At 73.3% G+C, this 56557-nt stretch carries 53 protein-coding genes (2 of these 53 running past the window's edge); 31 read left to right on the forward strand and 22 right to left on the reverse strand.

The window, feature by feature from the left end; translation table 11 throughout:
• Positions 1-2460, forward strand: partial view of a BTAD domain-containing putative transcriptional regulator gene (locus HNR61_RS30710; protein WP_312898172.1) — the 3' portion only. 615 nt of this gene lie to the left of the window's left edge; only the last 2460 of its 3075 coding nucleotides appear in the window; its start codon lies off the left edge, out of view; the stop codon is at positions 2458-2460.
• 307 nt (positions 2461-2767) lie between these two features.
• On the opposite strand, the gene HNR61_RS30715 is transcribed toward HNR61_RS30710, so the two are convergent.
• From HNR61_RS30715 to HNR61_RS30730, 4 genes are all read right to left on the reverse strand, one after another.
• Positions 2768-3919 carry a YncE family protein gene (locus tag HNR61_RS30715; protein ID WP_182846641.1) on the reverse strand — a complete coding sequence of 384 codons (1152 nt, stop codon included), beginning with the start codon at positions 3917-3919 and terminating at the stop codon, positions 2768-2770.
• 123 nt (positions 3920-4042) lie between these two features.
• Positions 4043-5089, reverse strand: coding sequence for an NYN domain-containing protein (locus HNR61_RS30720; protein WP_182846642.1), 1047 nt, complete (start codon positions 5087-5089; stop codon positions 4043-4045).
• Between the two features lie 111 nt (positions 5090-5200).
• Positions 5201-5443: an acyl-CoA carboxylase subunit epsilon gene (locus tag HNR61_RS30725; RefSeq protein WP_182846643.1), complete on the reverse strand. Its 243-nt coding sequence runs from the start codon at positions 5441-5443 to the stop codon at positions 5201-5203.
• A gap of 47 nt (positions 5444-5490) precedes the next feature.
• The gene (locus tag HNR61_RS30730) at positions 5491-7083 is read right to left on the reverse strand and encodes an acyl-CoA carboxylase subunit beta (protein WP_220509984.1); all 1593 of its coding nucleotides are present in this window, start codon (positions 7081-7083) and stop codon (positions 5491-5493) included.
• Positions 7084-7226: 143 nt separating this feature from the next.
• Here HNR61_RS30730 and HNR61_RS30735 point away from each other — a divergent pair, with 143 nt between their 5' ends.
• Positions 7227-9866: a phosphoenolpyruvate carboxylase gene (locus HNR61_RS30735; protein ID WP_182846644.1), complete on the forward strand. Its 2640-nt coding sequence runs from the start codon at positions 7227-7229 to the stop codon at positions 9864-9866.
• On the forward strand, positions 9866-10315 hold the full coding sequence (locus tag HNR61_RS30740) for a GNAT family N-acetyltransferase (RefSeq protein ID WP_182846645.1): 450 nt from the start codon (positions 9866-9868) through the stop codon (positions 10313-10315). The genes HNR61_RS30735 and HNR61_RS30740 overlap by 1 nt, the downstream gene beginning before the upstream one ends.
• Here the strand turns inward: HNR61_RS30740 and HNR61_RS30745 are convergent.
• Positions 10288-10845 carry a serine hydrolase gene (locus HNR61_RS30745; RefSeq protein WP_182846646.1) on the reverse strand — a complete coding sequence of 186 codons (558 nt, stop codon included), beginning with the start codon at positions 10843-10845 and terminating at the stop codon, positions 10288-10290. The two genes, HNR61_RS30740 and HNR61_RS30745, sit on opposite strands and share 28 nt — an antisense overlap.
• 187 nt (positions 10846-11032) lie before the next feature.
• Here HNR61_RS30745 and HNR61_RS30750 point away from each other — a divergent pair, with 187 nt between their 5' ends.
• Positions 11033-11716: a TetR/AcrR family transcriptional regulator gene (locus HNR61_RS30750; RefSeq protein ID WP_182846647.1), complete on the forward strand. Its 684-nt coding sequence runs from the start codon at positions 11033-11035 to the stop codon at positions 11714-11716.
• A gap of 60 nt (positions 11717-11776) precedes the next feature.
• Here the strand turns inward: HNR61_RS30750 and HNR61_RS30755 are convergent, their stop codons facing one another.
• Positions 11777-12559, reverse strand: a complete 783-nt coding sequence (locus HNR61_RS30755) for an enoyl-CoA hydratase/isomerase family protein (RefSeq protein WP_182846648.1) — start codon at positions 12557-12559, stop codon at positions 11777-11779.
• A 288-nt stretch (positions 12560-12847) separates the two neighbouring features.
• Between HNR61_RS30755 and HNR61_RS30760 the strand changes: the two genes are divergently transcribed.
• Together HNR61_RS30760 and HNR61_RS30765 are read left to right on the forward strand one after the other, a co-directional pair.
• A complete protein-coding gene (locus HNR61_RS30760) occupies positions 12848-13705 on the forward strand; it encodes a biotin--[acetyl-CoA-carboxylase] ligase (protein WP_312898173.1) in 858 nt (285 codons plus the stop codon).
• Positions 13706-13809: 104 nt separating this feature from the next.
• Positions 13810-14850, forward strand: coding sequence for an adenylate/guanylate cyclase domain-containing protein (locus HNR61_RS30765; RefSeq protein WP_182846650.1), 1041 nt, complete (start codon positions 13810-13812; stop codon positions 14848-14850).
• Positions 14851-14937: 87 nt separating this feature from the next.
• On the opposite strand, the gene bfr is transcribed toward HNR61_RS30765, so the two are convergent.
• A complete protein-coding gene (gene bfr / locus HNR61_RS30770; protein WP_182846651.1) occupies positions 14938-15423 on the reverse strand; it encodes a bacterioferritin in 486 nt (161 codons plus the stop codon).
• 106 nt (positions 15424-15529) lie between these two features.
• Complete coding sequence (locus HNR61_RS30775) at positions 15530-15889, reverse strand: (2Fe-2S)-binding protein (RefSeq protein WP_182846652.1); 360 nt, start codon at positions 15887-15889, stop codon at positions 15530-15532.
• A gap of 170 nt (positions 15890-16059) precedes the next feature.
• Here HNR61_RS30775 and glgX point away from each other — a divergent pair, with 170 nt between their 5' ends.
• From glgX to HNR61_RS30800, 5 genes are all read left to right on the forward strand, one after another.
• On the forward strand, positions 16060-18192 hold the full coding sequence (gene glgX, locus HNR61_RS30780; RefSeq protein ID WP_182846653.1) for a glycogen debranching protein GlgX: 2133 nt from the start codon (positions 16060-16062) through the stop codon (positions 18190-18192).
• The gene (gene treY, locus HNR61_RS30785; protein WP_312898174.1) at positions 18185-20392 is read left to right on the forward strand and encodes a malto-oligosyltrehalose synthase; all 2208 of its coding nucleotides are present in this window, start codon (positions 18185-18187) and stop codon (positions 20390-20392) included. The genes glgX and treY overlap by 8 nt, the downstream gene beginning before the upstream one ends.
• Positions 20389-22125 carry a malto-oligosyltrehalose trehalohydrolase gene (treZ, locus tag HNR61_RS30790; protein WP_182846654.1) on the forward strand — a complete coding sequence of 579 codons (1737 nt, stop codon included), beginning with the start codon at positions 20389-20391 and terminating at the stop codon, positions 22123-22125. The genes treY and treZ overlap by 4 nt, the downstream gene beginning before the upstream one ends.
• A gap of 441 nt (positions 22126-22566) precedes the next feature.
• On the forward strand, positions 22567-23238 hold the full coding sequence (locus HNR61_RS30795; RefSeq protein WP_019629095.1) for a response regulator transcription factor: 672 nt from the start codon (positions 22567-22569) through the stop codon (positions 23236-23238).
• A gap of 122 nt (positions 23239-23360) precedes the next feature.
• Positions 23361-24638 carry an ATP-binding protein gene (locus tag HNR61_RS30800; protein WP_182846655.1) on the forward strand — a complete coding sequence of 426 codons (1278 nt, stop codon included), beginning with the start codon at positions 23361-23363 and terminating at the stop codon, positions 24636-24638.
• A gap of 17 nt (positions 24639-24655) precedes the next feature.
• Here the strand turns inward: HNR61_RS30800 and HNR61_RS30805 are convergent, their stop codons facing one another.
• Positions 24656-25216, reverse strand: a complete 561-nt coding sequence (locus tag HNR61_RS30805; protein ID WP_312898175.1) for a GtrA family protein — start codon at positions 25214-25216, stop codon at positions 24656-24658.
• Between the two features lie 301 nt (positions 25217-25517).
• On the opposite strand from HNR61_RS30805, the gene HNR61_RS30810 reads away from it, so the two are divergent.
• On the forward strand, positions 25518-26666 hold the full coding sequence (locus HNR61_RS30810) for a 5-(carboxyamino)imidazole ribonucleotide synthase (protein WP_182846795.1): 1149 nt from the start codon (positions 25518-25520) through the stop codon (positions 26664-26666).
• Positions 26663-27154: a 5-(carboxyamino)imidazole ribonucleotide mutase gene (gene purE, locus HNR61_RS30815; RefSeq protein WP_312898176.1), complete on the forward strand. Its 492-nt coding sequence runs from the start codon at positions 26663-26665 to the stop codon at positions 27152-27154. Before HNR61_RS30810 ends, purE begins: the two co-directional genes overlap by 4 nt.
• A gap of 10 nt (positions 27155-27164) precedes the next feature.
• On the opposite strand, the gene HNR61_RS30820 is transcribed toward purE, so the two are convergent.
• Complete coding sequence (locus tag HNR61_RS30820; RefSeq protein WP_182846656.1) at positions 27165-27578, reverse strand: CoA-binding protein; 414 nt, start codon at positions 27576-27578, stop codon at positions 27165-27167.
• 61 nt (positions 27579-27639) lie between these two features.
• Between HNR61_RS30820 and HNR61_RS30825 the strand changes: the two genes are divergently transcribed.
• Positions 27640-28251 (forward strand): NUDIX hydrolase, encoded by a 612-nt coding sequence (locus HNR61_RS30825; RefSeq protein WP_067825187.1) that lies wholly within the window; start codon positions 27640-27642, stop codon positions 28249-28251.
• Here the strand turns inward: HNR61_RS30825 and HNR61_RS30830 are convergent.
• On the reverse strand, positions 28215-28973 hold the full coding sequence (locus HNR61_RS30830) for an MBL fold metallo-hydrolase (RefSeq protein WP_182846657.1): 759 nt from the start codon (positions 28971-28973) through the stop codon (positions 28215-28217). The two genes, HNR61_RS30825 and HNR61_RS30830, sit on opposite strands and share 37 nt — an antisense overlap.
• Positions 28974-29059: 86 nt before the next feature.
• Positions 29060-30394: a UDP-glucose dehydrogenase family protein gene (locus HNR61_RS30835; RefSeq protein ID WP_182846658.1), complete on the reverse strand. Its 1335-nt coding sequence runs from the start codon at positions 30392-30394 to the stop codon at positions 29060-29062.
• 103 nt (positions 30395-30497) lie between these two features.
• Between HNR61_RS30835 and HNR61_RS30840 the strand changes: the two genes are divergently transcribed.
• Both HNR61_RS30840 and HNR61_RS30845 read left to right on the forward strand, forming a co-directional pair.
• Entirely contained in the window at positions 30498-31667 is a 1170-nt protein-coding gene (locus HNR61_RS30840; RefSeq protein ID WP_182846659.1) for an acyl-CoA dehydrogenase, read from the forward strand.
• A gap of 153 nt (positions 31668-31820) precedes the next feature.
• Positions 31821-32171, forward strand: a complete 351-nt coding sequence (locus HNR61_RS30845; RefSeq protein WP_182846660.1) for a hypothetical protein — start codon at positions 31821-31823, stop codon at positions 32169-32171.
• A gap of 4 nt (positions 32172-32175) precedes the next feature.
• On the opposite strand, the gene HNR61_RS49470 is transcribed toward HNR61_RS30845, so the two are convergent.
• Positions 32176-32304, reverse strand: coding sequence for a hypothetical protein (locus HNR61_RS49470; RefSeq protein WP_281400614.1), 129 nt, complete (start codon positions 32302-32304; stop codon positions 32176-32178).
• 100 nt (positions 32305-32404) lie between these two features.
• Positions 32405-32884, reverse strand: a complete 480-nt coding sequence (locus HNR61_RS49475; RefSeq protein ID WP_182846661.1) for a YcxB family protein — start codon at positions 32882-32884, stop codon at positions 32405-32407.
• A 224-nt stretch (positions 32885-33108) separates the two neighbouring features.
• Between HNR61_RS49475 and HNR61_RS30855 the strand changes: the two genes are divergently transcribed.
• The gene (locus HNR61_RS30855; RefSeq protein ID WP_182846662.1) at positions 33109-33807 is read left to right on the forward strand and encodes a hypothetical protein; all 699 of its coding nucleotides are present in this window, start codon (positions 33109-33111) and stop codon (positions 33805-33807) included.
• A gap of 14 nt (positions 33808-33821) precedes the next feature.
• On the opposite strand, the gene HNR61_RS30860 is transcribed toward HNR61_RS30855, so the two are convergent.
• Together HNR61_RS30860 and HNR61_RS30865 are read right to left on the reverse strand one after the other, a co-directional pair.
• Positions 33822-35279, reverse strand: a complete 1458-nt coding sequence (locus HNR61_RS30860) for a serine/threonine-protein kinase (RefSeq protein ID WP_182846663.1) — start codon at positions 35277-35279, stop codon at positions 33822-33824.
• Positions 35280-35334: 55 nt separating this feature from the next.
• Entirely contained in the window at positions 35335-37071 is a 1737-nt protein-coding gene (locus HNR61_RS30865) for an LCP family protein (protein WP_312898177.1), read from the reverse strand.
• A 214-nt stretch (positions 37072-37285) separates the two neighbouring features.
• Here HNR61_RS30865 and HNR61_RS30870 point away from each other — a divergent pair, with 214 nt between their 5' ends.
• Positions 37286-38335, forward strand: coding sequence for a glycosyltransferase family 2 protein (locus tag HNR61_RS30870; RefSeq protein WP_182846664.1), 1050 nt, complete (start codon positions 37286-37288; stop codon positions 38333-38335).
• A gap of 80 nt (positions 38336-38415) precedes the next feature.
• On the forward strand, positions 38416-39087 hold the full coding sequence (locus HNR61_RS30875; RefSeq protein WP_182846665.1) for a hypothetical protein: 672 nt from the start codon (positions 38416-38418) through the stop codon (positions 39085-39087).
• A 3-nt stretch (positions 39088-39090) separates the two neighbouring features.
• Here the strand turns inward: HNR61_RS30875 and HNR61_RS30880 are convergent, their stop codons facing one another.
• Both HNR61_RS30880 and ispD read right to left on the reverse strand, forming a co-directional pair.
• Entirely contained in the window at positions 39091-39843 is a 753-nt protein-coding gene (locus HNR61_RS30880) for a glycerophosphodiester phosphodiesterase (protein WP_182846666.1), read from the reverse strand.
• Positions 39840-40544, reverse strand: coding sequence for a 2-C-methyl-D-erythritol 4-phosphate cytidylyltransferase (ispD, locus tag HNR61_RS30885; RefSeq protein ID WP_182846667.1), 705 nt, complete (start codon positions 40542-40544; stop codon positions 39840-39842). The genes HNR61_RS30880 and ispD overlap by 4 nt, the downstream gene beginning before the upstream one ends.
• A gap of 126 nt (positions 40545-40670) precedes the next feature.
• Here ispD and HNR61_RS49480 point away from each other — a divergent pair, with 126 nt between their 5' ends.
• The 6 genes from HNR61_RS49480 to HNR61_RS30915 all read left to right on the forward strand — a co-directional run bounded on the left by HNR61_RS49480 (position 40671) and on the right by HNR61_RS30915 (position 47020).
• On the forward strand, positions 40671-42656 hold the full coding sequence (locus tag HNR61_RS49480; protein ID WP_182846668.1) for a CDP-alcohol phosphatidyltransferase family protein: 1986 nt from the start codon (positions 40671-40673) through the stop codon (positions 42654-42656).
• Complete coding sequence (locus HNR61_RS49485; RefSeq protein ID WP_182846669.1) at positions 42653-43282, forward strand: DUF5941 domain-containing protein; 630 nt, start codon at positions 42653-42655, stop codon at positions 43280-43282. Before HNR61_RS49480 ends, HNR61_RS49485 begins: the two co-directional genes overlap by 4 nt.
• On the forward strand, positions 43279-44013 hold the full coding sequence (locus tag HNR61_RS30900; protein ID WP_182846670.1) for a phosphocholine cytidylyltransferase family protein: 735 nt from the start codon (positions 43279-43281) through the stop codon (positions 44011-44013). The genes HNR61_RS49485 and HNR61_RS30900 overlap by 4 nt, the downstream gene beginning before the upstream one ends.
• 115 nt (positions 44014-44128) lie before the next feature.
• Positions 44129-45184 (forward strand): iron-containing alcohol dehydrogenase family protein, encoded by a 1056-nt coding sequence (locus tag HNR61_RS30905; RefSeq protein WP_182846798.1) that lies wholly within the window; start codon positions 44129-44131, stop codon positions 45182-45184.
• Positions 45174-46070 (forward strand): CDP-alcohol phosphatidyltransferase family protein, encoded by an 897-nt coding sequence (locus tag HNR61_RS30910; RefSeq protein ID WP_182846671.1) that lies wholly within the window; start codon positions 45174-45176, stop codon positions 46068-46070. Before HNR61_RS30905 ends, HNR61_RS30910 begins: the two co-directional genes overlap by 11 nt.
• 95 nt (positions 46071-46165) lie before the next feature.
• Complete coding sequence (locus tag HNR61_RS30915) at positions 46166-47020, forward strand: glycosyltransferase family 2 protein (RefSeq protein WP_182846672.1); 855 nt, start codon at positions 46166-46168, stop codon at positions 47018-47020.
• 64 nt (positions 47021-47084) lie between these two features.
• Here the strand turns inward: HNR61_RS30915 and HNR61_RS30920 are convergent, their stop codons facing one another.
• Together HNR61_RS30920 and HNR61_RS30925 are read right to left on the reverse strand one after the other, a co-directional pair.
• Positions 47085-47720 carry a TetR/AcrR family transcriptional regulator gene (locus HNR61_RS30920; RefSeq protein ID WP_182846673.1) on the reverse strand — a complete coding sequence of 212 codons (636 nt, stop codon included), beginning with the start codon at positions 47718-47720 and terminating at the stop codon, positions 47085-47087.
• Positions 47721-47784: 64 nt separating this feature from the next.
• On the reverse strand, positions 47785-48603 hold the full coding sequence (locus HNR61_RS30925; protein WP_182846674.1) for an SDR family NAD(P)-dependent oxidoreductase: 819 nt from the start codon (positions 48601-48603) through the stop codon (positions 47785-47787).
• A gap of 162 nt (positions 48604-48765) precedes the next feature.
• On the opposite strand from HNR61_RS30925, the gene HNR61_RS30930 reads away from it, so the two are divergent.
• The 3 genes from HNR61_RS30930 to HNR61_RS30940 all read left to right on the forward strand — a co-directional run bounded on the left by HNR61_RS30930 (position 48766) and on the right by HNR61_RS30940 (position 51800).
• Positions 48766-49317 carry a TetR/AcrR family transcriptional regulator gene (locus HNR61_RS30930; protein WP_182846675.1) on the forward strand — a complete coding sequence of 184 codons (552 nt, stop codon included), beginning with the start codon at positions 48766-48768 and terminating at the stop codon, positions 49315-49317.
• 328 nt (positions 49318-49645) lie between these two features.
• Positions 49646-51196: a hypothetical protein gene (locus tag HNR61_RS30935; protein WP_182846676.1), complete on the forward strand. Its 1551-nt coding sequence runs from the start codon at positions 49646-49648 to the stop codon at positions 51194-51196.
• A gap of 70 nt (positions 51197-51266) precedes the next feature.
• Positions 51267-51800: a hypothetical protein gene (locus tag HNR61_RS30940; protein WP_182846677.1), complete on the forward strand. Its 534-nt coding sequence runs from the start codon at positions 51267-51269 to the stop codon at positions 51798-51800.
• On the opposite strand, the gene HNR61_RS30945 is transcribed toward HNR61_RS30940, so the two are convergent.
• Positions 51797-52504 carry an MBL fold metallo-hydrolase gene (locus HNR61_RS30945; RefSeq protein ID WP_182846678.1) on the reverse strand — a complete coding sequence of 236 codons (708 nt, stop codon included), beginning with the start codon at positions 52502-52504 and terminating at the stop codon, positions 51797-51799. The genes HNR61_RS30940 and HNR61_RS30945 overlap by 4 nt on opposite strands.
• A gap of 75 nt (positions 52505-52579) precedes the next feature.
• Positions 52580-53011, reverse strand: coding sequence for a MarR family winged helix-turn-helix transcriptional regulator (locus HNR61_RS30950; RefSeq protein WP_182846679.1), 432 nt, complete (start codon positions 53009-53011; stop codon positions 52580-52582).
• 89 nt (positions 53012-53100) lie between these two features.
• Between HNR61_RS30950 and HNR61_RS30955 the strand changes: the two genes are divergently transcribed.
• From HNR61_RS30955 to HNR61_RS30965, 3 genes are all read left to right on the forward strand, one after another.
• Positions 53101-54186 carry an epoxide hydrolase family protein gene (locus HNR61_RS30955; RefSeq protein WP_220509986.1) on the forward strand — a complete coding sequence of 362 codons (1086 nt, stop codon included), beginning with the start codon at positions 53101-53103 and terminating at the stop codon, positions 54184-54186.
• 744 nt (positions 54187-54930) lie between these two features.
• The gene (hisS, locus tag HNR61_RS30960) at positions 54931-56250 is read left to right on the forward strand and encodes a histidine--tRNA ligase (protein ID WP_182846681.1); all 1320 of its coding nucleotides are present in this window, start codon (positions 54931-54933) and stop codon (positions 56248-56250) included.
• Between the two features lie 20 nt (positions 56251-56270).
• Positions 56271-56557, forward strand: the beginning of a protein-coding gene (locus HNR61_RS30965) for a hypothetical protein (protein WP_182846682.1). The gene runs 337 nt beyond the window's last position; the window shows 287 of its 624 coding nt (coding positions 1-287); it begins with the start codon at positions 56271-56273; its stop codon lies off the right edge, out of view.

Raw genomic sequence — 56557 nt, forward strand, 5'->3', positions numbered from 1 at the left:
GGCCGCCGGTACAAGGAGATCTACGAGCTGAACAAGGGGCGGACGCAGCCCGACGGCAGCAGGCTCAGCATCGCCAGCCTGATCCGGCCCGGCTGGATCCTGGAGATGCCCGCCGACGCCAAGGGCGTGCGGGTCGTCGCCGTCCAGGACCTCGACGACTACTACGAGCACGGGCGCGACGTCCCCGAACGGGACGAACGCCCCGACCCCCCGAAGCAGCCCGACCCTTCCGAACGGCCCGAGCCGCCGAAGCAGCCCGCGCCGGAGACCCCGGCCCCCGCGCCCCCGGCTCCGCCCCTGAAGACCGAGACCCCCCGCCCGGAGCCCCCGGCCTCCGCCAAGCCCGCCGAGACGGCGAAGCCCTCGGAGACGCCCCGCCCCACCGAGACGGCCAGGCCCTCCGAGTCACCCAAGCCCTCCGCGACGCCCAAGCCCGCGGAGACGGCCAAGCCCTCCGAGACGGCCAAGCCCTCCGAGACGCCCAAGCCCTCCGGGTCGGCGCGGCCCGGTGGGGAGTTCGGCGGCAGTGCCGAGACCGGCGGGGCCAGCGTTCCCGGGCGGGAGAGCGCCAAGCAGGAGACCTCCCCCTTCTCCGCCGAGTTCGGCTGGCCGGAGGGGCTGGCCGCCGCCTCGCTGCTCGCCGCCGGGCTGCTCAGCGCGCTCGGGCGGCGGCGCCGGGAGCAGATGTGGCGGCGGGCGTTCGGGCACATGATCCCCCGGCCCGAGGGACGCGCCGCGCGGACCGAGCAGGCCCTTCGCGTCGGGGCCGACAACACCGCCGCGCACCTGCTCGACCTCGGCCTGCGGCACCTGTCGAAGTCCATGGCCGCCGGGGGCCGCGCCCTGCCCACCGTCTACGGCGTCCATCTGGGGTCGGGCAGCCTCGACCTGTGGGTCGCCCCGGCCGACCGGAACCCGCCCGCCCCCTGGGAGGCGTTCGACGACGGGCAGGTGTGGCGGCTGCACGCCGGGGCGCTGCCGCAGCTGGAGGCGGCCGGTCTCGCGGACGTGCTCGCCCCCTACCCGGGACTCGCCTCCATCGGCACCAACGACAACGGCCGCATCCTCGTCGACCTGGAGGCCGCCCACGGGCTCATCGCCGTGCGCGGCCCGGACGAGCAGCGCCGCGCGGTGCTGGCCGCCCTCGCCCTGGAGCTGGCCACCAACCGCTGGTCCGACCACATGCGGATCACGCTGGTCGGGTTCGGGCAGGAGCTCGCCGAGGGACTGGCCGAGGTCGCGCCGGACCGCGTCCGCGCGGTGCCCACCCTGGTCGAGGCGCTGCCGGAGCTGGAGGCGCGCAGCGAGGAGGTGCGGCAGGCCCTGGCCGCCTCCGGCGTGGACTCGGTGCTGACCGGACGCTGCCGCGGGGTGTTCGGCGAGGCGTGGATGCCGCACTACCTGATCATGGCGGACGAGCCCGACGAACGCGACGCCGACCGCCTGGTCGCCCTCGCCCGCACCGGGACGCGCATGGCCGCCGGCTACCTCCTCCCCGGCGACGTGCAGGGCGCGACCTGGACCTGGGAGGTGGACGAGGACGGGCGGCTGCACGCGGGCGTGCTCGGCTTCGAGGTCGCGGCGCAACTGGTGCCCGAGGAGCAGTACCGGGGCGTGTTCGAGCTGTTCCGCACGGCCGACCGCGTGGACTCGACCCCGCTGCCCGAGCCGTCCGACCAGGTCCAGCCGCCGAACGCCCAGCAGGCGTCGGCGGAGCTGCGCCTGCTCGGCCCGATCGAGGTGGACGCGCCCGGCCCGATGGACGAGTCGCGCCGCGCGCTGTGCACCGAGGTCCTCGTCTACCTGGCCACCCACCCGAACGGCGTGCACCCCACGGTCCTCGGCGGCGCGATCTGGCCGCGCGGCGTCAGCGCCAGCGTCCGGGACGCCACGATCGCCCGCGTCGGCGACTGGCTCGGCCTGGACTCCCGGGGCCGCCCCAACCTCTACACCGACGACCGGGGCCGCATCCGCCTCGGCTCGGAGGTGCGGGTCGACTGGGCGGTGTTCCGCTGGCTGGTGTGGCGGTCGGCGGCCGAGCCCGCCTCCGAGGTCGCCTACATGTCCTACGCGCTGGACCTGGTGCGCGGCCCGGCGCTGGCCGACCGGCCGCGCGGCCGTTACGCCTGGCTGGCCGGGGAGGACCTGGAGTACGAGGCGTCGGCGCGGGTGGTGGACGTGGCGCACCGGCTGGTCCTGCTGCGGCTGGACGAGGGCGACGCGCGCGGCGCGGTCGCGGCGGCGCGGGCCGGGCTGCGCCTGGCGCCCGACGACGAGGGCCTGTGGCGGGACCTGCTGCGCGCCACGCACGCGTCCGGCGACGTCGCCCAGCTCCAGGCGACCGCGAACGAGCTGCGCGACCGCCGGGCCCGCGACCCGTACCTGGACCAGCTCCAGCCGGAGACCGAGGCGCTGGTGGAGGAGCTGCTCCCGGAGTGGCACCAGGTCTCGGTCCGCTAGGCGGTATTTCAAAGCCCTGGCCTACTGCGCTCGCCCTGGGGGCTCGCTTCTTACCAGGTCTTGGCGAGCGCGGCATCGCTTCGCGATCTGGCCTGCGGGCCCTCGCCTCCGGCTTCGGGCCCGCAGGCCAGGTAACGCGCTCGCGTGCGTGGCTGGGGTCCGGCCCGCGGTGCTCGCCTGGCGGCCCGCGGTGCTCGCCTGGCGGCCCGCGTCGTGACCGGGCCCTGGCGGGCGCGGTGGCTCAGAACACGCTCCAGGACGTGCCCCGAAGCCCGCGGCGGTGCCGCCCACGCGGACGGCTCGGGACTCAGCGGTAGAGGCCCGGTCCGCCCAGTGAGCGCCGCCCCGGCTGGGGGTGCACCAGTGGGGCCCGCGGTGTTCCGCCGACCTTCACCCGGCGCACCACCCGGCCCGTGCGCGTGGACAGCGCGTACACGACGCCGCTCGCGGGGGCCGACAGCCACAGCAGGCCGCCGTCGGCCGACAGCCCGCCCGCCTCGGCGGCCCCGCCGCGCGGCAGCGCCCAGCGCGCCACGACCCGCCGCGTGCCGAAGTCGACCGACGTCACCGTCCCGGACCCCAGCACGAACAGCCGCCGCGCGCTGCGGCTCACCACCAGCCCCCGCGCTCCCGGCCCCGTCGGGACGAACCCCGTCTCCCGCAGCCGGATCGCGTCCACCAGCCGCACCCCGCCCGCCCCCGCGTCGGCGACGTGGAACGTCGTCCCGTCCGGCGAGAGCCGCAGGTCGCCCGGGCGCGACTCGGCGGGCAGCGCCAGCGTCCCGGTGACCTCGCGGCGCGCCGGATCGATCCGCACCAGCCGCCCGCCGCCGCAGCTGGCCACCAGGAACGTCCCGTCGGCGGAGAAGTCGGCGTGGCGCGCCGCGCACGGCAGCCGCAGCACGCCGCGCGCCCGCATCGTGCGCGGGTCGTGGAAGACCAGCCGCCGCCGCGCCGCCCCCAGCGCCAGCGCGGCCTGCCCGGACGGGTCGAAGTACACGCCGTCCGCGCCGAACGCCCGCGACGGCCGGCCCGCCCGCCCCGTGCGCGGGTCCAGCGGGACGAACCCGCCGCCCACCGCCCACAGCCGCCGCAGGTCCCACCCCGCGACGACCCGTGCCGCGCCCGCCCGCACCCGCGCGACGACCCGCAGCGTCCGCTGGTCGATGACGTCGACGGTGCGGGTGCGGGCGTTCGGCACGTACAGCCGGGGCGGGGCCGAGCGCGCCGCCGCGGTGAGCACCCCGGCCCGGGTCGCCGCGTACACGTCGGGGCGCGTCGCCGCGACCGGGATCCCCGCCCCGGAACGCGGCGCGGGCGTCGCCGGCGTGACGTAGGGCGCGGGCCCGCCGAGCGCCGCGAACGGAGCGCCCGGCCCGCCCTGGCCCGGCCGGCGGAACGCGACGGGCGACTCGCACCCGGCCGCCGCGCACCCGGTCAGGAGCGCCAGAGCCGACACGGCCCGGAGGTGCCGGAGCGCACCCGGGCGATGACCCCACATCACGGCGGGGACTGTACCCGTTCGTCACGCCCCGTGCCCGAACAATCACAAAACCCGACGTTCGTGGCCGGGGCGCCGGGGTCAGTCGGACTTGCCGATCCCGATGCCGAACTCGCGGTACACGCGCTCCCAGAAGCCGTCCCGCAGCCAGGTGCGGGCCTCCTGGTAGGGGCGCAGGGAGCCGCCGAGCTCCTTCTCCGCCTCGATCAGCAGCTCCTTGTCGATGACCGGGGGCAGGATCGGGCCGGGCAGCAGGTCGCGGATGTTGTCGCGGCCCCGCTCGAAGATCCACTTCTGGGCGACGTGCTCGCCGATCTCCAGCATGTGGTCGCGGTCGGGGCCGAGCTTGCCGTCGGAGACGCCGGAGGCGAGGCCGGTGGAGTTCATCGCGGCGGCGACGGTCGCGGGCGTCGGGGCGGCCGGGCCGCGCGCGGTGGCGGCGGCCGGGGCCGGGCGCACCGACGGGACGCGCCCCGCGAACACCTGCGCCGGGGACGGGACGGGCGTCCGCTCGACCGGGCCGCCGCCGGGGACGGCCGCGGGCGGCGCCGGGACCGGCAGCACCTTCGCCTTGGTGAAGTACGGCCGCAGGAAGTCGGCCTGGAGCACCTCCACCGTGTCGGACTCCCACACCAGCCACTCGGCCTGGTTGGAGCCGTGGGTGGGCTCGACGCCCCACAGGTGGACGCGGACCCCGTAGCGCTGCGCGGCCTCCACGGCGGGCAGCATGTCCTCGTCGCCCGCCAGCAGCACCGCGTCGGTGATCGCGCGGTGCCGGGCCAGGGCCTCCAGGTCGGCGCGGAGCTGGGCGTCCACGCCCTTCTGCTGGCCCTGCGCGTTCAGGTTGCCGAGCCGCAGCTTCACCAGCGGGAGGTTGGCGATGACGCGCTGGTCCACCGTCGGCTGCCGCTTGGGCGCGGCGTCGAACCAGTACACCCGCAGCAGCTCGCCCAGCAGTTGCTCGTCGGCGTGCGAGGTCAACGCCTTGATCAGCTTCTCGGCGGCCACCCGGTACTCCCGGCGGGAACTGCACCCCAGGAGCAGCGCACCGGAGGCCGCGTAGAGGTATCCCGCGTCGACGAAGATGGCGTATCGCGCGGGCTGTGGGACGAACTCCGAGGTGGCCATGGCCTTTCACCTTATTCGTGTGAAGGCCGTTCGAGTGGGTGAACCACGGTTAGATGTCGTTCCGCATGTCCCGCCGCCCCCGCGACGGCCAGAGGGGGCGGCGGGAACGCGTCAGCGGGGCAGCGCGCTGGCGCGCCACGCGCCCGTCCCGCGCGGCGGAACGCCCTCGGCGACCGGCCCGCGCAGCCCGCGCGACCGGTCGGCCCACCGCGACACCGGCCCCGGCTCCCCGGCGGAGCGGGCCGCGGCGGCGGTCCGGGCGCGCGCGGTCAGCACGGCCACCAGCGCCGCGACCTCCTCGGGCGTGGGGTCGCCCCGCACGATCTGCAGGAACGGCTTGTCCTCGGCGCTCATCGGGATCTCCTTCGACGGCGGGCGGCCGGTGCTCCGGCGGGGGTGCTCTACAGCGGGATGTTGCCGTGCTTCTTCGGGGGCAGCGTCCGGCGCTTGTCGCGCAGCGCCCGCAGCGCCTTGACGACCTGGCCGCGGGTCTCCGACGGCTTGATCACCGCATCGACGTAGCCGCGCTCGGCAGCGACGTAGGGGTTGGCGAGGGTGTCCTCGTACTCGGTGATCAGCTCGGCGCGGCGGGCGTCGGGGTCCTCGGCGGCGGCCAGCTCGCGCCGGTAGAGGATGTTGACCGCGCCCTGCGCGCCCATGACCGCGATCTGGGCGGTCGGCCACGCCAGGTTGACGTCGGCGCCCAGGTGCTTGGAGCCCATGACGTCGTAGGCGCCGCCGTACGCCTTGCGCGTGATGACGGTGACCAGCGGGACGGTCGCCTCGGCGTAGGCGTACAGCAGCTTCGCGCCGCGCCGGATGATGCCGTTCCACTCCTGGTCGGTGCCCGGCAGGAAGCCGGGGACGTCCACGAACGTCAGCACCGGCACGTTGAACGCGTCGCAGGTCCGCACGAACCGCGCGGCCTTCTCCGAGGCGTCGATGTCGAGGGTGCCCGCGAACTGCATCGGCTGGTTGGCGACGACGCCGACCGAGCGGCCCTCGACCCGGCCGAACCCGACGATGATGTTCGGCGCGTACTGCGCGTGGACCTCGAGGAACTCGCCGTCGTCCAGCACGTGCTCGATGACGGTGTGCATGTCGTAGGGCTGGTTCGGCGAGTCGGGGATGAGGGTGTCGAGCTCCTCGTCCGGCTCGTTCGGGTCGACCGGGACCTCGAACGCCGGGGGCTCGGCGAGGTTGTTCGACGGCAGGTACGACAGCAGCGCCTTGACGTACTCGATCGCGTCGTCCTCGTCGGAGGCCTGGTAGTGCGCCACCCCGGACTTCGAGCTGTGGGTGTGCGCGCCGCCGAGCTCCTCGAACGTCACCTCCTCGCCGGTGACCGTCTTGATCACGTCGGGGCCGGTGATGAACATGTGCGAGGTCTTGTCGGCCATGACGATGAAGTCGGTGATGGCGGGGGAGTACACCGCGCCGCCCGCGCACGGGCCGAGGACCAGGGAGATCTGCGGGATGACGCCGGAGGCGTGCACGTTCCGCTTGAAGATCTCGGCGTACAGGCCGAGCGCGACCACGCCCTCCTGGATGCGCGCGCCGCCGGAGTCGTTGATGCCGATGACCGGGCAGCCGGTCTTCAGCGCGTGGTCCATGACCTTGCAGATCTTCTCGCCGAACACCTCGCCCAGCGAGCCGCCCGCCACGGTGAAGTCCTGGCTGAACACCGCCACGTGACGGCCGTCGACCGTGCCGTGGCCGGTGACCACGCCGTCGCCGTACGGGCGGTTCCTCTCCATGCCGAAGTTCGTCGAGCGGTGCCGCGCCAGCTCGTCGAACTCGACGAACGAGCCGGGGTCGAGCAGCGCGTCGATCCGCTCGCGCGCCGTCATCTTGCCCTTGGCGTGCTGCTTTTCGACCGCACGCTCCGAGCCCGCGTGCACCGCCTCGTACCGGCGCCGTTCCAGATCCGCGATCTTTCCCGCCGTCGTGTGGATGTCAATGTCCACCGCGGGTTCAGGAGCTTCCATCGCCATGCCGTGAAGGGTAACCGGACGCTGATGCGGTGCGCCGCACCGGGGCCGACCTGCCGCGGGCACGGCACGCTCGAAGAGACCCGCGACCCTCGCCACCAGGCCAGTTAACAAGGACGAAACGGGCGCTCCACTACGCTGAGGCCGTGGCTGAACAGAGCAGTGAGACGACCCGCGACACCCTCCGGCAGGAGCTGCCGGAACCGCTGCGCCGCGACGTACGGCTGCTGGGCGCGATGCTCGGCGACTCGCTCGTCGAGTACGGCGGCCGGGAGCTGCTCGACGACGTCGAGCGGCTCCGGCACGCGGTGATCGCCGCCCGGCGGGGCGAGACCGGCTCCGCCGAGGTCGCCGCGCTGGTGGACTCCTGGTCGCTGGAGCGCGCCGAGCAGGTCGCCCGGGCGTTCACCGTCTACTTCCATCTGACCAACCTCGCCGAGGAGCACCACCGCATCCGCACGCTGCGGGAACGCGACACCGGCGACGGCACGGTGTCCTCGTCGATCGAGGCGGCCGTGGCGGCGGTGCGCGCGTCGGCCGGGGACCGGATCGCCGAGACCGTCGAGGGGCTGGAGTTCCGGCCGGTCTTCACCGCCCACCCGACCGAGGCGCGGCGGCGCGCCGTGGTCACCGCCATCCAGCGGATCAGCGACCTGCTGGCCGGGCTGAACGCCGGTCCGGGCGTCTCCGAGCGGGCCGAGACCGAGCGGCGGCTGCGCGAGGAGATCGACCTGCTGTGGCGCACCGCGCTGCGCCGCAACACCCAGATGGACCCCCTGGACGAGGTCCGCACGGCGATGGCGGCGTTCGACGAGACCATCTTCCGGGTGGTGCCGCGGATCTACCGGGCGCTGGACGCCGCGCTCGACCCCGAGGGCACCGGGACGCGGCCGCCGCGGGCCCGCCCCTACATCCGGTTCGGGTCGTGGATCGGCGGGGACCGGGACGGCAACCCGTTCGTCACCGCCGCCGTCACCCGCGACGCCATCATGATCCAGGCCGAGCACGTGCTGCGCGCGCTGGAGGCCGTCTGCGCCCGCGTCGGCCGCGAGCTGACCGCGCACGAGTCCACCACCCCGCCGTCGGCGGCGCTGCGCAACGCGCTGGCCGCCGCCCGCACCGCCCAGCCCGCGATCCTCGCCGGGATCGTCAAGCGGTCGCCGGGCGAGCCGCACCGGCAGTTCCTGCTGTACGCGGCCGAACGCGTCCGCGCCACCCGCGAGCGCGACGCCGACCTGGCCTACGGGTCGCCGGACGAGCTGCTGGCCGACCTGCGGACCGTGCAGGAGTCGCTGGCCGCCGCCGGGGCGGACCGGCAGGCGTACGGGCGGTTGCAGAACCTGGTCTGGCAGGTGGAGACGTTCGGGTTCCACCTGGCCGAACTGGAGATCCGCCAGCACTCGGAGCTGCACGAGAAGGCCCTGGCGGAGGTCCGCGCCGGCGGCCCGCCGTCGGAGATGACCGAGGAGATCCTCGACACGCTGCGCGTCGTGGCCTGGATCCAGTCGCGGTTCGGCGTGCGGGCCTGCCACCGCTACATCGTGTCGTTCACGCGGTCGGCCGAGGACATCGCCAACGTCCACGCGCTCGCCGCCTCCCTGGGCGACCACGCCCCGACGCTCGACGTGATCCCGCTGTTCGAGACCGGCGAGGACCTGGAGCGCGCCCCGCGCGTCCTGGAGGGCATGCTGGAGATCCCGGCCGTGCGGCGGCGCCTGGCGGAGACCGGCCGCCGCCTGGAGGTCATGCTCGGCTACTCCGACTCGGCCAAGCAGCTCGGCCCGACCAGCGCCACGCTGCGGCTGTACGACACCCAGGAGGCGCTGACCGCCTGGGCCGCCGACAACGACATCACGCTGACGCTGTTCCACGGCCGGGGCGGCTCCCTGGGCCGCGGCGGCGGCCCCGCCAACCGCGCGATCCTGGCGCAGGCCCCCGGCTCGGTCGCGGGCCGGTTCAAGGTGACCGAGCAGGGCGAGGTGATCTTCGCGCGGTACGGGCACCCGCAGATCGCGCGCCGCCACGTCGAGCAGGTCACCAACGCGGTCCTGCTCGCCTCCACCGGGCCGGTGCAGGAACGCGCCCGCGCCGCCGCCGTCCGGTTCCGCCCGCTGGCCGACAAGATCAGCGAGGCGGCGAAGGGGGCGTTCCGGTCCCTGATCGAGACCGAGGGCTTCGCCGAGTGGTTCGGCCGGGTCAGCCCGCTGGCCGAGATCGGCGAGCTGCGCATCGGGTCGCGCCCGGCCCGCCGCAAGGCCGCCCGCGGGCTGGAGGACCTGCGGGCGATCCCGTGGGTGTTCGCCTGGACGCAGACCCGCGTGAACCTGCCCGGCTGGTACGGCCTGGGCTCGGGCCTGGCCGCCGTGTCCGGCGACGGCGCGGACCTGGCCGAGCTGCGGGAGGCGTACGCGGCGTGGCCGCTGTTCCAGTCGCTGCTGGACAACGCGGAGATGAGCCTGGCCAAGTCCGACCGGGCGATCGCCGCGCGCTACCTGGCGCTGGGCGACCGGCCCGAGCTGACCGAGACGGTCCTCGCCGAGTACGACCGGACGCGTTCCCTCGTCCTCGCCGTCACCGGCCACGAACGGCTGCTGGAGAACCGCCGGGTCCTGTCCCGCGCCGTCGAGCTGCGCAACCCGTACGTGGACGCGCTGTCGCACCTGCAACTGCGGGCGCTGTCGGCGCTGCGGGCGGGCGTCGCCGACGACGCCGAGCGCGAGCACCTGGAGCAGCTCCTGCTGCTGTCGGTCAACGGCGTCGCCGCGGGCCTGCAGAACACCGGCTGATGGACGTCCGGATCCGGCCCGCGGTCGCCGCCGACCGCGGGCCCGTCGAACGGATCGTCACGGCGGCCTACACGCCGTGGATCGAGGTCCTCGGCGTCCGGCCGCTGCCGATGGAGGCCGACTACGGCGCGCTGATCGGGGCCGGGCGCGTCTGGGTCACCGACCCGCCCGCCGGGCTGGTCGTCCTCGTCCCCGAGGACGGCTGCCTGCTGGTGGAGAACGTGGCCGTGGACCCCGCGTTCCAAGGCCGGGGCCTGGGCCGCCGCCTGATGGCGTTCGCGGAGGAACGGGCCCGCGCGCTGGGCCTGTCCCGCCTCCGCCTCTACACCAACGCGCTGATGGCCCGGAACATCGCGCTCTACGAGCGCCTCGGCTACCGCGAGACCGGACGGGAGACGTTCCCGACCGGCCACCGCGCCGTTCACATGGACAAGTCGCTGACCTGGTAGGCGGTCGTCCAGAAGTCCTGGGAGAGGCGCAGCGTGTCCGGAGCGTCCATCGCGGCCTGGGTGAGCAGGACGCCGTCGAGGTCCTCGGCGGGGTCGGCGTAGGCGGAGGTGCCCAGGCCGCCGTCCCACCCGAACTGGCCCACCCCCGCGTGGTCGCGGCGGAACGTCCGCACCGCCATCCCGAACCCGAAGCCGCCCTGCCGCCCGAACCCGCCCGCGCCCTGGCTCGCGAAGAACGCGTCCTTGCCCGCCCGCTGCCCGTCGGTGAGGTGGTCCATGGTCATCAGCTCGACGGCGGCGCGTGACAGGACGCGTTCGCCCCGGTGGACGCCCTTGTTCAGCAGCATCCGCTGGAACGCGTGGTAGTCGTCCACGGTCGAGACCAGGCCGTCACCGCCGTTCGGGAACGCCGGGGCCCGGCTCCACGTGACGTCCCAGCACCTCGCGCATCCGCCGCAGCCCCGACTCCGACAGCCCGTCGTGCCGTCCGCGCCCGGACCGGTCGCGTACCTCCCGGCGCAGGCGGTCACGGACGTCCCGGCCGATGCCGCCGCGGATCCCGCGCTCGACCGGTTCCCGCATCTCCGACGTCACGTTCTTCTCCACGCCCGCTCCTTGCGTACAGTGTTCCCGCCTTGCGAACGTCGTACGTATCAAATCGGTCGTACGCAATGGCGAACAGTGTGCGCTACGGTGGACGTGGACGAAGGAGGTCCCATGGCGACAGACGGCAAGCCCATCCCCTCGGTCTGGGCCAGGCCCCGCAAGCAGCGGGAACAGCCCGCGCTCACCCGCGAGCGCATCGTCGCGGAGGCGGTGCGGCTGCTGGACGAGGAGGGACTGGAGGCGCTCAGCATGCGCAGCCTCGGCACCCGGCTCAACGCCGGGGCCACCTCGCTCTACCGGCACGTCGCCAACAAGGACGAGCTGATCGAGCTGGTCGTGGACGAGGTCTACGGCGAGCTGCCGGTCCCCGCCCTGGACGACCCCGCCGGGTGGCGCGCGGCCGTGGTCCGCGCCGCCGGGGAACTGCGCACGATGGCCCTGCGCCACTCCTGGGTGGCGTCGGTCCTCGGCCAGGTGGGGCTCGCCGAGCTCGGCCCGAACGTGTCGCGCGTCTCCGACGGCATGCTCTCGCTGTTCACGGCGGCGGGTTTCGCGCCGGAGGACGCCGACCGGTCCATGAAGACGGTCCTGTCCTTCGTGATCGGCACGGTGACGAGCGAGGCGGCGTGGCTGTCACTGGTCGCCCGCAGCGGGATGGGCGAACGCGAGCTGGTCGTCTCGCTCCGGGGAGAGGACACCGGCCGGGACCCCGGGCGGGTGCGGGAGGAGAACTTCGCGTTCGGGCTGGAACGCGTGCTGGACGGCCTGGAGGTCCACCTGTCCCGGAAGGGCTGAGGGCCCCGCCCGGAGGCGGGGCCCACGCGTTCCGGACCTGTTCTCGGAGCGGGCCCCGGCCTAGGACGGCCAGTCGGGGGTGCGCTTCTCGTTGAACGCCGCGATGCCCTCGCGGCGGTCCGGCGAGAACGCCACCGAGCGCCAGGCGTTGTCCTCGATGTCGAGGCCCGCCTCCAGCCCGACGCCGCCGCCCAGGCGCATGGCGCGCTTGGCGGCGCGGACGGCCGTGGGGGAGTTCTTCGCGATGGCCGCCGCGATCGTGAAGGCCTCCTCGCGCGCCGTCCCGGCGGGCACCTTCCGGTCGACCAGCCCGTACTCCAGCGCCTCGTCGGCGGACAGGCGCCGCCCGGTGAACACCAGGTCCGCCGCCCGCCCCGAGCCCATCCGGCGCAGCGCGAGCTGCGTCCCGCCGCCGCCGGGGACCAGGCCCACGGTCACCTCGGGCAGGCCCAGCACGGCGGTCTCGTCAGCGATGATCATGTCGCAGGACAGCGCGAACTCGCAGCCGCCGCCCAGCGCGTAGCCGTGCACCGCCGCGACCACCGGCTGGGGCAGGTTCAGCACCCCGCCGAACGCCGCCCGGAACACCGGCCGCTGCGCCAGGATCTCGTCGTCGGTCATGGCGTTGCGCTCCTTGAGGTCGGCCCCCACGCAGAACGCCTTCGCCCCGGCCGCCGACAGCACCACGGCCCGCACCGACGGGTCCGCCGCCACCTCGCCGCACACGGCCGCCAGCCGCCGCGCCATGGCGGTGGACAGGGCGTTGTGCGCCTCGGGCCGGTCCAACACGATCTCGGCGACATGCTCGTTCTTCTCATCCCGCCGCAGAGTCACACCATCCATGCCCGGCACTCTAGGCCCCCCGCCCGCCGGCCGGCCGTACCGGGGTGATGGTCATGAACGGAGCGGCGGGCCGACGGCTTCCGGCAGTCCCGCGAGGGGCAGCCGGCCTCGCGGTGGCCTACGGCCTGGACGCGGGGGCCGGCCTCGCCGTCATGGTCGGGCTGGCCCTCTTCTGCGCCGCGGGTTCCCCCTGGATGCCGCTGCCCTCGCTCTCTCGATGGTGAGCGGCGCGGCCGGGAACACCCTCCCGTTCCGGCCGAACACCTTCGGATGAGGTTGGATGGTCGGGTGAGCGAGTCACCGTATGCCGACCTCAACAGGCCGCCGCTGCACGAACAGGCGCTGCGGCGGGCCCTGGTACGCGACGACGGGCTCTGGCGGGCGATCGAGGTCGTCGCCGAGACCGGGTCCACCAACGTCGACCTCGCCGCCGCCGCCCGCGACGGCGCGCCCGAGGGGGCCGTCCTGGTCACCGAGGCGCAGACCGCCGGGCGCGGGCGCATGGGCCGGAGCTGGAGCGCCCCGCCGAGGTCGGGGCTGATGTTCTCGATGCTGCTGCGGCCCGCCGTCCCGGCCGCGCGCCTCGGCTGGGCGCCGCTGCTGACCGGGGTCGCGGTGGCCACGGCGGTGCGGCGGATGACCGCCCGGGTCGAGGCCGGGGACTTCGGGGAGGCGCACGGCGACGCCGCCGTGGACGTGCGGCTCAAGTGGCCCAACGACCTGCTGGTCGGCGACCGCAAGCTCGCCGGGATCCTCGCCGAGCGGATCGACGACGCCCTGGTGGTCGGGGTCGGGCTGAACGTCGGGCTGCGCGCGGATGAACTTCCCGTGCCGACCGCGACGTCGCTGGCCGTCGAAGGAGCGCCGCTGAGCGACCGGGCGCCGTTGCTTCGGGCGATCCTGCGGGAGTTCGAGACCTGGTACCGGGAGTGGACCGCGCTGGACGGCGACCCGGAGAGCAGCGGCCTGCGCACCGCCTACAAGGACCTGTGCGCGACGCTGGGCCGCGAGGTCCGGGTGCGGATGCCCGGCGACCGGACGCTGACGGGCGTGGCCACCGACGTGGACGTCTCCGGGCGGCTGGTGGTGGCGGGCGAGCCGGTCAGCGCGGGGGATGTCATCCACATTCGTCCGGCAGCTCCGTGAACGGAGGAATCGGAGGTCTGTCACGATATGGCGGGCGGAAAGTCGTGGTGAGGGTGCCCGTATCGTGGCCGGGAGACCTGGTCATGGGCTGAGGGGCGGGAGAGATGTCTGCCAGAGTGCCGGACCCCAGGGAGGTCGAGGAACTCCTGCTGGGCGGCGAGCTGCGCTACACCCGCGTGGACGCCGTCCGGCTGTCGGGGGTGACCCGTGAGTTCTCGGGGCGGCTGTGGCGGGCGTTCGGGTACCCCTCGATGCCCGACGACGCGATCGCCTACACCGAGGGCGACGTCGCCGCGCTGTGCCGCATCCGCCGCCTCATGGACGAGGGCGTGCTGGACGAGGACGGCGTGATCCGGCTGGTGCGGGCGTTCGGGCAGACCATGACCCGGCTGGCCGAGTGGCAGGTCAACCTGCTCAGCAGCATGCTGGCCGGCGGGCCGCAGGAGCAGCCCGGCGACGAGGCGATCGAGTCGATCATGCGGCTGGCCGAGAAGCACATCGACGAGTTCGAGCCGCTGGTCGTGCACGCCTGGCGGCGGCAGCTCGCGGCGGCGGGCACCCGCGCGATGGCGGCGGCCGACCACATCGGCGAGGACGGGTCGCGGGGGCCGCGCCTGGTGGTGGGGTTCGCGGACATGGTGTCGTTCACCCAGATGAGCCGCGAGCTGAACGAGCTGGAGCTGGCCCGCGTCGTGGAGTGGTTCGAGGAGACCGCCGCCGACATCATCGCCACCTGCGGGGGCCGCCTGGTCAAGACGCTGGGCGACGAGGTCCTGTTCTGCTCCGACAGCCCCCGGATCGGCGGCGAGATCGCGCTGGCCGTCGCCGAGGCGATCCAGGACGAGACCGAGGTCCCCGACGTCCGCGTGGGCGCGGCCTACGGCCCGGTGCTGCCGCTGATGGGCGACGTGTTCGGCACCACGGTGAACCTGGCGGCCCGCCTCACCTCCCTGGCCCGCCCCGGAGCGGTCGTCGTGGACACCGAGCTGGCCACGGCCCTGCGCGACGAGCCGGGCTTCGAGGCCACCAAGATCGTCAAGCGTCCGGTCCAGGGCCTCGGCATCATCCAGCCCTGGGTCCTGCGCCGCCCCCGCGAGACCCCGCGGAGCGCCTGGTCGGCCGTGGTCGACGACCCGGAGATCTGACCCGCCGCAGATCCTGCCCACCGGGCGCGGGGCGAAAACCCGCCGCGGCCCGGGTGCGTCCGGGCCACGACGGGGAAGGGCGGGAGGTCAGTCGCCGTGCCCCGGGTCGCCGGTCAGGCGCTGGAGATAGTTCTGCTCGCCCAGCGACCGCAGGAGGCTCAGCTCGGTCTCCAGGTAGTCGATGTGCGACTCCTCGTCCGCCAGGATGTCCTCGAAGATCCGGGCGGAGGTCACGTCGCCGCGCGAGCGCATCAGGTCGATGCCGGGGCGCAGCCGGGCCACCGCCTCCAGCTCGATCTCCAGGTCCGCCTTGAGCTGCTCCGCGATCGTCTGGCCGATCCGCAGGGTGCCGATCTTCTGGTAGTTCGGCAGGCCGTCCAGGAACAGGATCCGGTCGGTGAGCCGCTCGGCGTGCTTCATCTCGTCGATGGACTCGTGCCGGGTGTACGCGGCCATCTTGGTGAAACCCCAGTTCTCCTGCATCTTGGCGTGCAGGAAGTACTGGTTGATGGCCGTGAGCTCGGCGGTGAGCTGTTCGTTCAGCAGCGCGATGATGTCCTTGTCGCCTTCCATGACGCCATGGTGGCATGAGCGGCCCGAGTCTGGACAGCACTGAAGCCCGTTCGGCGCGTGTCCCGGGCGAGGGGACGGCCGGACGGGTGTCCGCGGAAACCCCGTGTCAGGCTGCGGTGGACTCGGCGCTGCTCCTCTCCGGATCGGCGGATTCGGCGTCGGCGAGGTCGTCCGAGGTCAGCCAGCGCGACCTCGCCGGGGCGAAGACGCGGACCGGCTCCGGCGCGGGCTCGGCGGGCGGCTCGGGAACGGCGCGCGGCAGCGCGGGGCCGCCGGTGATCGCGTCGACCAGATCGCTGGCCGTGCGGTACTCGCTGACCAGGCGGGCCAGCCGCTTGGTGCAGGAGCCGCAGCCCGGCTTCCATCCGCACGCGGCCTTGACCTCCCGGGTGTTACGGCAGCCGCCTTCGGCCACACAGCCGAGGACGTCGTCCTCGGTGAGGGCGTTGCAGACGCAGACGTACATGGGGGAGGAACGGCCTTTCGGACGGGAGGCTCTGTCGGTAAGGACAACCTCAATAAGGTAAGGCTCCCCTAAGGTAACCGATGGCCGCCCGATCTGGCCAGTGACCTTCGGACTGGTGTGATCTAACCCGCAGTGGGAAGCACATCTCTCGCGATGACGGGAGGACCGCTGTGGCACAGGTGTGGCCGGGTGACCCCTATCCGCTGGGGGCCCACTTCGACGGTGCTGGAACCAACTTCGCGGTCTTCTCAGAAGCCGCGGAACGGGTCGATCTCTGCCTGTTCGACCGGGACGGGAACGAGCGGCGCCAGCCGCTGCCGGAGGTGGACGCGTTCGTCTGGCACGGCTACCTGCCCGGGATCATGCCCGGCCAGCGGTACGGCTACCGGATCCACGGGCCCTACGACCCCTCCCGGGGGCACCGCTGCAACCCCAACAAGCTGCTGCTGGACCCCTACTCCCAGGCGATCGAGGGCGCGATCGACTGGGACCAGGCGTGCTTCGGCTACACCTTCGGCGACCCCCGGTCCCGCAACGACGAGGACTCGGCCCCGCACACGATGCGCTCGGTGGTGGTCAGCCCCTACTTCGACTGGGGCGACGACCGCCCGCCGCGCACCCCGTACCACGACACGGTGATCTACGAGGCGCACGTCAAGGGCCTCACCAAGCGCCATCCCGACATCCCGCCGGAGCTGCGCGGCACCTACGCCGGGGTCGCCCACCCGGTGATGATCGAGCACTACGAGCGGCTCGGGATCACCGCGATCGAGCTGATGCCGGTCCACCAGTTCGTGCACGACGACATGCTGGTCAAGCGGGGACTGCGCAACTACTGGGGCTACAACACCATCGGCTTCTTCGCCCCGCACAACGAGTACTCGGCCACCGGCCAGCGCGGCGAGCAGGTGCTGGAGTTCAAGGCGATGGTGAAGGCCCTGCACGAGGCGGGCATCGAGGTGATCCTCGACGTGGTCTACAACCACACCGCCGAGGGCAACCACATGGGCCCGACGCTGTCGTTCCGGGGCATCGACAACGCCTCCTACTACCGGCTGGTGGACTCCGACCCGCGCTACTACATGGACACCACCGGCACCGGCAACAGCCTGCTGATGCGCAGCCCGCACGTGCTCCAGATGATCATGGACTCGCTGCGGTACTGGGTGACCGAGATGCACGTGGACGGGTTCCGCTTCGACCTGGCCGCGACCCTCGCCCGCGAGCTGCACGAGGTGGACCGCCTGTCGGCCTTCTTCGACCTGGTCCAGCAGGACCCGGTGGTGTCGCAGGTCAAGCTGATCGCCGAGCCGTGGGACGTCGGCGAGGGCGGCTACCAGGTCGGCAACTTCCCGCCGCTGTGGACCGAGTGGAACGGCCAGTACCGCGACACCATCCGCGACTACTGGCGCGGCCAGCCCGGCACCATGCCCGGCTTCGCCTCCCGCCTGACCGGCTCGTCCGACCTGTACGCCGACGACGGCCGCAAGCCGCTCGCCTCGATCAACTTCGTGACCTGCCACGACGGCTTCACGCTGCACGACCTGGTCTCCTACAACGTCAAGCACAACGACGCCAACGGCGAGGCCAACCGGGACGGCACCGACGACAACCGCTCCTGGAACTGCGGCTACGAGGGCCCCGCCGACGACCTGGACGTCGTGGCCCTGCGCGAACGCCAGAAGCGCAACTTCCTGGCCACGCTGTTCCTGTCCCAGGGCGTGCCGATGATCGGCCACGGCGACGAGCTCGGCCGCACCCAGCGCGGCAACAACAACGCCTACTGTCAGGACACCGAGCTGTCCTGGATCGACTGGGACAGCCTGATCGAGAACTTCCCGCTGCTGGACTTCGCCCAGCGGCTGTCGCGGCTGCGCCGCAAGCACCACGTGTTCCGGCGCCGCCGCTTCTTCCAGGGCAGCCGCAACATCAACATGCCCGCCGGAGGGGACCGCCCCGACCTGCCCGACCTGGTGTGGTTCACGCCGGGCGGCAACGAGATGACGCAGGCGGACTGGTCGGCCGGGTTCAACAAGTCGCTGGCGGTGTTCCTCAACGGCGACGCCATCACCGAGCCGGGCCGCCGCGGCGAGCGGCTCCGCGACGACTCGTTCCTGCTGATGTTCAACGCCCACGACGGCGACCTGCGGTTCGCGCTGCCGCCGGGCCGCTACGGAGGGATGTGGATCAAGGTGCTCGACACGGCCGACCCGATGCTCGCCGAGGCGGAGTCCCCGGTGGTGAAGGCGGGGGAGACGATCCTGGTCGAGTCGCGTTCGGTGCAGGTGTTGCGCCGTGTCTGACCACGCGTTCCCGTCCGGCACCTACCGCCTCCAGCTGCGCGGCACCTCCGACCCGCAGCGCTTCGGCTTCCACGAGGCCGCCGCGCTGGCGCCCTACATGGCGGCCCTGGGCGTCTCGCACGTCTACCTGTCGCCGGTGCTCCAGGCCGCGCCCGGCTCCACGCACGGCTACGACGTGCTGGACCACGACCGGCTGGCGGCCGAGCTGGGCGGCCCGGACGCGTTCCGCGCGATGGTCGCCCGGTTCCGCGCCTGCGACCTGCGCGTGATCGTGGACGTGGTGCCCAACCACATGGCGATCCCCGACCCGCCCGAGCTGAGCCGCCCGCTGGCGTCGGTGCTGGAGCACGGCCCCGGCTCGCCCTACGCGCGCTGGTTCGACGTCGACTGGGGGGCCGGGGGCGGGCGGCTGGTCCCGCCGGGCCACGGCACCCCCAACTACCGGCGCTTCTTCGACATCTCCGGGCTGATCGGCCTGCGCCAGGAGGACCCGGAGGTGTTCGAGGCCACCCACCGGCTGCTGTTCGAGCTGTACGACGCGGGCCTGGTGGACGGCCTGCGCGTCGACCACCCCGACGGCCTGGCCGACCCGCGCGGCTACCTGGACCGGCTGGCCGCCCGCTGCCCCGGCGCCTGGATCCTCGTCGAGAAGATCACCACGGGCGAGGAGGAGCTGCCCGCCGACTGGCGCTGCGCGGGCACCACCGGCTACGACGCGCTCGGCATGGTCGGCGGCCTGTTCGTCGACCCCGACGGCGAGAAGCCGCTGACCGAGACCTACACCGGCCTGACCGGCGGGCCGCCGGCGTTCGCCGACGTCGAGTACCAGGGCCGCCGGTACGCCGCCGAGCACGGGCTGCGCCCCGAGACCGACCGGCTGCTGAGCGTGCTGCGCGGCGCCGTCGGCGACCGCCCCGACCTGGAGCGCGTCCTGGTCGAGCTGCTGGCCGCCATGCCGGTGTACCGGGCCTACGTGGTGCCCGGCGAGGAGGCCCCGCCGCAGGCCGTGGCGGTGCTGGAGGAGGCCGCCCGCCGCGCCCGCGCCCGCCTGCCGGAGGGCCTGCACGGCGAGCTGGACCGCGTGGTGCGGCTGGCGCTCGGCTGCGACGGCGCCCCCGCCGAGTTCGTGGTGCGGTTCCAGCAGACCGCCGCGCCGCTGGCCGCCAAGGGCGTGGAGGACACCGCGTTCTACCGCTGGAACCGGATGGCCGTGCTCAACGAGGTCGGCGGCGACCCCGACCGGTTCGCGGTGTCCCCGGACGACTTCCACGCCTACTGCGCCCGGGCCGCCCGCGACCGGCCCGGCACGATGACCGCGCTGTCCACGCACGACACCAAGCGGCAGGAGGACGCCCGCGCCCGCCTGGCCGTGCTGGCCGAGCTGCCGCAGGCGTGGGTCGAGAACGTCGAGCGCTGGCACACCGCGTTCGGCGACGGCTCCCCGATGGAACCGGACCTGGAGTACCTGTTCTGGCAGTCGCTGGTGGCCGCCTGGCCGATCACGCCCGAGCGGCTCGACGAGTTCCTCACCAAGGCGATGCGCGAGGCCAAGACCGCCACCAACTGGATGGATCCCGACGAACGCTACGAACGCGACGTCCTCGGCTTCGCCCGCCGCGTCCTGGAGTCCGACGCCGTCGCCGGGCGGGTCGCCCGGTTCGTGGCGCTGCTGGAGCCGTACGCTCAGACGGTGTCGCTCGGTCAGAAGATCGTCCAGCTGACGATGCCGGGCGTCCCGGACGTCTACCAGGGCTGCGAGCTGTTCGGGCACTCCCTGGTGGACCCCGACAACCGGCGCCCGGTGGACTACGGACGGCGGCGGTCCCGGCTGACCCGGCTGGACTCCGGCCGCGAGCCCGCCGACGCCGACGACGCGAAGCTGCTGGTCACCTCGCGGACGCTGCGCCTGCGCCGGGACCATCCCGACTGGTACGGGCCGGACGGCGGCCACACGCCGGTCACCGCGACCGGCGCGGCCGCCGCGCACGCGGTGGCGTTCCGGCGGGGCCGGGCGGTGACCGTGGCGACCCGGCTGCCGGTGGGGCTGGAACGCCGGGGCGGCTGGGCCGACACCCGCCTGGACCTGGACGGGGGCGTGTGGCGGGACGCGCTGACCGGAACCGTCCACCAGGAACTGACGATCGCCGATGTGCTGGCCGGGCTCCCGGTCGCGCTGCTGGTCCCGGAGGAGTCGACGTGACGTGGTTCGAGGTGTGGGCCCCCGAGGCGCGGCGCGTGCGGATCGCGCTCGGCGAGGGCGGCCGCGACCGGCGGGACCTGGAGCCGCAGGACGGACGGCCCGGCTGGTGGCAGGCGCACGTGCCCGGCACCGGGCACGGGACCGACTACGGGTACGTGCTCGACGACGGCGGGGACGTGCTGCCCGACCCGCGTTCGCCCTGGCAGCCGCACGGCGTGCACGGGCCGAGCCGGGTCTACGACCACGACCGCTTCGAGTGGACCGACCACGCCTGGCACGGACGGCCGCTGCCCGGCGGCGTGCTGTACGAGCTGCACGTGGGCACCTTCACCCCGGAGGGCACGTTCGACGCGGTGATCGACCGGCTGGACCACCTGGTCGGGCTGGGGATCGACGCGATCGAGCTGCTGCCGGTGGCGGCGTTCAACGGCGAGCGCGGCTGGGGCTACGACGGGGTGGACCTGTGGGCCCCGCACGAGCCCTACGGCGGCCCCGACGGGCTGAAGCGCCTGGTGGACGCCGCCCACGCCCGGGGCCTGGCCGTGATCCTCGACGTCGTCTACAACCATCTGGGGCCCAGCGGGAACTACCTGGGCCGGTTCGGGCCGTACTTCACCGACGCGCACACCACGCCGTGGGGCCCGGCGGTGAACTTCGACCAGGACGGGGCCGACGAGGTCCGCGCGTTCGTGATCGACAACGCGCTGATGTGGCTGCGCGACTACCACCTGGACGGGCTGCGGCTGGACGCCGTGCACGCCATCCGCGACGACGGCGCCGTCCACGTGCTGGAGGAGCTGGCGGTCGCCGTGGAGGGGCTGGCCGCGCACCTGGGCCGCCACCTGTACCTGGTCGCCGAGTCCGACCTGAACGACCCCCGCCTGGTCACCCCGCGCGAGGCGGGCGGGTACGGCCTGCACGCCCAGTGGGACGACGACGTCCACCACGCCATGCACGCGCTGCTGACCGGCGAGCGGCAGGGCTACTACTGCGACTTCGGCACCACCGCGGCGCTCGCCAAGGCGCTGACCGGGGCGTTCGTCCACGACGGGACGTTCTCGACCTACCGGGGCCGCCGCCACGGCCGCCCGGTCGACCGGCAGCGGACCCCGGCGCACCGGTTCGTGACGTTCCTTCAGAACCACGACCAGGTCGGCAACCGCGCCGCCGGGGACCGCAACGGCGCCTCGCTGTCCCCGGAGCTGCTCAGGGTCGGCGCGGCGCTGCTGCTGCTCGGGCCGTTCACGCCCATGCTGTTCATGGGGGAGGAGTGGGGCGCCTCGACCCCGTGGGCGTACTTCACCGACCATCCCGAGCCGGACCTCGGGCGGGCCGTCACCGAGGGGCGGCGGCGGGAGTTCGCGCGCTACGGCTGGCAGGACGAGGTCCCCGATCCACAGGCTGTGGACACCTTCCGGCGTTCGGTGCTGGACTGGGCCGAGCCGGGCAAGGAACACCACCGCGACCTGCTGGAATGGCACCGCACGCTGATCGGGCTGCGGAAGGGGCACCCGGCGTTCACCGACCCCCGGCTCACCGAGGTCGAGGTGACCGGCGGGACCGACTGGCTGATCATGCGGCGCGGCCCGCTGGCCGTGGCCGCCAACCTGGGCGACCGCCCCATCACCCTGCCGGTGGACGCCGACCGCGCGCTGCTGCTCTCCGACCCCGCGATCCGGCTGGACCCCGGGGCGGTCAGCCTCGCGGCGACCTCGGTCGCGGTCCTGTCCTGAGCGCCCGCCGCCGAGGTCACCGGGGCGTCCCGGACGGCGGGAGAGGTGCCGCGACGGCAATCCCATCGCCTGCGAGTACACAAAACCCAGAATGTGCGACAGACCCTCGACCAACGCGTACCACCAAATACGGTCACGATTGTCGGCGGGCATTCCGGCGGCCCCGCGGACCGTCATGGAGAACCCAGGAGCAGGAAGACTCCGATATGGGACTCGTCGGCGAAACCGGTGGGAAGTCCGACGAAATGGATCACCCCCGGACCGGTGGGGGGCGGGGCGCCGACCGCCCAGGTGACGGCCCCGCCGGGCGTCACCCCGTGCGCCTACCTCCGCTTTCACCACGGAATGTCAGCATTCGAGGATGTACTATGAGTGGCAAACCGCAGGTCAAGAGCGTGGCGCATGCCAGGAAACGTTCATGAATGGCCATACGATCGGTTCATGACCTCAGTACTGCTCGCCGAGGACGACACGTCCATCTCCGAGCCTCTCGCCCGTGCGCTGCGGCGCGAGGGGTACACCGTCGAAGTCAGCCCCGACGGGCCGCAGGCCCTGGAGCGGGCGCTCGGGGGCGGCGTTGACCTGATCGTGCTCGATCTCGGGCTGCCCGAACTCGACGGCCTTGAGGTGGCCCGCCGGGTCCGCGCCGAGGGGCACGGTGTCCCGATCCTGATCCTGACCGCCCGCGCCGACGAGGTCGACACGGTCGTGGGTCTGGACGCCGGTGCCGACGACTATGTCACCAAGCCGTTCCGGCTGGCCGAACTGCTCGCCCGGGTCCGGGCGCTGCTGCGCCGCGGCAGCACCGAGACCCCGATCGTCCAGGGGGTGCGGATCGACGCCGAGTCGCGCCGCGCCTGGATGGGGGACCAGGAACTCCAGCTCACCACCAAGGAGTTCGACCTGCTGCGCGTGCTGGTGCGCGACGCGGGCAAGGTGGTCACCCGCGAACAGATCATGCGTGAGGTGTGGGACACCAACTGGTGGGGGTCCACCAAGACCCTGGACATGCACATTTCCTGGCTGCGCCGCAAGCTCGGCGACGACGCCGGAAGCCCGCGCTACATCACGACCGTGCGCGGCGTCGGCTTCCGGTTCGAGCGCGGCGACTAGAGCCCTCACCGCCATGGTCATGCGGCTCCACCGCCGCGCGGCGGCCGTCCCGAGCGGCCGCCGGAGGTGGGCGGCCGGTGGCCCGGCATGGCCATGGCCTTCCGAACCCCGAAGGAGCCCAGATGAGGCGCCGACTGCTGTTGTCGACGCTCGCGGTGGCGATCGTCGCGATCCTGCTGCTCGGCATCCCCCTCGCCTACGCCACGCACAAGCTCATCTACGAGGAGGCCCGCCAGTCTCTGGCGCGTGAGGCGTCCTCGATCCTCGGCGGCGTCGCGTTGAACCTGGACGCCAACGAGCGCCCCGACGAAAGCAAGATCGCGCAGGCGTACCCCGGGCGGTACATCGTGATCACGTTGCCGGACGACCGGGCCATCACCGCCGGGCCGAAGCCCGCCCCGCGGACGGACCTGCTGACCGCCGGGGGGACCGCGGGCGGTGTCCACGTCCAGGTGTCGCGCCCGGCCGCCGAGGTGCGGGACGAGGCGCTCAAGCAGCTACTGCTGATCGGCAGCCTGGCCGCGCTCGGCGTGGCGGTGACCGTGGCGCTGGCGATGTTCCAGGCCCGCAAGCTGACCCTGCCGCTGATCGACCTGGCCGAGACCGCCGACCGGCTGGGCAGCGGCAACGCCCGCCCGCGCCGCCGCCGGTACGGCATCGCCGAGGTGGACCGGGTCGCCGAGGTCCTGGACCGCAGCGCGGTCCGGATCGCCGACCTGCTGGCCGCCAGCCGCGAGTTCGCCTCCGACGCCAGCCACCAGCTGCGCACGCCGCTCACGGCGCTGACGATGCGGCTGGAGGAGATGATCGAGGCCGCCGACTACCCCGACGTGGTCCGCGAGGAGGGCGCCGCCGCCATCGCCCAGACCGAGCGCCTGGTCGCCGTCGTCGAGCAGCTGCTGGCCCGCGCCCGCCACGACCGCACCGGCGCGGCCGTCCCCTCGCCCATCGACGGCGTCATCGCCCAGCAGGTGGAGGAGTGGCGGCCGCTGTTCCGCCGCGACGGCCGCGAGATCCGGATGACCGGCGAGCAGGGTCTGATCGGCCTGACCAACCCCGAGGGCCTGTCCCAGATCATCGCGACGCTGCTGGACAACTCGCTGGTCCACGGGGCCGGAACGGTCACCATCAACACCAAGCAGGGCGCGAGCTCGGTGGTCGTGGAGGTCGGCGACGAGGGCGAGGGCATCCCGCCGGAGCTGGAGCCGCGCATCTTCGAACGCAGCGTCAGCAGCGGCAAGGGCACCGGCCTCGGCCTGTACCTGGCGCGCTCGCTGGCGGTGGTGGACGGCGGCCGGCTGGAGCTGATCAACTCCCGTCCGGCGGTGTTCGGGGTGTTCCTGCGCCAGGCGGCCGAGGCGAGGCTCGCCGAGGAACGCGTGGTCATCGGCCCGGCGTGACCCGGGCCGGCGGGGCGTCAGCGGGTGCTGGAGAACTCCGCGTAGCCCTCGGCCTGCGGGTGGGTGTCGATCCGGTGCCCCGGACGCGCCGGGGCGTGCCCGTCGGAGGCCTCCGGCAGGCCCGAGTGCGGGTCCACGGCCGGGGCGTCGGAGGGCAGGAACACCCACTTCTTGTAGGACCAGAAACGGAACAGCGTCGCCACGCCCGTCCCGAGGATCAGGGAGGCGTTGTAGGCGACCGGGCCCTGGAGCTCCAGCACGAACTTCACGAACCCCTGGAACAGCCAGGTGATCACCAGGCCGACGCCGTTCAGCGCGAAGAACAGCGCGTACTCGCGGCCCACCCCGGACTGGTCGCGGTGCCGGAAGGTCCAGTACCGGTTGGCCACGTACGCGAACGTGGTCGCCACGACGGTCGCGATTCCGGTGGAGGTCAGCTCGCCCAGCTTCAACCCGACGTGCAGCAGGTTCCCCGTGCCCAGCGTGATCACGAAGGCGATCGCCCCCACGCTGCCGAACTTGGCGAGCTCGTGGACCAGATGCTGGAAACGGCGGTAGAGATTGGCGACCAGGCTCACGAAGGGGAACCGTCCTTCCGGACTCCGCCGTCACAGGGCGCGGCTGAGTGTCCAACGGGATGATGCGGAGGCACAACGAGGATAGACGCAAGTCCCCGTTGCGGAGTCGGAATGTGAACGTTGCAGGTGACGAGCGTCATTCCCCCTGGCCCTCCGGTCCGCCGGCTTCTACTCGGTCAGACGTTCGGGAAGCCCCGGTCGTTCGCCGTCCGGAAGCGCCGTCCGGAAGCGCCGCCCGGGAGCGCCGTCCGGGTCCCCGAACCCGGCCGATACCCTTTTCCGCGTGAGAGATGCAGCTCAGATGCCGATCGTCGGCATGGCGGGCGGTGGTCAGCTCGCCCGGATGACCCAGCAGGCCGCCATCGCCCTCGGCGTGTCGCTGCGCGTCCTCGCCAGGAGCCCCGGCGACTCGGCCGCCAAGGTCGTGTCGGACGCGCGGATCGGCGACGACCGCGCGCTGGCGGACCTGACGGCGTTCGCCGAGGGGTGCGAGGTGGTGACGTTCGACCACGAGCACGTGCCCGGCCCCCACATCGAGGCCGTCGCCGCCGCCGGCGTCCCGTGCCGCCCCGGCGCGGACGCGCTGCGGCACGCCCAGGACAAGCTGGTCATGCGGGAGCGCCTGTCCGCCCTCGGCGCGCCCTGCCCGGCGTTCCGGCACCTGCCCGCCGCGACCGCGACGGCGGACCTGGCGGCGTTCGCGGACGAGCACGGCTGGCCCGTCGTGCTGAAGGCCACGCGCGGCGGCTACGACGGCAAGGGCGTGTGGGTGCTGCGCGAGCCCGACGACGCCCTGGTGGAACGCGTCCTGGCCGACGGCGTGGACCTGATGGTCGAGGCGCACGTGCCGTTCCGGCGGGAGCTGGCCGCGCTGGTCGCCCGCTCGCCGTACGGGCAGGGCGCGGCGTACCCGGTCGTGGAGACCGTCCAGGAGAACGGCGTGTGCGTCGAGGTGCTCGCCCCCGCGCCCGACCTGGACACCGACCGCGCGGTCGCGGCCGAGCGCCTCGCCCTGGAGATCGCCGACAAGCTCGGCGTCACGGGCCTGCTGGCGGTCGAGCTGTTCGAGACCGAGGACGGCCTGATCGTCAACGAGCTGGCCATGCGCCCCCACAACTCGGGCCACTGGACGATCGAGGGGGCCCGCACCTCCCAGTTCGAGCAGCACCTGCGGGCCGTGCTGGACCTGCCGCTCGGGTCCACCGAGCCGACCGCCCGCTGGACGGTCATGGCGAACGTGCTGGGCGGCGACGACCCGGCGCTGTACGAGCGGATGGGCCACGTCATGGCGCACGACCCGGCGGTGAAGGTCCACCTCTACGGCAAGGACGTCCGCCCCGGCCGCAAGATCGGCCATGTGACCGCCCAGGGCGACGATCTGGCGCAGACCCGTTCCCGTGCCCGCAAGGCCGCCGACTACCTGCGGCGGGGCCGAAAGGAGAACCCGTGAACCCCCAGGTCGGCGTGGTGATGGGCAGCGACTCGGACTGGCCGGTCATGAAGGCCGCCGCCGAGGCGCTGGCCGAGTTCGACATCCCCTACGAGGCCGACGTGGTCTCGGCCCACCGGATGCCGCACGACATGATCGCCTACGGCGAGCGGGCCGCCTCCCGGGGCCTGCGCGTGATCATCGCGGGCGCCGGGGGCGCGGCCCACCTGCCGGGGATGCTGGCGTCGGTGACGCCGCTGCCGGTGATCGGCGTCCCGGTGCCGCTGAAGTACCTGGACGGCATGGACTCGCTGCTGTCGATCGTCCAGATGCCCGCCGGGGTGCCGGTGGCGACGGTCGCGGTGGGCGCGGCCCGCAACGCGGGCCTGCTGGCGGCCCGCATCCTCGGGGCGTCCGACGAGGCCCTGCGGAAGAGGATGGAGGGCTTCCAGCGGGACCTGTACGCCCAGGCGAAGGCCAAGGGCGAACGCCTCCGCGAGGGCCTGTAGGCCCCGCCGGTCAGCGCAGCAGGGACCACTCCACGGCGGGGCAGCGGTCCATCACCACGTCCAGGCCCGCCTCCCTGGCCCGGCGGGCGGCCGCCTCGTCGACCACGTCCAGGGGGAGCCAGACGGCCCGCGCGCCCGCCGCGATGGCCTCGTCCACCACGGCGCCCGCGTGCTCGGCCCGCCGGTACACGCCGACCACGTCGACCTTCTCCGGCAGGTCGGCCAGCGAGGCGTGGCCCGGCTCGCCCAGCACCGTGCGGGCCTCCGGGTGCACCGGGTAGATCTTCTTGCCGCGCCGCTGGAGGCGCCGGGCCTGGTCGTGGACGGTCCGCGCGGGGTTGTCCCCGAGCCCGACGAACGCCCAGGTGCGCGACTCCAGCAGGAGCTTGCGGATGACGGCCGCGTCGGCGAAATCCTCAGACATGTCCGTCACAACCGACGCGGCGCGGCGTTCGTTCCCGGGGGCCGGGGATAGCCTTCCCTCCATGAAGCTGGACGTCGAGGTGCCGGGCGACGGCCGCCGCCACCAGTACTGCTGGGGATGCCGCGCCGAGACCGTCTCCCCCGAGCGCGGCGCGCCCTCGTTCACCTGTTCGACCTGCGGGGAGAGCCACCCCCGCAGCCTGGTCGTCGACCCCGGCACGACCTGGTGGGTGGACGGCGCGGGGGAGTACTGGCACGCGACGGCCGGGATCTTCGTGCGGCGGGAGGACGGGCGGTTCCTGCTGTTCGAACGGTCCCTGTTCCCGCCGGGGTGGACGGTCCCCGCCGGGCACATCGACACCGGCGAGGACCCGCGCCACGCCGCCCGGCGCGAGCTGCGCGAGGAGGTGGGGCTCGACGCGGCCCTGCCGGACCTGGTGGAGCTCGGCGTCGAGGACGTCGTGGGGGACCGCTGCTGGCGCGGCTCGGACGCGCACCGCTGGCACTCCTACCTGGTGACCGTGCCCGACGACACCGTCGTGGAGGTCCTGGAGGAGGGGCACCGGCCGAGGTGGCTGCTGCCGTCGGAGGCCCTGGAGCTGCCGCTGACCTTCCCGGTCCGCGCGCTGCTGCCGCGCTACGGCACCCGGAACACGGCCCCCGGAACGGCGTAGGCGACCGGCCCCGCGTACCGGGCGGCGGCCCCCTTGATCGCCTCGTCCGGGGTGAGGAACCGGCCGACGTGCGTCAGGACCAGGCGGCCCGCCCCGGCCTTGGCGGCGGTCTGCCCGGCGTCCCGCGGCGTGTGGTGGACCTGGCCGCCGTCCGGCCCGTCTGCCTCGCACAGCAGCACGTCGCACCCGGCGGCCAGCTCGTCCAGGCCCGCGCACGGCGCGCAGTCGCCCGAGTAGACCAGCGCCGCGCCCCCGGCCTCGACCCGCAGCGCGAACGCGGGCATCCCGTGCTCCACGGCCCGCGAGACCAGCTCCAGCCCCCCGACCCGCACCCGGTGCCCGTCGTGCAGCTCGCGCACCGCGAAGGCGGACTCGACGGGGCTGCGCGCGGGCCCGTTGGTGAGGAACCCGGCCAGCCGGTCGGCGATCCCCGGCGGCCCGTACAGCGGCACCGGCGCGGCGAGCTCGATGTCGGCGTACAGCAGCCCGTAGTACGCGGTCAGCAGGTCGGCGCTGTGGTCGGCGTGCAGGTGCGAGATCCAGATCGCGTCCAGCTCGTCCAGCCGCACGTGCCGCTGGAGCTCCCCGAGCGTCCCGGTCCCCGCGTCCACCCACACGTGGGTGTCCCCGTGGGACACCAGATACCCGGAGCAGGGGTTGTCCACGTCCGGATAGGGCGTCGCGCTGCCGAGCACGGTCAACTGCAGGGGGATGTCGTCCACCCGGCCAGCTTAGGGCCCGGGCGTCGGGCGGCGGCGCGGCGCTCGGATGCGCTGCCGGTGAGCGGCGCGCCGCCGCCCGACGGGTCTCAGGGGCGGCCCAGCGCGCGGTAGTTCCAGCCCGCGGCGCGCCACACCTCCGGGTCGAGGGCGTTGCGGCCGTCCACGATGTTCTTCTCGGCGACGACCGACGCCAGCTCCGCCGGGTCCATCTCGCGGAACTCCTCCCACTCGGTCAGCAGCAGCACCACGTGGGCGCCGCGGGCGGCGTCCAGCGTCGAGGAGCCGAAGGTCAGGTCCGGGTGGACGCGGCGGGCGTTGTCCATGGCCTGCGGGTCGTAGACGGTGACCCGCGCGCCCTGCGCGCGGATCGTCGCGGCCACGTCCAGGGCGGGGGAGTCGCGCACGTCGTCGGAGTTCGGTTTGAACGCCGCGCCCAGCACCCCCACGGTCCGGCCGATGAACGAGCCGCCCAGCAGGTGCCGCGCCAGGTCCACCATCCGGATCCGGCGGCGGATGTTGATCTCGTCCACCTCGCGCAGGAACGTCAGCGCCTGGTCGGCGCCCAGCTCACCGGCCCGCGCCATGAACGCCCGGATGTCCTTGGGCAGGCACCCGCCGCCGAAGCCCAGGCCGGGACCGAGGAACTTGCCGCCGATCCGGTCGTCGTGCGACAGCGCCTCCGACAGCTTGGTGACGTCGGCGTGCGCGGCCTCGCAGACCTCGGCCATCGCGTTGATGAACGAGATCTTGGTGGCGAGGAACGCGTTGGCCGCCACCTTCACCAGCTCGGAGGTGGGGTAGTCGGCGGTGATGAACGGCGTCCCCGTCGTGGTCATCGAGCTGTAGAGCTCGCGCAGCACCTTCTCGGCGTGCTCGGCCGCGCCCTGGTCGGTGGGCAGCCCCACCACGATCCGGTCCGGGTGCATGGTGTCCTGCACGGCGAAGCCCTCGCGCAGGAACTCGGGGTTCCACGCCAGCACCGCGTCGCCCTCCGCCGGGGCCAGCCGGCCGATCCGCTCGGCCAGCCGCGCGGCGGTCCCCACCGGGACGGTCGACTTCCCGACGATCAGGCAGGGGCGGCGCAGCAGCGGCGCCAGCGAGTCGATGGCCGCGTCCACGTAGGCCAGGTCGGCGGCGTACTCCCCGGACTTCTGCGGGGTGCCCACGCAGACGAAGTGGACGTCCCCGAACTCGGCGGCCTCGGCGTAGGAGGTGGTGAAGCGGAGCCGGCCGTTCTCCAGGTTGCGGCGCAGCACCGGCTCCAGGCCGGGTTCGTAGAACGGCAGGTCCCCGGCGGACAGGCAGTCGATCTTGTGTTGGTCGACGTCGAGACCGAGCACCTCGAAGCCCAGGTCCGCCATGCAGGCGGCGTGCGTGGCGCCGAGATAGCCGGTGCCGATCACCGTGAGGCGGTGCGCCAAGTCATCATTCCTCTCACTGTCCGCGGTCTCCGCGGAGACCTGTCCCGACGGACGGGACACCTGCCCAGCCCGGCGCAGTGTACTGACGGGTAGCATGCGCGCTATGAGTCCCGACTTTCCCACCTACGCGCCCTCGGAGGAGCACGAGATGCTCCGCCAGACGGTGCGTGAGCTCGCCGAAGCCAAGATCGCCCCGCATGCGGCGGCGGTCGACGAGGAGTCCCGTTTCCCGCAGGAGGCCCTGGACGCGCTGGTGCAGAACGACCTGCACGCGGTGCACGTTCCCGAGTCCTACGGCGGGGCCGGGGCCGACGCGCTGGCCACCGTGATCGTCATCGAGGAGGTCGCACGCGCGTGCGCCTCCTCGTCGCTGATCCCGGCGGTCAACAAGCTCGGTACCGTGCCGGTCCTGCTGTCGGGCTCCGAAGAGCTCAAGAAAAAGTATCTGACTCCGGTGGCCAAGGGCGAAGCGATGTTCTCCTACGCCCTGTCGGAGGCGGACGCGGGCTCGGACGCGGCGGGCATGAAGACCCGCGCGGTGCGCGACGGCGACCACTGGGTGCTCAACGGCGCCAAGATGTGGATCACCAACGCGGGCGTGTCGGAGTACTACACGGTGATGGCCGTGACCGACCCGGGCCAGGGCGCGCGCGGCATCTCGGCGTTCGTGGTGGAGAAGTCCGACGAGGGCGTGTCGTTCGGACCCAAGGAGAAGAAGCTCGGCATCAAGGGCTCGCCGACCCGCCAGGTGATCCTGGAGAACGTGCGCATCCCCGCCGACCGGATCATCGGCGGGGAGGGCACCGGCTTCAAGACCGCCCTGGCCACCCTGGACCACACCCGCATCACCATCGCCGCCCAGGCGCTCGGCATCGCCCAGGGCGCGCTAGACTACGCGGTCGGCTACGTCAAGGAGCGCAAGCAGTTCGGCAAGGCCATCGCCGACTTCCAGGGCGTGCAGTTCATGCTGGCCGACATGGCGATGCGCCTGGAGGGCGCCCGCCAGCTCACCTACCACGCCGCGATCAAGTCCGAGCGCGCCATGCACGGCGAGAAGGTCGCGGACCTGACCTTCGTCTCCTCGGCCTGCAAGTGCCTGGCCTCGGACGTGGCGATGGACGTCACCACCGACGCGGTCCAGCTCCTGGGCGGCTACGGCTACACCCGCGAGTTCCCGGTCGAACGCATGATGCGCGACGCCAAGATCACCCAGATCTACGAGGGCACCAACCAGATCCAGCGCATGGTCATGGCCCGCCAGCTCCTGAAGTAGGAAGTTGACCAGCGAAAACGCGCCCCCTCCCGGTAGCCGGGACGGGGCGCGTTCGCGGTTGGGTGGGGTTATCTCGGTGGTCGTTACCGATGTTCGGGGTGGGGTGGCCGCTAAGACTGGGGGCGTTCGGGTTTCCTCTTGGAAGGTTTCGTCATGTCCCGGTCTCTGGCCCGTACGGTGGTCGTCGGTCTCGTCGCCGCGCTGCCGCTTGGTGGGGCGTTCGCCCTGTCCGCGCAGGCGGCGTACGCCGACGACTGCTCGTTGGTGGAGAGCAGCATGGAGTTCACCGGCGCTCACGTGGTGGCGGAGAAGTACCGCATCTGCACCAGCGGCCGCATCATCAGGCTCTCGGTCACCATCTCGCAGAAGGACCCGTCCAGCGGGGTGTGGAAGTCCGTCGCCACCGGCGTCGGCGTCGCGTCCTACGGATGTCAGGGAAGCTCGCCCTCCAAGCGTTACCGGATCGGCACCGGTAGTCAGGGCACCCTGCTGCCCTGCGCCTGACCGGTCAGGCGGACGGGAGGGGCGCGGTGCGGTAGCGCATCGTTCGCGTCCAGTGGAGGAACAGGCGCACGACGAGCGCCTCCAGGGCCATCAGCAGGGCCTTGGCCAGGATCCCGGCCAGCAGTTCGGACATGGTCTCGCCCTCGGGGTCGTCGGGGAAGGGCCGTGGCCTTCATGGTCCCCGCGGCGGTCGAGGGCCGGGTGTCGCCGACATGAGGATCGGGTGAATTCGGTCACCGGGCTCCGGCCGGCCGCCGGGCGGCGAGGAAGGCGTCGATCTCGGTCTGCTGCGCGCCGTCGAAGGCGGCCCTGGGGAGGAACGCCGCGGGCTGCCGGTTCACGAACAGCAGCCAGAACTCCGGGGTGGCCGTGACGCCGGAGAACATCGACCACCGCATCGTCATGGTGGACCTGTCGGTGCGGCACTCGTAGCCGTCGCCGGTCACCCGCACCGTCGTGGGGACGCACAGGAACGCCAGCTGCTGCCGGGCGCGCCGGCGGAACCACCAGTGCCCCGCCAGGGGCGCCAGGACGGACGCGGTGAGCAGGGCGACGCCCATCGACGTGTCGCCGGTGGCGAAGAGGACCGCCGCTCCGGCGAGCAGAACGCCCACCAGGACCGCGTACATGGTGACGAGCTGCCGCCTGAGCCCCTGGGAGAACGCCCGGAGCACCTCGTCCGAGGTGGGCTCGTACCTGACCGTGATGTCCACTCCGCCGCCTTCGTGAGAACGTGGCGCTCATCCTTCACGGGCGGTCCCGTCCGGGCAACTCCTGGTCGCGCGCGAGACGGGCGGTCCCGCGCCCGACCCATGCGGAGCAGAAGGATTCGAGGGACACGCCGCCCCCGGCCGTGCACACTTCGTCCGGGGCGGGCGTGTCCGGGCCCCGCCCGGAAGCGCCGTCCCCGAGATCCGGGAAACCGTGGGAGAGGGCGATGAGCGCAGAAACCCCCGGCCCCCGAGACGGCTCCGGGCGTGCCGGGGAGGGGAGGGCCGCCTCGATATCCGCGTACGCGGCCGTGGGCGGACTGCTCATCACCGCGGCCTCGCTGGTCTTCACCGGCTGCCAGACGCGGCTGGCGATGCAGCAGGCCGCCAGGTCGGAGGAGGACCAGGAGAAGCGCCAGGCCAGGCTGGTGAACATCTGGCCCGAGAGGGCCTTCGACCTCAAGCGGCTGACGGTGGTGGTCGTCAACCGCTCCCGGGAGCCGGTCTACAACTTCCGCGTCTACGTCACCTTCGGCCGGAACCGGAGCGAGCCCGTCGCCGTGCGGGGGTGGAACGGCTTCCCGCCCTGCACCAGGGCGGTGCTCGACCTCGGCGCCATCGCCAGGTCCTACCCTCCGACGGCCCGGCGCCTGGAGGGCGGCGCCCTCCCGAGGTTCGACTACGGGCTCATGTTCGTCGACGTCGGCGGGAAGGCCTGGCACTCGCGGCCCGGGACCTCGGTGTCCTCCGTCGCCTGGCTGGAGCCCCTCGTCGACGGCACGCGCGATCCGAAACTGCCGAACTACCTGCGCGAGAACGGGCCGAGCCGGCTGGAGGCAGACCCCCTGACCGTTCCGGAACGCGGGCAGCCCTACGTCCGCTCCGCTCCCGGGGCGGCCGCCGGTCGCCCGGCCGGCGGGTCGTGAGGAACGCGCGGCGGTCAGTCGGCGGGGACGGGCTTGAGGCCGAGGACCGTGACGCCCTGGTGGACGGTGCCCCCGCTGACCTCGAAGTTGCCCTGGAACGTCAGCGCGCCGTGCGCCCAGCCCATGCCGTCCCAGGGGGACCCCGCCCCGCCGATGGCCACCTGGTAGCCGGTGCATTTCTCGTGCGTCGGCCGTTCGCCCGGGGACAGCTTCCCGAAGCACTCCGTCCAGATCGTGAACGTCGCCGAGGTGTGTCCCCGGCTGCCGGCGGTGATCGTGCGGCCCCGGTCGTCCCTGGGCCGCACGTCCTCGGCGAGGCGCGCGGCGATGGCCACCCTGCGGTTGATGTTGTCCGTCAGGAAGGTCCCGAACTTCCTGCCGCCCTCCAGCTGGCCGATCTCTCCGCCGAACGTGGGCCTGGCCGGAGCGGAGACCGTCACCGTCGGTCCCGTGCCCCTGGGGCGCTGGTCGGGGGAGTCGAGGAGGCGGACGCCCAGCGCCGCCCCCAGCACGACGGCCGCGACGGCGGCGCCGGCCACGACGGCGGGCGTGCGGCTCCGGGACCCGGCCTCGGGCGTGACCAGGCCCTGCCTCACCGCCGTGGGGACGTCCGGCGGCACCGGCAGGGTCAGCGCGGAGGTGGCGTCCCGGTAGGCGGGGTCGTCGGTGAACGCGCCCCGCGCCTCGCACCTCTCGGCCAGGCGGGCGGGCGCGGGGCGGGCCGACGGGTCCCCGGCCAGCGCCTCCGCCAGCAGGGCGGCGAGGCGGCCGTCCACGCCGGACAGGTCCAGGTCCCCGTTCAGGGTGCGCAGCAGCACCGCCTCCAGCGGGCCCGTGCCGAACGGCGGCCGGCCCGTCGCCGCGTACGCGACCGTCACCGCCAGCGAGAACACGTCGGCGGCCGGGCCGAACGCCTGCTCCCGCACCACCTCGGGGGCGACGTAGCCGGGGGTGCCGTTCCAGCCGCCCGTCCGGGTGATCTGGGTCTGGTCCTCGCCGCGCGCGATCCCGAAGTCGATCAGCCGGGGGCCGTCGGGGGCGAGCACCACGTTGGCGGGCTTGACGTCGCGGTGCTGCACGCCCTGCCCGTGCACGTCGGCCAGGCCGGAGGCGAGCGCCGCCAGCAGCCGCAGGCACGTGCCGGCGGGCAGCGGCCCGTGCCGCTCCACCGCCTGCCGCAGCGTCGGGCCGGGCACGTACTCGGTGGCCAGCCAGAACGGCGGCGCGTCCAGCCCGGCGGCCACCATCGCCGCCGCGTGCCGGGAGCGGACGCGGGCCACGGTCCGCGCCTCGCGGCGGAACCGGGCCGCCGTCTGCGGGTCGTCGAGGCCGTCCCGCACCACCTTCAGGGCGATGTGCCGCCCGCCGTCGGCCAGCGCCAGGTACACCAGGCCCATGCCGCCCTCGCCGAGGCGGCCCAGCAGCGGGTAGCCGCCGACGGCGGCCGGGTCACCGGGCCGGAGCGGCCGCATGTCGGAACTTCGAGGGGATCACGGCCGGAATGATCTCAGTCCGGCCGCGGTCCCGTCACTTGCAGAGCTTGCCGGTGGCGGTCTCGGCCTCCACCTCGGGGGCGGGCGACGCGGGCTGGTCCCGCTTCTTGGCGACCTTGACCTTCTCCGCGCCGTCCCAGTCCTGGCCCACCAGCACCTGGACGCGGGTCCCCAGGGAGTCGACCTGCTTGAGCCGGGCGCCCGGGATCGCGGCGGCCAGGGTCTTGGCCGACTCGGCGCGGTCCGGGCCGTACTGGATCAGCGTGGTGGCCTGGCCCCGGCGGGCGACGCCCGGCACGACCGTCGTGCGGAAGCCCACGTCGCCGAGCTCGGCGGCGGCGCGGCGGGCCAGGCCCCGGGTGCCGACGGCGTTGAGGACGCGGACCTGGACGTCCTCGGGCGCGACCGTCGGGGCGTCGGGGTCCTCGGTGGCCGTCGGCGACGGCTTGGGCGCGGCCGGCGGCCTGGTCACCGGCTGGTCCCGGGAGATCTTGCCGAACAGCTCGCCCGCGCGCCGCTGGTCCCACAGCACGGTGGACTGGGGCTGGGCGGAGTTCCACAGGGTGGCGTTGTAGCCGGGGTTGGCCAGCGGGACCTTGGCGAAGGTGACGCTGTCGGTCGACAGGTTCTTCATCTGGTTCACCAGGCCCGGCAGGTTCTTCTTCAGCTTCTCGTCCACGCGCAGCGACTTCACGGCCGCGTCCAGGAACCGCGCCGACTTCACCGGGTCGCTGAGCGTCCGGGAGGACAGCGCCTGCTTCATCATCGACGCCATGAACTGCTGCTGCCGGTCGATCCGCCCCAGGTCGCTGCCGCCGGTCAGCGTGTAGCGGGCGCGCGCGAAGCTGAGCGCCTTCAGCCCGTCCAGATGGGACTTGCCCGCCGGGATCTTCAGCCCGCTCTTGGGGTCGTCGATCGCCTGCTCGGTGCACACGTCCACGCCGCCGAGCGCGTCGACCATGCTGACGAAGCCGTAGAAGTTGACCTCGACGTAGTGGTCGATCGCCACGCCCGTCGCCCGCTTGACCGTGTCGACCGTCAGCGTCGGCCCGCCGAACTGGTACGCCCAGGTCAGCTTGCCCGGACGGGCCGAGACCGGCTGCCCCTTCGGCCCCTCCGAGCCGTTCGACCTGTGGGCCGGGATCGTCACGTGGGAGTCGCGCGGCAGGTTCACCACGGTGATCCGGTCGTGGTTGCGGGAGACGTGGACCAGCAGCATCGTGTCGGAGCGCTCGCCCGGCTCGCGGCCCAGCCGCGCCGCCTTCTGCTGCTCGCGGGTGAGGCCCTCGCGCCGGTCCACCCCGGCGACCAGGATCGTCATCGCGCCCTTGGGGTCGTCCCCGCCCCGGCCGAGACCGCCCACCGACACGCTCTTCAGCGCGTCGGACACGTAGTTCTGGAACGCCCACGCCCCGCCCGAGGTCAGCAGCACGAACGCCGACATCCCGCCGGTCACCATCAGGAACCGGCGCTGCCGCCGGGCGTTCATCACCGCGCGCGGGCTCAGCCCCGGCTCCGGCCGCCGCGGGCCGCGCCGCGTCTCCACCGGCACCCGCGGCGCGGGAACGCCGTCGACGGTCACGCCCTCGACCGGCCCGTCACCGTCGGACGCACCGCCCTCGGCGGCGGCGTCACCGCTGCCCGGACGCGGCTTGAAGTACCGCTCCAGCGGGTCGCCGTCGTGCCCGTCTGCCATCGTCGCCGTCGCCTCCCGCAGCTCGCCCCCGGCGTCGTCCGACGCGAGTCGTCCCCACTCTAAAGTGACGGACACCGGGACGTTCGTTACCCGGTGTCCGTGTCGCCGCATTGGCGGAGAGCCCCCTGCGGGAACCGAGGGGAGAGCGCGCGGGATGCTGGTAACGTGGCGCCGTTGTGACCTTCATCCCGGTGTCCCCCGTACCCGGGTCCTGTCACAGGCGAGCGAGCAAGGAAGGAACGTGGCCTTCTCCCGGCACGCCCGGCCGGGACCGGCCCGAGGGACCTGAATGAATCCGTCTCCCCACGCGCACGGCGCCCCCACCGGCGCCCCGCAGGCCGCCGTCGGCGCCCGCACCTGGCCCGCCGTTTCGGTGATCATGCCGGTGCTGAACGAGCAACGCCATCTGGCCGACGCCGTCCGCCGCATCCTCGACCAGGACTATCCCGGCGAGCTGGAACTGGTGCTGGCGATCGGCCCGTCGCGGGACCGCACCGAGGAGATCGCCCGCAAGCTCGCGGCCGAGGACCAGCGGATCAAGGTGGTGGCCAACCCCACCGGCCGCACCCCGAACGGCCTCAACATCGCGATCAAGGCGTCGCTGTACTCGATCATCGTCCGGGTGGACGGGCACTCGCTGCTGCCCGACGACTACGTGCGCGCCGCCGTCGAGACGATGGAGGAGACCGGCGCGGACAACGTCGGCGGGATCATGGCCGCCGAGGGCACCACCTCGTTCGAGAAGGCCGTGGCCCGCGCCATGACCTCCCCGCTGGGGCTGGGCGGCGCGCGGTTCCACACCGGCGGCGAGGCGGGCGAGGTCGAGACGGTCTACCTCGGCACGTTCCGGCGCAGCGCCCTGGAACGCGTCGGCGGCTACGACGAGACGTTCACCCGCGCCCAGGACTGGGAGATGAACCACCGCATCCGCCAGACCGGCGGCAAGGTGTACTTCACCCCCCGGATGCGGGTCGCCTACCGGCCCCGCCCCAACCTGAAGGCGCTGGCCAAGCAGCAGTTCCACACCGGGCGCTGGCGGCGCGTGGTCGGCCGCGAGCACCAGGGCACGCTGAACCTGCGCTACCTGGCCCCGCCGATGGCGGTGGTGGCGATGGCGGCCGGCACGGTCGCGGGAGCGTTCGGCTTCTGGCCCGGCTGGATCCTGCCCGGCGGGTACGCCGCCGCGATCGTCCTCGGCGCGGCCGTGGAGGGCCGGGGCCTGCCGCCGGGCGCGTGGGTGCGGCTGCCGCTGGTGTTCGCCACGATCCACCTGTCGTGGGGCGTGGGCTTCCTGACCAGCCCGCCCGGGCTCGGCCAGCAGAAGCCCGACAAGCGGTGAGCTGATCCGAACCAGGACGCGCCTCCTCACGTCTCAGAGAGGGGCCGGCGGCTCCCGCCGTCGCTCCCTGAGGAGGTGGCATGTCCAACGGTGCGCGGCACGGCCTGGGCGCCGTCGTCGGTCTGATCGCGACGCCGGTGCTGGCGGGCACGCTGATGCTCGGCCTGGAGCGGGCCGTCCGGTACGCCCGGACGTTCGAGCTGATGAGCCTCGAACGCACCGCCGGGCTGGCGCTGCTGGTCGCGGCGGCGGCGCTGGTGGGGCTGCTGGCGGGGTCGCGGCTGTCGCCGCTGGCCTCGCTGATCCCGGGGGCGGCGTTCAGCCTGCACGGGCTGGCGTGGCTTCTGTCGCCCACCATCATGCTCGACATCTTCGGCGACCTGCTCCCCGGACCCCTGAACCGGGGCTACCTGCTGCTCGAACCCCAGGGCGTCGGGACGCTGCTCGGGGTGGCGCTGCTGGTCGCCTCGTTCCCGCCGTCGCGGTGGCGGAGCGGCCGGACGGGCCCACCGCCCGCCGTGCCCCCGCACGCCGCCATGGCCTCGCAGGGCGCGGTTCCGCCGCTCGCCGACCCCGGACGCCCGGACCGGCCCGAGCGCCCGGCCATGCCGTTCGGCCCGCCGCCCGCCGGGCCGCCGCGGTCCGGACCCGGGCAGGACACGCCGCCGCACCCGCCGCACCGGGCGGCCCGCCACGACGACGATGACGACGAGGGACCCGGCGAGTGGACGCGGATCTACGGCGGTCGTTGACGGTCAGCCCGTCAGCGCCGCCACCGCGCCGGGAACGTCGTTGACGACCAGCGCGTCCACACCCGCCTTGGCGTAGTCCACGGCGGCCTCCGGCTTCGGGCACCAGACCAGGACCTCCAGGTCCGCCTTGTGCGCCACGTCCACCACGTGGTCCAGCGGACGCAGCCGGGTGTCGGGGTGCTCGAAGCCGCACGAGGCCGTGTGCACGCCGACCGCCTGGAACCCCAGCCCCGCCGCCGCGGGCACGCCGTGCCACAGCGGGAACCGCAGCCACGTCAGCAGCCCCACCGGGACCTCGGGGACCTCCTCGCGCAGGAACGTCAGCAGCGACGGGTCGAACGACGTCACCAGCAGCGGCCGCCGCGCCGCCTCCCGCCGCAGCACCGGGGCCAGCAGCGCCCCGGTCCGCCGCGCCGGGGCGTCCACCGCGTCCTCCAGCACCGTCTTGACGTCCACGTCCACCGGGACGCCCGGCGGCAGCGCGTCGAACACCTCCACCAGCCGGGGCAGCCCGCTGGCGGCGGCGGTCGCCTCGACCAGGAAGCCGCCGTCGGCGCCGGTCGGGTCGTGCCGCAGCACCAGGTCGTCGTCGGCGGTGCGGGTCACGTCGATCTCGACCCAGTCCGCGCCCGCCTCCAGCGCGGCGAGGATCGACGGGAGCGTGTTCTCGGCGACGGTCGCGCCGTCGGGGGTCGTGACGTCTCCGGAGCCGGAGCCGCGGTGGCCGACGACGGCGGGCGGGGTGTTGAAGATCACTGGGCCTCCGGGGGGTTCTCGGTGGCGAGGTGTTCGGCGATCACGATGTCCAGCGGGTGGGTGACCTTGAGATTGCGTTCGCTGCCCGCCACCACCCGGACGGGCACGTCCGGAAGATAGCGGTGCACGATGCCGCAGTCGTCGGTGGCGCGCAGGCCGGGGTCGGCGAGGGCCAGCTCGTAGGCCTTGCGGACGGTGTCCAGGCGGAAGCCCTGCGGGGTCTGGAAGCGCAGCAGCGTCTCGCGCGGCGGCATCGCGGCGACCACGCCGCCGGCGACCTCCACGATCGTGTCGGAGGACGGCACCCCGACGGCCACGGCCGCCTCGGTCTCCAGGGCCGCCAGCACCCGGTCGATGGTCGCGCGGTCCACGAACGGCCGCGCCGCGTCGTGGAACAGCACCCGCGTGTCCCCGGGATGGTCGGCCAGGGCCCGCAGGGCGGCGGCCGTGGAGGCGGTGCGGGTGTCGCCGCCCTCGATCACCCGGGACGCCTTGCCGAACGGCTCGGCGATCGCGGCGGCGGTCGGCAGGTGCCCGGCCGCCATCACCACCAGCACCTCGTCCACGTCCGGATGCCGGTCGAACGCCTCGATCGACAGCGCCAGGATGGGCCGGCCGCCGACCTCGATGAGCTGCTTGGGCGTGGCCGCGCCCATCCGCTGCCCGACGCCGCCCGCCAGCACCACCGCAACCGTCCGCATCTGCTTCCCACTTCCCTCGTCCCCGGGGCTCCATGCCCGGAGATCCGTCACATCGAATGCGTCGAGTCGTCGAGCCGCTACGCTGTGCAATCGCCCGTTCCCAGTCCCGACCCGGCGGAGGCGCCGATGACCGTAGCGGTGATCATCGCGACCGGACGGGCCGCGGGGCCCGGGGATCCCCGGCCCGCGGCCGCGCTGCCCTGGGGGAGCGGCCCGGAGGCCCCCACCCTGCTGGCCCGGCTGCGGGAGCAGCTCGCCGGGCTCAACGTACCGGACCCGCAGGTCCTCACCCGGCCGGAGTTCGCGCCGCTGCTGCGCAAGGACGGCCACGACGTGACCGAGTGCGCCGACCCCGCCGCCGACCTCACCGAGATCGCCCGCCTGGCCCGGCGCGGCACCGGCGCGCCCCTGCTCCTGCTCCCGGGCGACCTGGCGATCAGCACCGAACTGCTGACCCGGCTGATCCACGACGAGAAGGACCCGGCGGCGGCCATCACCGTCCCCCTGGAGCCACCCGGGCCCCCGACCGGCGAACCCGCCACGGACCCGCCGAACGACCGTCCATCGGCCCGCGTCATCCCGCCCCCCACTCCCACCGAACCCACTGAACCCCGCACGCCCGCCCCCGAGCCCGCCGAGCCCACGCCCGAGCCCACCACGCCCCCTGCCGGACCCGCCATACCCGGTCCCGCCACGCCTGGTCCCGCTACACCTGCTTCCGCGCCCAGCACGGCCAGTCCCGCGACCGCCGTGCCCGGCCCCGCGACCGCCGTGCCCGGCCCCGCGACCGCCGCGTCCGGTCCCGCGACCGCCGTGCCTGGCCCCGAGGCAGCCGTGCCCGGTCCCGAGGCCGCCGCGTCCGGGGCTGAGGCCGCTGCGCCTGCTTCCGCGTCCGCTGCGCCTGCTTCCGCGTCCGCCGTATCTGGTCACGCGCCCATCGCGCCCGGCCCCGAGGCCGACGGGTCCGGGGCGGTGCGGTCGGATGGTCACGGCACCGCGGTCGTGCGGGTCGAGCGGGGGCGGGTCGTCTCGGCCGGGTCGTCCCGGCATCGGGTCAGCGGTCCCAACGCCGCCTTCCCCGGTGTGCTGCGCGTCGGCCGTACCCGGCTGGAGGAGCTGGCGGAGATCGCCGAGAGGCTGGCGATCCTGCTGGAGGTCCCCAGCGCGATGCCCCTCCTGCCGGGCGCCGCGCGCGAGGCCGAGGCCGTCGAGCTGCTGCTCGTCGGACTGGTCCGCTCCGGCGTCCCGGTCGCCGACCGCTCCGACCCTCGGCTGGCGTGCGTGCGCGCCGACGACCAGCACGCCGCCCACGCCGCGCACGCGGCCGTCACCGCGGTGGACGAGGACCGGGTGCGGCTGCGCGCGGCGGTCAAGGGCGACGACGGGTTCTTCGCGACCTACGCGGTCAGCGGCTACTCGCCGTTCCTGGTGCGCCTGGCCGCCCGGCGGGGGCTCACCCCCAACACCGTCACCTGCATGTCCATGGGCCTGGCGGTGCTGGCGGCGGTGTGGTTCGCCGACGGGACCCGCACCGGGATGGTCATCGGGTCCGCCCTGTTCCACCTGTCGTTCGTGCTGGACTGCGTGGACGGCCAGCTCGCCCGCTACACGCGGCGGTTCAGCCCGCTCGGCGCGTGGCTGGACGCGGTCTTCGACCGGGCCAAGGAGTACGCCGTGTACGCCGGGCTGGCGGTCGGCGCGGGCGTCGCGGCGGTCGGCGACCCGGTCCACGCGGGCGACGTGTGGCCGCTGGCGGTGGCCGCGATGGCGCTCCAGACCGTCCGCCACATGATCGACTTCTCGTTCGGCGCGCGCGCGGAGAGCCCGGCGGACCCGCCGCGGGTGATCCCGCTCACCGTCCGCGACGACGCGCGCGACCCCGGCCCGGAGCCGGGCGGCGTGGCCCGGCTGTCGGCGCGGACCTCCCGGGTCCGGGCGCTGCACTGGGCCAAGAAGACGGTCACCCTGCCGATCGGGGAGCGGTTCGCGCTGGTCGCGGTGACCGCCGCCGTCGGCGACGCCCGGTGGACGTTCACGGCCCTGCTGCTGTGGGGCGGGCTCGCCGCCGCCTACACCCTGACCGGACGAGTGCTGAGGACGATCTCCCGATGACCGCGCCCGCCCTTCCCGCCCCCGCGGACCCCGCCCCGCTGCGCCGCTACCGCGACGACGGGCCGCTCTGCCTGGTCCTGGGCGGCCTCGCGCGGGGCCAGCTCCCGCCGCTGCCCGGCATGCTCGTCGCGCTGGCCGTCACCACGTTGCTGCTGGTCACCGGGGTGGGGGAGCAGCAGACGCCCGCGCTGTTCGCGCCGGTGGCGGCGCTGCTGCTGACCGGGCCCGCCGCGACCCACCCGCACCGCGGCCGGCTGGACTGGCTCGTCCCGCCCGGAATCCGCGCGATCGAGTATGGTTACCTCGCTGTATTGGGGTTCGCGCAGAACGTGTCGGCGCCGCTGGTCTTCGTGCTGCTCGCCGTTCTGGCGTTCCACCATTACGACACGGTGTACCGCACCCGCCAGGGGCTCCGCGCGCCGGAGTGGCTCTTCCGCGCCGGACTCGGCTGGGAGGGCCGGATGCTCCTTGTAGCCTTTCTCGGGCTCTCCGGACTCCTCCCGTTCGCGTACGCTTCACTTGCCGCTTACCTTGGCGTGTTGTTCGCGGGTGAGAGCGCCGTGTCATGGGCGCGTACCGGTCGCGGCAGCGGCGTGATGGTCGATCTGGAGGAAGAGAACACATGATCGGGATGGTGCTCGCGGCGGGAGCCGGGCGGCGACTGCGCCCCTACACCGACACACTGCCCAAGGCCCTGGTACCGGTCGATGGGGACACGACCATCCTGGACATCGCGCTGGGCAACCTCGCCGAGGTCGGCCTGACCGACGTGGTCATCGTCGTCGGGTACTGCGCGGGCGCGGTCGAGGAGCGCAAGGCCGCCCTGGAGGAGAGGTACGGCGTCTCCATCACCCTCGTGCACAACGACAAGGCCGAGGAGTGGAACAACGCCTACTCCATGTGGCTGGCCCGCGAGCACTTCGCCAAGGGCGTCCTGATGGTGAACGGCGACACCGTGCACCCGGTGAGCGTCGAGAAGACCCTGCTCGCCGGCCGCGGCAAGTCCGACATCCTGCTCGCGGTCGACGACGTGAAGAAGCTGGCCGACGAGGAGATGAAGGTCATCCTCGACGGCGAGGGCCACCTGTCGAAGATCACCAAGCTGATGGACCCGGCCGACGCCGCCGGCGAGTACATCGGCGCCACGCTGCTGGAGCCCGCCGCCGCCGAGGCCCTCGCCGACGCCCTGAAGGCGACCTGGGAGGCCGACCCCGACCAGTACTACGAGGACGGCTACCAGGAGCTCGTCAACCGCGGCTTCGCGATCTCCGTCGCGCCGATCGGCGAGGTGGCCTGGGTCGAGGTGGACAACCACGACGACCTGAACAAGGCCCGCGAGATCGCCAAGAGCTACTAGCGGACGTTCGCGGCCGTCGCATGGAGCATCCCCCGGGCCTCCGTGCGGCGGCCCGTCCGTCTGCTCCGCCGACCATCGACCCGACCGAGGAAGGCACATGCCCCTGCTGTCGCGGATGCTGAACGCACCGCTGTCCATCGACGTCCGCCGCGGCGCCATCGCGGGCCTGGGCGACCTTCTCGCCGACCGGCGCATCGCCACCGAGGGGCGGGTGGCCATCGCCGTCGGACCCGGCCAGGGCGACCAGATCGCCGAGCACGTCCGGCCGTCGCTGAGCCAGTGCGAGGTGTTCCACGTCGACGGCGGCACCGTGGACGCGGCCGTGAGCCTGGGCACCAGGCTGCGCGCCGGCTCCTACGAGGCGGTCGTCGGCATCGGCGGCGGCCGCACCATCGACGCCACCAAGTACGCCGCCACCCTGTCGGGCATCCCGATGGTGTCGGTCGCCACCAACCTCTCCCACGACGGCATCTGCTCGCCGGTCGCCTCCCTGACCCACGAGAAGGGCAAGGGGTCGTTCGGCGTGGTCATGCCGCTGGCGATGGTGGTGGACCTGGACTACGTGCGGGCCGCCCCCGACCGCCTGGTGCGCGCCGGGATCGGCGACGTGGTCAGCAACTTCTCCGCCGTCGACGACTGGCTGCTGGCGGCCGAGGAGTGCGGCGAGCGCGTCGACCGCATGGCGCTGACCGTCGCGCGCACCGCCGCCGAGGCGCTGCTGCACCAGCCCGAGTCGATCGAGTCCGACCGGTTCCTGACCGTGCTGGCCGAGGGGCTGGTGCTGTCGGGCATGGCGATGTCGTTCGCGGGGGACTCGCGGCCGGCGTCCGGCGGCGACCACGAGATCCTGCACGCGATCGACCAGCTGTTCCCCGGGACCGCCAACCACGGGGAACTCGCGGGCATCGGCGCGGCGTTCTGCTATCACCTGCGCTCCACGCACCTGGGGTCCGGCGCCGAACGGCTCACCGAGATCCTGACCTGCCTGGAGCGTCACGGACTGCCGCGTTTCCCCTCCGATGTGGGGTTGAGCGTGGAACAGTTCACCGAGGCGGTCCTGTACGCGCCGAACACCCGGCCGGGCCGCTATACGATTTTGGAGCATCTCGGGCTCGACAAGGACGCGACCCGCGAGGCGGTGGAGGAGTATGTCCGGGCCTATGGAGACTGAGCGGACCGCGCCGGAGGCCGTCCCCCCGGCCGACGGACCTCCCCCCGGCGGCGGCATCCGGGCCGGTGACGACCTGCGGCCCTCGCGCAAGCACGCGAAGGTCGCCGACGTGCGCCGGTACGGGCAGCCGCCCGGCCTGAAGGAGCGGCGCAACGAGGAGCACTGGGCCGGTCGCCTGTACATGCGCGACCTGTCGCCGCTCTTCTCCTGGGTGGCGCTGCGGATGGGCTTCAGCCCCAACCAGCTCACCTACCTGATGATGATCAGCGGGGTGCTGGCGGGCGTGGTGGTGTCGCTGCCGTCCGGGCCCGGCACGGGCGGGCTGTGGACGGCGCTGGGCGGCGCGCTGCTCATCCAGGTGTACCTGCTGCTGGACTGCGTGGACGGCGAGGTCGCCCGCTACCTGCGGCAGACGTCGGTGGCCGGGGTGTTCCTGGACCGCATCGGCCACTACCTGTCGGAGATCGCGCTGCTGATCGGCCTGGGCTTCGCCGCGCAGGGCGCCTGGACCAGCGGCGGCTACGTCGAGCTCGGCATGGTCGCCGCGATCGGCGCGGCGCTGATCAAGGCCGAGACCGACAACGTGGTGGTGGCCCGCGCCAAGTCGGGCCTGCCCGCCGACCCGGCCGGCGGCGACCGCGCGCTGCGCCCGCGCTCCACCCGGATCGCGCTGGCCCGGCAGGCGGCCTCCATGCTGCGCTTCCACCGCATCATCGGCGCGGTCGAGCTGTCGCTGCTGATCGCGGCGGCGGCGGCGGTCGATCTGCTGATCGACGCCCGGACCCCCGTGGCGCTGCGGGTGCTGACCGTCGCCGTCGCGGCCGTCGCGGTCCTCCAGACCCTGCTGCACCTGATCAGCATTCTCGCCTCCCGGAGACTTAAGTGAGCTCTACCCTGGACGAAGGCGCTGCGCAGCCGCAGAACGAGCCTTTTCGTCCCCGCGCAGGCGGGGGTGTTTCGCTTTCCGTCATCGTCCTGACGATGGGGAACCGGCCCGAGGAACTGGCCCGCGCGGTGCGCAGCGCCCTGGACCAGGAGCATGTGGACGTCGAGGTCGTCCTGGTCGGCAACGGCGTCGACCCGGTGGGCGACCAGGCGGAGAAGGACCCGTTCGACGACCCGCGCGTCCGGACGGTCGCGCTGCCGAAGAACGTCGGGATCCCGGCCGGCCGCAACCGGGGCGTGGAGGCGTCGTCGGGCGAGGTGATCCTGTTCCTGGACGACGACGGCTGGTACCGCTCGACGCGGCTCGGCGCGCACGTCCGGGACCGGTTCACGGCCGAGCCGGACCTCGGGATCATCTCGTTCCGCGTCCGTGACCCCGAGGGCGGCCGGGGCGAGCGCCGGCACGTGCCGCGCCTGCGCGCGGGGGACCCGGAGCGGTCCTCGGAGGTGACGACGTTCCTGGGCGGGGCGTGCGCGGTGCGGCGCGCCGCCTGGGACGCGGGCGGCGGCCTGCCCGAGGACTTCTTCTACGCGCACGAAGAGACGGACCTCGCCTGGCAGGTCCTCGACGCGGGCTACCGGATCGTGTACGACGCCGCGGCGGTGATGTTCCACCCGGCGGTGCTGCCGACGCGGCACGAGATGTTCTACCGCTACAACGCCCGCAACCGCGTGTGGCTGGCCCGCCGCAACCTGCCGTGGCCGCTGGCGTTCGCGTACCTGGCGGTGTGGGTCGCGATGACCCTGCTGCGGGAGCGCGGGATGAGCGCGCTGCGGCCGTGGTTCAAGGGGTTCGCCGAGGGGTGGCGCAAGCCCGCCGGGCGGCGCCGCCCGATCTCGTGGCGGACCGCCTGGCGCATGACGCTGACGGGCCGCCCGCCCATCATCTGACCCGGCACGACCGACGCCCGCCGCGGACGCCCGCGGCGGGCGTCCGCGTTCTGCGGCGTTCGCGTCAGCGGGTCACCGAGGACAGGATCAGGTGGGTCAGCTCGGCGGTGATCGCGTCCAGGGGGATGTCCTGGCCGCGCGCCGACCAGTGGTGGACGAGGTTGTTGACCGCGCCGATCAGGGCGATGGCCGTCAGCCGGTAGTCGCGGTCGGGGGCCTCGTCGCGGGCCACGGCCTGGTCGATCAGGGAGAGGATGGTCTGCGCCCAGCGTTCGCGCAGCTCCAGCCGGCGCCGCTCCAGGTCGGGGCTGACCCCGATGACCTCCACGAACCCGAGCCGGGCCCAGCGGGGGTCGCCCGCGTGGGTGGTCACGAACGCGCGCACGGCGCGTTCCACGCGTTCGGGGAGGTCGGCGTCGGACGCGGCGGCGTACGCCTCGGCGACGGCGGCGAGGGAGCGTTCGTTGAGCCGCCGGAACAGGGCGAGCAGCAGTTCCTCGCGGCCGCCGAACTCCTCGTAGAAGTTGCGGGTGGAGACCCCGGCGGTGGTGCAGAGGCGTTCGATGGAGGTGGCGGCGTACCCGCGGGTGCCGAACAGCTCCAGGCCGGCCCGCATGAGGCGGTCGCGCCGTTCGGCCCGCCGCTCCTCGGCGGAGCGGCCGCCGTAGCCGCGTTTGGGGGCGGGGTTCCGGCCGCTCATGGACCTCCTTCGGGCGTGCTGCGCCCAGCGTAGCCAGGGGAGGGGAGTGGCCGGGACGGGGCGTTCACCCGGCCTGCTCCGCGGTCTTCGGGGGGCCGGCCGGGGCGTCGAGGACCTTGCGGGTGACGCGTTCGGCGATGGCGGCGACCAGGGTGCGGGGGCGGCGCGGCGTCAGGTGAGCGCCCAGGGCGTTGCCGAGGCCGGGGGTGACGTAGGCGCGGTCGCGGTCGAGGGCGCGCAGCGCGGCGCTCACCACCGGGCGCGGGGCCGTCATGGAGCCGGTGACCGCGGCCTTGCGGGTGCCGATGGTGTCGAAGAAGCCGGTCTCGACGGGGCCGGGGCACAGGGTCAGCACCCGGATGCCGCGTTTCCGGTACTCCTGGCGCAGCGCGAGGCCGAAGTTGAGCACGAAGGTCTTGGTGGACGCGTAGACGGCGAAGTACGGGGCGGGCTGGAAGGCGGCGGTGGAGGCGACGTTGACGATCGAGCCGCCGCCGCGCCGGAGCATGCCGGGCAGCAGTTCGTGGGTGAGGTCGACGAGCGCGACGACGTTGACCATGAGCTGGTCGTGGTCCCGCTCCCCGGGGATGTCCTCGAAGCGGCCGCAGGTGCCGAACCCGGCGTTGTTGACCAGCAGGTCGACGTGCAGGCCGCGGCGGGCCAGCTCCGCGCCGACCCGGCGTCCCGCGTCGGGTTCGGAGAGGTCCTGGACCAGGACGTGGGCGCGGACGCCGTGCTCGGCCGAGAGGCGTTCGGCGAGGGCGACGAGCCTGTCGCCGGACCGCGCGAGCAGGACGAGGTCGTTCCCGCGGGCCGCGAGCTGGGTGGCGAACTCCTCGCCGAGCCCGGAGGAGGCGCCGGTCACAAGGGCGGTGGTCTGCATGGTGGTGCTCCTTCGTCTCGCTGGCAACTGATTCGAGACAGTACACGTTTCTGGGCTAACTGCAACAGTGATGATGCAGATAAGTGGATTGCTGGCACCTTGGTGTATCGTCTGGCCGGGCCGCTCGCGTGGGGGCGCCGTGGAACGGACAGGGGACGAACGTTGAGAGCTGACGCGGAGCGCAGCGTGCGCGCCATCCTGGAGGCGGCCGAGGCCCTGCTCGCCGAGGACCCCAACGCCTCCATGGAGCAGATCGCGGCGGCCGCCGGAGTGGCCCGCACCACCATCCACCGGCGCTTCGCCAGCAGGCAGGCGCTGGTCGAGGAGCTGGCGGCCTCCGCGGCCCGGCGGCTCGCCCAGGCGGTGGAGGACGGGCGGCCCGACACCGCCCCGCCGCTGGTCGCCCTGCACCGGATCACGGCCAACGTGTTGCAGGTCAAGAGCGCCTGGGGCTTCGCCCTCGGGCTCCCGGCGGCGCCCGGCGGCCCGGCCGACGTCCTGCACCGGGACATCGCCGACCGCTGCCTGGCGCTGTTCACCCGCGCCCGGCGGGACGGGCTCATCGACGCGGCGGCCGACCTCGACTGGGTGCGCCGGGTCTACTACGCCCTCATCGGGGAGGCCCTGCACGGCGACACCGGCGACACCGACCCGGACACCCTCGCCGTCCGCGTCGTCGACAGCCTCCTGTACGGCGCCGCGCCGCGTCCCTGAACGCCGGCCTCCGCGCACGCGTCGTGATCGGTGATGCGAATTCCCGTCACTCCTTATTTTGTGACATCCCATTCCCGGAGACCGGCGCCACGAAATTGATTCATCTCGTCGCCGCAGCTCAGAACTGAGCTTGCAAAAAGGCCGAGGAGTGTGGTGTAGACCTACTGTGGCCAGCGGAGATCGGGGGCCTTGGCATTCCTTCCCGGCGCGGACATGATCTCGTTCACCGGGCGAGAATTTCGGCATTCACGGGCCCGAACGCTCCCACGCCCGCCGTTTCTCGCATGCTCTCGACCCGTCCCCTGACACGGGGATCCAAGGGGAAAGCGTGAACGAGCAGACACGACGAACACCCGCCAAGCGCCGCCGACCGGCGATCCTGGTCGCGGCCTCAGCGCTCATCCTCACCGGCGGCCTGACCGCCGTCGTCCCGGCGGCCGGCGCGGCGACCGCGGCCCCGGCGGCGACCGCCGACGCCCCCAAGCCGCCGCCGACCCGGGCGGCCGGCCAGCGCGTCACCGACACCGCCGACTGCGCGCCGTCCTCGCTGGACGCCAGGTCCGCGAAGGCCAAGCCGGTCACCGACCCGCGCACGCCCCGGGAGCTCCGGGGCAAGAAGGTCATCTCCTGCGTGCAGACGAACGTCCCCAACGCCTCCAGGGAAAGTGCCGACGCGCGCGCCGCCGCCCTGGCCGCGCAGCGCGGGCGGGCGGGCGCGCCCGACGAGGAGACGCTGCGCACCCGGCTGAAGACCGCCCAGGCCGCCCGCAAGGGCGACAAGGACGCCAGGGCGAAGCTCGCCGACAACATCCCGCTCCCGGACTGGTGCCACGACCACGCCTTCGACGGCTGGTGGGTGCTCCGCACCGCCGAATGCCAGATCGCCGACATCACCGTCCTGTACTTCGCGGAGACCAACGGCCGCCGCGTCCACGTCGGCACCGCCAAGGCGCTGGAGTTCTCCTACAACTACACCAGCTCCGACATCGACACCTTCGCCTCGCAGATCCGCGTGGTGAAGTACTGGGGCGAGCGCGCCGGGAGCACCGACTTCTTCTCGAACATCTACGGCTGGTCGACCTGCTCCGGTGACTGCAAGCAGAACTCCGACAGCGGCCTGAGGCCCGGCCGGTTCGCCCGCGACGTCAACAACGACGGCCAGGCGTTCTACGACAACACCCGCACCGAGACCGGCGGGATCGGATACGCCACCCCGACCTGGCACTGGTTCGTGCACCTGGTCTTCTTCCTGCCCTCCACCACCCGGAACCAGCCCGATCCCCCGCGCATCCGCTGCGACAACGCCTTCTCCACCGACGGCAACGACCTCGGCGACCCGGCCTCGTCCCAGTCCGCCGGCGTGATCGGCAACGGCTGCGTGGTGCCGTCCTACGTCCCCACGTGGATCGTGCTGAAGAACGGCCTGTACCCGACGGTCGCCTACCACGTGGAGGCCGCGCAGAAGTCCGGGCTGCCGGGCGCCTACCCCAACGGTCCGGTGCTGCACCGGCTGCAGGACTCGGCCAAGAAGCGCCAGAACGGCGACACCGCCTGCCCACCGGCGCCGACATGGGTGCGGCCCGCGGGCAAGTCGTGCGACGAGTACCCGATGCGCTCCACCTACGAGGGCGCCAGTACCGCACCCGCCCCGGGCACCGCCAGGTCGTTCGCGCCTCCGACGCAGAACGTGCCGGGGGTCGGCGAATGGTGCGAGATGGACGCCGCGTGGAACGTCCCCACCGGCGTGACCGGCCCGACCGGCTGGTCGTCGTGCATGCTGCCCGCCCGCGACAACTCCGGCGCGGGAGCGCTGCTGGGCGGGTTCTACAAGTCCAACCGGGTGCTGGACAACGACCCGTTCCTCGTCTGGCCGCAGTGACCGGACGAAACGGCCCGCACCGTCACCCGGCCGGGTGACGGTGCGGGCCCGCCCGGCGCAGCATGGATCCATGGCATCGAGCGCAGCGCCCGCCGTCCGCGTCACCGGAACCGTGACGGTGGAGTACAACCGGTTCACCGTGGCCGCGCCCGGCGCGTCCCCCGGATGCCTCGACCTGCCCCGCAACGGCCTGGTCGGGGTGCCGCTGGAGGCCCGCCCGTTCGAGGCGGGCACCGTCGCGGTGATCGCGACCGGCGTCACCTACGACCAGGTGGCGGTGACCGCCGAGGTGTGGACCGGCGAACCGCCCGCGCTGGACACCACCGGCTGGCAGGACGCGGCCGTCATCACCGTCGACTGGCCCGGCGGCCAGGTCCGGCTGCTCGGCGAGGACACCGTCCCGCCGTCGGAGCTGCCGCTGGGCGACCTGCCCGCCGGGCGGCACCGGCTGCTGGTCGCGGGCCGCCACCGCGACGAGGGCGAGGCGCGCAGCGGCACCATGCCCGTCGAGGAGTACCTGGTCCGGCTCTGGCCCGCGTCCTCCACGGGCGAGCGGGTGCTCAAGGCGACCAGCGCGACCGGCGCGATGTGGCGGGGCGGCTAGGAGGCGAAGGCGGCGGCGCGCAGCTCGGCGGCGGCGTTCTCGCGGGCCGGGTCGCCGTGGCCGAAGCAGGCGATCTCGGCGTCCAGCGAGGCCAGGTCGCGGAACGTCGCGGCGGCCTGCTCGGGGTCGCAGTTGAAGACGCCCAGGATGACGCGGCCGTCGGGTCCGCGGGCGACGGTGTCGCCGGTGAACAGGACGCGTTCGTCCGGCAGGTGGAGGGCGACGCTGCCGGGGGTGTGGCCGGGGGCCGCGACCGCCACGGCCGTCGTCCCGCCGCCCAGGTCGATCTCGTCGCCGCCGTCGAGCGGGCGGGTGACCCGCACGGGGTCGGGCTCGGGGACGTCCTTGATCCGGGCCTGGACGCCGTCCCAGATCGGGCGCTCCCAGTCGGCCAGCACCGGCGGCGGGCCGGGCCGCTCGCCCTGGATGAACGGCGCGTCGGCGCGGTGCGCCAGCACCTCGACGCCGGGCCCGGCCAGGGCGGCGGCGGAGCCGACATGGTCCTCGTGGAAGTGGGTCAGCACGATCCGCCGCAGCTCCGACGGGTCGCGGCCCAGCGCGCGGATCGCGTCGCCGACCAGCGGGGCGGAGCCGGGGAGGCCGGTGTCGACCAGGGTGAGGCCGTCGGGGGACTCCCACAGGTAGGCGTGGCCGACGGGGAAGCGGAGATGGTACAGCCGCGGGGCGAGCGTGATCACGTCCATGGGGTGACCGTAGGCCGTCGCCCGCCCGGAGCCCAGGGCGCGCTGCTCACGGCGGATCCGCTGCCGGCATAAGGCTCAGTGATTCTCCAGGAGCTTGGTGAGCAGCCGGACGAACAGGCGGCGTTCGTCGGGGTCGAGCCCCCGCATGAGGGAGTCCTGGACGCCGGCCAGGACCGCGTCGAGCTCGGTCAGGCGGCGTCGCCCGGCCGGGGTGATGGTGACGATGTTGCGGCGGCGGTCGCCGGGGTCGGGGGAGCGGTCCACCAGGCCCTGGTCGGCCAGGGCGTTGAGGGCGGCGACGACGTCGCTGCGGTCGATGGCGGTGCGGCGGCCGAGCTCCGCCTGGCTGGCCGGGCCGAACTCCGCGAGCGCCGCCAGCAGCCGGTAGTGGTAGCCGGGCGTGTTCGCCTTCCCGAACTCCTCGGCGATCAGCCGCCGGGAGCGCAGCGAGAGCTGGTTGACCAGCCAGCTCGGGGACGTGCGCAGGCGTTCGGGGACCGGGTCCATGGGCTCCATTCTAGAGGTTGACGTTGGGGTGACCAACATTCACAATGATGGCGCTGCCAACATTGGTAACGCCAACGAATGGAATGATCATGAACCCCTTCACGATGCGCTACCCGCAGGACGACCTGGACGACCTGGCCCGCCGCCTGGAACGCGTGCGCTGGCCCGACGAGGTGGCGGACGAGGACGGCGCGCGGGGCGTCCCCGGCGACCGGATGCGGAAGCTCGTCGAGTACTGGCGGGACGGGTTCGACTGGCGGGCGGCCGAGGCGAGGTTCAACGCGTTCCCGCAGTTCACCACCGAGATCGACGGGGCGACGGTGTACTTCCTGCACGTCCGCTCCCCGCGTCCGGACGCCCTCCCGCTGATCATCACGCACGGCTGGCCGTCCTCACCGGCGGACTTCCTCGACGTCATCGAGCCGCTCCGGGCCGACTTCCACCTGGTGATCCCGGCGATCCCCGGCTTCGGCCCGTCCGCCCCCACCCGCGACGGCGGCTGGGACGTCCACCGCGTGGCGCGGGCCTGGGCGACGTTGATGGAACGCCTCGGCTACGACCGCTACGGCGCGCAGGGCGGCGACTGGGGCTCCCCGGTCTCCCGCCTCCTGGCGGCCGAGGCCCCGGACCGCGTGGTGGGCGTCCACACCAACTACCTGGGCGTCCCCGCCCCCAGCGACCTGGACGCCCTGACCCCCGACGACCGGGAACGCGCCGACCAGATCAACCGTTACCTGGCCGAGCCCGCCGGTTACTGGCGGATGCAGGAGCACCGCCCCCAGACCCTGGCCTACGCCCTGGCGGATTCTCCGGGGGGCCAGCTCGCCTGGATCACCGACCGCATCGAGGCCTGGGCCGACCCGGACATCGGCGTCCCCGACGACCACATCCTGACCACCGCGACCCTGTACTGGCTGAGCGGCACGGCGGGCTCCTCCTCCCGCCTGCACCACGAGTCGGGCAGCGGCCGCCGAAGAGGCCCGATCCCCTGCCCGACCCCACTGGGCGTGGCGGTATTCGCCAACGACCTGATCCGCCCCATCCGCGAGGTGGCCGAACGCGCCTACGACGTCGTCCACTGGAGCGAGTTCGACAGAGGAGGCCACTTCCCGTCCCTGGAGACCCCCGACCTACTGACGAAGGACATCAGGACGTTCTTCAACTCCCTGCCCTAGCCGCCTCCACTTGGGAAAGCAGCGACCAGAAGCAAGCCGCAACGCCACGTAAGCACCGGCCAAAGAATCACCGTCAATCACCGACACGATTCTCGCCCTGACCGGATAAGGGACGCTCGGCACGCCGCTGCGACCGCCGAAGCAGCCGCATCCGCCACGACCCCAATGGACGGCTGTTTTCGCAGCTAGACTGTGGCCGGACTCGCTGCGCGACTGCCGCGCTCCCCCAAGGACCGCGCAACCTGGCGCCACGACCGGTATGACCGAATCCAGCAAAGTGCTCGAAAACCACTACCCGCCCGCACAAACCCGCAGGTCATTCAGCGTGCTCCCCGCGCACGCGGGGATGGTCCCCGGATACGGTGCGGGGAGATCCAGGCGGCGAGGTGCTCCCCACGTACGTGGGGATAATCCCAGCGCTCCAGTTCGATGATCCTATGGACCAGGCGCTGGAAGCAGGGTGGAGCGGCCGTGCGTGCCGCCCTGACAGGGGTAATGCGTAGCCGGTGCAGGATGCCTCATGCCAGGTAAAGCGAGGAGGCGCTGAATGTGAGCGAGGCTCGGAACTCGCTCACAGCCGGGTTAAGGCATTGGTGGCTGATCAGTGATCGACGGGTCGTCGCAGTCGGGTGTCGCTACGATGAGTGAGCGGTTGGCCCGCCTCGACGCGTCTGGCGTCCGGTTCTGGACGGGCGATCTGACTGCTCTCTTCACGCTCCACGGTTACGGCGGTCAGGAGTTCCCATGGCACAGCAGTTCGAGCCCCCGTCGGGCACCCGCGACTTTCTCGCCGGTGCGCTGCGTACGCGTGAGCGGGTCTTCGCGCAGATCCGCGAGGTCTTCGAACGGTACGGTTTCGAGCCGTTGCAGACCCCGGCGTTCGAGCGGCTGGAGACGCTGACCGGCAAGTACGGGGATGAGGGCGACAAGCTCATCTTCAAGATCCTGCGCCGTGGAGAGCACGAAGCGTCGGGCGAGGCCGACATGGCGCTGCGCTACGACATGACCGTGCCGCTGGCCCGGGTCGTCGCCAACTACGGCTCCCAGCTCCCCACCCCCTACAAGCGGTACGCGATGGGGCCGGTATGGCGGGCCGACCGGCCCGGCAGGGGGCGCTTCCGCGAGTTCGCCCAGTGCGACGTGGACGTGGTCGGCTCGTCCTCGCCGCTGGCCGAGGCCGAGGTGGTGTGCGCGCTCACCGACGCGCTGGACGCCGTCGGCGCGCGCGACTACCGGGTGCTGGTGAACTCCCGCGAAGCCCTGGCAGGGCTGTTGGAGGTCTATGGCGTTCCCGCCGAGTTGGGCGGTGGCGTGTTGATCACGCTGGACAAGCTCGACAAGCTGTCGCCGGACAAGGTCGCCGCCGAACTGGTCGCAGCCCGTTCGCTGTCTGCGGAGACTGCCGACAGCCTGGTGGGGGATCTGACCGCCGCTGACGCGGTGGAGCGCATGCGTACAGCGCTGAAAGACAGCGACGCCGGACGCGCCGGACTGGCCGAGGTCGACCGACTTCTGGAGTTGGCCTCGCCCAAGGTCGGGGCCGAGCGGATCGCGTTCACTCCCAGCTTGGTGCGGGGTCTGGACTACTACACCGGCGTCATCTTCGAGGTGGTGGCCGAGGGGATGCCCGGCTCGATCGCCAGCGGCGGCCGCTATGACGGCCTGATCTCCGCGCTCGGCGGCCCGGACGTGCCCGCCTGCGGCGGCTCGCTGGGTGTGGAGCGCATTATCGGGTTGTTGGACGACAGCGCCGACCAGGGCGAACGGCTGGATGTCGCGGCGACGGTGATCGATGAAGCGGGTGCGGCCGAGGTGATGGGATTCGCCGCCGCGCTGCGCGATGCCGGGCTGCGCACCGAAGTGTATTTGGCCGCCAGTCGCAAGCTGGCCAAACAGCTCAAGTGGGCCGCCGACCGCCGGGCACGATTTGCGTTGATCTATGGCGCGGCTGACCGGGAGGCGGATGTGGTCACGGTCCGAGACCTGGATTCGGGCGAGCAGGCCCAGGTGTCGCCCGCCGAACTCGTGGCGTACCTCACCGGGAGGTACGCGCCATCGCGGTAACTCCGCAGAGGAGGCCAAGGATGGGACAGCAAGGCGATCGCATCTTCGCCGCGATCGAGCGGCGAGGCTACCCCGATCCCTGGTCGACGTTCGGGGAGCAACTGTCCTGGGAATCGGCCTACGCCGTCCAACTGAAGACCGCCATCGATATCGCCCGCAAGGGCACCGACCCGCAGGCCGCCGAGCACATCGGCGGCCTGTTCGCTGCCAAGGCCCGCAACCTGGCCGCCGCCCGCAAGTTGGTGGACCAAGCGCTGACCGAGTATGACCGCACCGGAATGTGGGAGGTGCTGGACGACCGCGCCGC

Source organism: Actinomadura kijaniata (genome assembly GCF_014138665.1).
GTDB classification, from domain to species: domain Bacteria; phylum Actinomycetota; class Actinomycetes; order Streptosporangiales; family Streptosporangiaceae; genus Spirillospora; species Spirillospora kijaniata.

Bases quoted from the DNA above. Each gene is read 5' to 3' on its own strand.
- hisS (WP_182846681.1), top strand. From the start codon at position 54,931: ATGGCACAGCAGTTCGAGCCCCCGTCGGGCACCCGCGACTTTCTCGCC.
- HNR61_RS30855 (WP_182846662.1), top strand. From the start codon at position 33,109: ATGAGCGCAGAAACCCCCGGCCCCCGAGACGGCTCCGGGCGTGCCGGG.
- HNR61_RS30940 (WP_182846677.1), top strand. From the start codon at position 51,267: ATGGCATCGAGCGCAGCGCCCGCCGTCCGCGTCACCGGAACCGTGACG.
- HNR61_RS30740 (WP_182846645.1), top strand. From the start codon at position 9,866: ATGGACGTCCGGATCCGGCCCGCGGTCGCCGCCGACCGCGGGCCCGTC.
- HNR61_RS30765 (WP_182846650.1), top strand. From the start codon at position 13,810: ATGTCTGCCAGAGTGCCGGACCCCAGGGAGGTCGAGGAACTCCTGCTG.
- HNR61_RS30755 (WP_182846648.1), bottom strand. From the start codon at position 12,559: ATGGATGGTGTGACTCTGCGGCGGGATGAGAAGAACGAGCATGTCGCC.
- HNR61_RS30905 (WP_182846798.1), top strand. From the start codon at position 44,129: ATGCTGAACGCACCGCTGTCCATCGACGTCCGCCGCGGCGCCATCGCG.
- HNR61_RS30920 (WP_182846673.1), bottom strand. From the start codon at position 47,720: ATGAGCGGCCGGAACCCCGCCCCCAAACGCGGCTACGGCGGCCGCTCC.
- HNR61_RS30950 (WP_182846679.1), bottom strand. From the start codon at position 53,011: ATGGACCCGGTCCCCGAACGCCTGCGCACGTCCCCGAGCTGGCTGGTC.
- HNR61_RS30750 (WP_182846647.1), top strand. From the start codon at position 11,033: ATGGCGACAGACGGCAAGCCCATCCCCTCGGTCTGGGCCAGGCCCCGC.
- HNR61_RS30945 (WP_182846678.1), bottom strand. From the start codon at position 52,504: ATGGACGTGATCACGCTCGCCCCGCGGCTGTACCATCTCCGCTTCCCC.
- HNR61_RS30725 (WP_182846643.1), bottom strand. From the start codon at position 5,443: ATGAGCGCCGAGGACAAGCCGTTCCTGCAGATCGTGCGGGGCGACCCC.
- HNR61_RS30730 (WP_220509984.1), bottom strand. From the start codon at position 7,083: ATGGCGATGGAAGCTCCTGAACCCGCGGTGGACATTGACATCCACACG.
- HNR61_RS49485 (WP_182846669.1), top strand. From the start codon at position 42,653: ATGACCGCGCCCGCCCTTCCCGCCCCCGCGGACCCCGCCCCGCTGCGC.
- HNR61_RS30820 (WP_182846656.1), bottom strand. From the start codon at position 27,578: ATGTCTGAGGATTTCGCCGACGCGGCCGTCATCCGCAAGCTCCTGCTG.
- HNR61_RS30845 (WP_182846660.1), top strand. From the start codon at position 31,821: ATGTCCCGGTCTCTGGCCCGTACGGTGGTCGTCGGTCTCGTCGCCGCG.
- HNR61_RS30810 (WP_182846795.1), top strand. From the start codon at position 25,518: ATGCCGATCGTCGGCATGGCGGGCGGTGGTCAGCTCGCCCGGATGACC.
- HNR61_RS30825 (WP_067825187.1), top strand. From the start codon at position 27,640: ATGAAGCTGGACGTCGAGGTGCCGGGCGACGGCCGCCGCCACCAGTAC.
- HNR61_RS30775 (WP_182846652.1), bottom strand. From the start codon at position 15,889: ATGTACGTCTGCGTCTGCAACGCCCTCACCGAGGACGACGTCCTCGGC.
- HNR61_RS30925 (WP_182846674.1), bottom strand. From the start codon at position 48,603: ATGCAGACCACCGCCCTTGTGACCGGCGCCTCCTCCGGGCTCGGCGAG.
- HNR61_RS30720 (WP_182846642.1), bottom strand. From the start codon at position 5,089: ATGGCCACCTCGGAGTTCGTCCCACAGCCCGCGCGATACGCCATCTTC.
- HNR61_RS30910 (WP_182846671.1), top strand. From the start codon at position 45,174: ATGGAGACTGAGCGGACCGCGCCGGAGGCCGTCCCCCCGGCCGACGGA.
- HNR61_RS30955 (WP_220509986.1), top strand. From the start codon at position 53,101: ATGAACCCCTTCACGATGCGCTACCCGCAGGACGACCTGGACGACCTG.
- HNR61_RS49480 (WP_182846668.1), top strand. From the start codon at position 40,671: ATGACCGTAGCGGTGATCATCGCGACCGGACGGGCCGCGGGGCCCGGG.
- HNR61_RS30795 (WP_019629095.1), top strand. From the start codon at position 22,567: ATGACCTCAGTACTGCTCGCCGAGGACGACACGTCCATCTCCGAGCCT.
- HNR61_RS30870 (WP_182846664.1), top strand. From the start codon at position 37,286: ATGAATCCGTCTCCCCACGCGCACGGCGCCCCCACCGGCGCCCCGCAG.
- HNR61_RS30900 (WP_182846670.1), top strand. From the start codon at position 43,279: ATGATCGGGATGGTGCTCGCGGCGGGAGCCGGGCGGCGACTGCGCCCC.
- HNR61_RS30860 (WP_182846663.1), bottom strand. From the start codon at position 35,279: ATGCGGCCGCTCCGGCCCGGTGACCCGGCCGCCGTCGGCGGCTACCCG.
- HNR61_RS49470 (WP_281400614.1), bottom strand. From the start codon at position 32,304: ATGTCCGAACTGCTGGCCGGGATCCTGGCCAAGGCCCTGCTGATGGCC.
- ispD (WP_182846667.1), bottom strand. From the start codon at position 40,544: ATGCGGACGGTTGCGGTGGTGCTGGCGGGCGGCGTCGGGCAGCGGATG.
- HNR61_RS30840 (WP_182846659.1), top strand. From the start codon at position 30,498: ATGAGTCCCGACTTTCCCACCTACGCGCCCTCGGAGGAGCACGAGATG.
- HNR61_RS30915 (WP_182846672.1), top strand. From the start codon at position 46,166: ATGGGGAACCGGCCCGAGGAACTGGCCCGCGCGGTGCGCAGCGCCCTG.
- bfr (WP_182846651.1), bottom strand. From the start codon at position 15,423: ATGGAAGGCGACAAGGACATCATCGCGCTGCTGAACGAACAGCTCACC.
- HNR61_RS30875 (WP_182846665.1), top strand. From the start codon at position 38,416: ATGTCCAACGGTGCGCGGCACGGCCTGGGCGCCGTCGTCGGTCTGATC.
- HNR61_RS30800 (WP_182846655.1), top strand. From the start codon at position 23,361: ATGAGGCGCCGACTGCTGTTGTCGACGCTCGCGGTGGCGATCGTCGCG.